This window comes from Rhodococcus sp. NPDC078407 (genome assembly GCF_044542515.1).
In the GTDB taxonomy this organism is placed as follows: domain Bacteria; phylum Actinomycetota; class Actinomycetes; order Mycobacteriales; family Mycobacteriaceae; genus Rhodococcoides.
Genome location: NZ_JBITUQ010000003.1, coordinates 230,686 through 288,356 on the forward strand (window position 1 = coordinate 230,686; position 57,671 = coordinate 288,356).

At 64.0% G+C, this 57,671-nt stretch carries 31 protein-coding genes and 1 pseudogene (2 of these 32 only partly in view); 17 read left to right on the forward strand and 15 right to left on the reverse strand.

Annotated features, from left to right (window positions below):
• Together ACIGGF_RS05345 and ACIGGF_RS05350 are read left to right on the forward strand one after the other, a co-directional pair.
• Positions 1-23,192: the 3' portion of a non-ribosomal peptide synthase/polyketide synthase gene (locus ACIGGF_RS05345; protein ID WP_397520327.1), read on the forward strand. Its footprint begins 3,574 nt before the window's first position; only the last 23,192 of its 26,766 coding nucleotides appear in the window; the start codon falls outside the window, past its left edge; it ends in the stop codon at positions 23,190-23,192.
• Between the two features lie 100 nt (positions 23,193-23,292).
• The gene (locus ACIGGF_RS05350) at positions 23,293-23,889 is read left to right on the forward strand and encodes a hypothetical protein (protein ID WP_397520328.1); all 597 of its coding nucleotides are present in this window, start codon (positions 23,293-23,295) and stop codon (positions 23,887-23,889) included.
• A gap of 68 nt (positions 23,890-23,957) precedes the next feature.
• On the opposite strand, the gene pabB is transcribed toward ACIGGF_RS05350, so the two are convergent.
• The 3 genes from pabB to ACIGGF_RS05365 form a co-directional block, all read right to left on the reverse strand.
• The gene (gene pabB, locus ACIGGF_RS05355) at positions 23,958-26,024 is read right to left on the reverse strand and encodes an aminodeoxychorismate synthase component I (RefSeq protein ID WP_397520329.1); all 2,067 of its coding nucleotides are present in this window, start codon (positions 26,022-26,024) and stop codon (positions 23,958-23,960) included.
• Positions 26,025-26,034: 10 nt separating this feature from the next.
• The gene (locus tag ACIGGF_RS05360) at positions 26,035-26,430 is read right to left on the reverse strand and encodes a chorismate mutase family protein (RefSeq protein WP_397520330.1); all 396 of its coding nucleotides are present in this window, start codon (positions 26,428-26,430) and stop codon (positions 26,035-26,037) included.
• 276 nt (positions 26,431-26,706) lie between these two features.
• On the reverse strand, positions 26,707-27,045 hold the full coding sequence (locus ACIGGF_RS05365; RefSeq protein WP_027497120.1) for an RNA polymerase-binding protein RbpA: 339 nt from the start codon (positions 27,043-27,045) through the stop codon (positions 26,707-26,709).
• Positions 27,046-27,237: 192 nt separating this feature from the next.
• Between ACIGGF_RS05365 and ACIGGF_RS05370 the strand changes: the two genes are divergently transcribed.
• The 3 genes from ACIGGF_RS05370 to ACIGGF_RS05380 all read left to right on the forward strand — a co-directional run bounded on the left by ACIGGF_RS05370 (position 27,238) and on the right by ACIGGF_RS05380 (position 30,050).
• The gene (locus tag ACIGGF_RS05370) at positions 27,238-27,570 is read left to right on the forward strand and encodes a hypothetical protein (protein WP_397520331.1); all 333 of its coding nucleotides are present in this window, start codon (positions 27,238-27,240) and stop codon (positions 27,568-27,570) included.
• A gap of 130 nt (positions 27,571-27,700) precedes the next feature.
• Complete coding sequence (locus tag ACIGGF_RS05375; RefSeq protein ID WP_397520332.1) at positions 27,701-28,156, forward strand: tellurite resistance TerB family protein; 456 nt, start codon at positions 27,701-27,703, stop codon at positions 28,154-28,156.
• Between the two features lie 214 nt (positions 28,157-28,370).
• On the forward strand, positions 28,371-30,050 hold the full coding sequence (locus ACIGGF_RS05380; protein ID WP_397520333.1) for a cation:proton antiporter: 1,680 nt from the start codon (positions 28,371-28,373) through the stop codon (positions 30,048-30,050).
• A gap of 20 nt (positions 30,051-30,070) precedes the next feature.
• Here ACIGGF_RS05380 and ACIGGF_RS05385 read toward each other — a convergent pair whose 3' ends face one another.
• Both ACIGGF_RS05385 and ACIGGF_RS05390 read right to left on the reverse strand, forming a co-directional pair.
• Entirely contained in the window at positions 30,071-31,150 is a 1,080-nt protein-coding gene (locus ACIGGF_RS05385; protein WP_397520334.1) for a diguanylate cyclase domain-containing protein, read from the reverse strand.
• Positions 31,151-31,690: 540 nt separating this feature from the next.
• On the reverse strand, positions 31,691-32,842 hold the full coding sequence (locus ACIGGF_RS05390; RefSeq protein ID WP_397520335.1) for a GNAT family N-acetyltransferase: 1,152 nt from the start codon (positions 32,840-32,842) through the stop codon (positions 31,691-31,693).
• A gap of 223 nt (positions 32,843-33,065) precedes the next feature.
• Between ACIGGF_RS05390 and ACIGGF_RS05395 the strand changes: the two genes are divergently transcribed.
• From ACIGGF_RS05395 to helR, 4 genes and pseudogenes are all read left to right on the forward strand, one after another.
• Positions 33,066-33,728, forward strand: a complete 663-nt coding sequence (locus tag ACIGGF_RS05395; RefSeq protein ID WP_397520336.1) for a methyltransferase — start codon at positions 33,066-33,068, stop codon at positions 33,726-33,728.
• A 107-nt stretch (positions 33,729-33,835) separates the two neighbouring features.
• A complete protein-coding gene (locus tag ACIGGF_RS05400; RefSeq protein WP_397520337.1) occupies positions 33,836-36,031 on the forward strand; it encodes an EAL domain-containing protein in 2,196 nt (731 codons plus the stop codon).
• Between the two features lie 274 nt (positions 36,032-36,305).
• Positions 36,306-36,554, forward strand: a complete 249-nt coding sequence (locus ACIGGF_RS05405) for an EAL domain-containing protein (RefSeq protein WP_397520338.1) — start codon at positions 36,306-36,308, stop codon at positions 36,552-36,554.
• Positions 36,555-36,808: 254 nt separating this feature from the next.
• Positions 36,809-38,984, forward strand: a pseudogene (helR, locus tag ACIGGF_RS05410) (RNA polymerase recycling motor ATPase HelR).
• On the opposite strand, the gene ACIGGF_RS05415 reads toward helR, so the two are convergent.
• The gene (locus ACIGGF_RS05415; protein WP_397520339.1) at positions 38,945-39,844 is read right to left on the reverse strand and encodes a LysR family transcriptional regulator; all 900 of its coding nucleotides are present in this window, start codon (positions 39,842-39,844) and stop codon (positions 38,945-38,947) included. The pseudogene helR and the gene ACIGGF_RS05415 overlap by 40 nt on opposite strands.
• Before the next feature lie 72 nt (positions 39,845-39,916).
• Between ACIGGF_RS05415 and dapA the strand changes: the two genes are divergently transcribed.
• The 5 genes from dapA (at position 39,917) to ACIGGF_RS05440 (ending at position 46,298) form a co-directional block, all read left to right on the forward strand.
• On the forward strand, positions 39,917-40,861 hold the full coding sequence (gene dapA / locus ACIGGF_RS05420; protein WP_397520340.1) for a 4-hydroxy-tetrahydrodipicolinate synthase: 945 nt from the start codon (positions 39,917-39,919) through the stop codon (positions 40,859-40,861).
• A gap of 6 nt (positions 40,862-40,867) precedes the next feature.
• The gene (locus ACIGGF_RS05425) at positions 40,868-43,252 is read left to right on the forward strand and encodes an ATP-binding cassette domain-containing protein (RefSeq protein WP_397520341.1); all 2,385 of its coding nucleotides are present in this window, start codon (positions 40,868-40,870) and stop codon (positions 43,250-43,252) included.
• A 32-nt stretch (positions 43,253-43,284) separates the two neighbouring features.
• Positions 43,285-43,962 (forward strand): GAP family protein, encoded by a 678-nt coding sequence (locus tag ACIGGF_RS05430; protein WP_397520342.1) that lies wholly within the window; start codon positions 43,285-43,287, stop codon positions 43,960-43,962.
• Between the two features lie 23 nt (positions 43,963-43,985).
• Positions 43,986-44,786: a HugZ family protein gene (locus ACIGGF_RS05435; RefSeq protein ID WP_397520343.1), complete on the forward strand. Its 801-nt coding sequence runs from the start codon at positions 43,986-43,988 to the stop codon at positions 44,784-44,786.
• 108 nt (positions 44,787-44,894) lie between these two features.
• Positions 44,895-46,298: an NAD(P)/FAD-dependent oxidoreductase gene (locus ACIGGF_RS05440; protein WP_397520344.1), complete on the forward strand. Its 1,404-nt coding sequence runs from the start codon at positions 44,895-44,897 to the stop codon at positions 46,296-46,298.
• A gap of 86 nt (positions 46,299-46,384) precedes the next feature.
• Here ACIGGF_RS05440 and ACIGGF_RS05445 read toward each other — a convergent pair whose 3' ends face one another.
• From ACIGGF_RS05445 to ACIGGF_RS05480, 8 genes are all read right to left on the reverse strand, one after another.
• Positions 46,385-47,041: an urease accessory protein UreD gene (locus tag ACIGGF_RS05445; protein ID WP_397520345.1), complete on the reverse strand. Its 657-nt coding sequence runs from the start codon at positions 47,039-47,041 to the stop codon at positions 46,385-46,387.
• A gap of 6 nt (positions 47,042-47,047) precedes the next feature.
• The gene (gene ureG / locus ACIGGF_RS05450) at positions 47,048-47,752 is read right to left on the reverse strand and encodes an urease accessory protein UreG (RefSeq protein ID WP_397520346.1); all 705 of its coding nucleotides are present in this window, start codon (positions 47,750-47,752) and stop codon (positions 47,048-47,050) included.
• Positions 47,753-47,804: 52 nt separating this feature from the next.
• Positions 47,805-48,446: an urease accessory protein UreF gene (locus ACIGGF_RS05455; RefSeq protein WP_397520458.1), complete on the reverse strand. Its 642-nt coding sequence runs from the start codon at positions 48,444-48,446 to the stop codon at positions 47,805-47,807.
• A gap of 14 nt (positions 48,447-48,460) precedes the next feature.
• Complete coding sequence (locus ACIGGF_RS05460) at positions 48,461-50,182, reverse strand: urease subunit alpha (protein WP_397520347.1); 1,722 nt, start codon at positions 50,180-50,182, stop codon at positions 48,461-48,463.
• Positions 50,182-50,814, reverse strand: a complete 633-nt coding sequence (locus ACIGGF_RS05465; protein ID WP_397520348.1) for an urease subunit gamma — start codon at positions 50,812-50,814, stop codon at positions 50,182-50,184. The genes ACIGGF_RS05460 and ACIGGF_RS05465 overlap by 1 nt, the downstream gene beginning before the upstream one ends.
• A gap of 85 nt (positions 50,815-50,899) precedes the next feature.
• A complete protein-coding gene (locus ACIGGF_RS05470; RefSeq protein ID WP_397520349.1) occupies positions 50,900-52,168 on the reverse strand; it encodes a DUF6986 family protein in 1,269 nt (422 codons plus the stop codon).
• A gap of 5 nt (positions 52,169-52,173) precedes the next feature.
• Complete coding sequence (locus tag ACIGGF_RS05475) at positions 52,174-52,590, reverse strand: PaaI family thioesterase (RefSeq protein WP_397520459.1); 417 nt, start codon at positions 52,588-52,590, stop codon at positions 52,174-52,176.
• A gap of 259 nt (positions 52,591-52,849) precedes the next feature.
• Positions 52,850-53,611 (reverse strand): hypothetical protein, encoded by a 762-nt coding sequence (locus ACIGGF_RS05480; RefSeq protein WP_397520350.1) that lies wholly within the window; start codon positions 53,609-53,611, stop codon positions 52,850-52,852.
• Positions 53,612-53,790: 179 nt separating this feature from the next.
• On the opposite strand from ACIGGF_RS05480, the gene ACIGGF_RS05485 reads away from it, so the two are divergent.
• The 3 genes from ACIGGF_RS05485 to ACIGGF_RS05495 all read left to right on the forward strand — a co-directional run bounded on the left by ACIGGF_RS05485 (position 53,791) and on the right by ACIGGF_RS05495 (position 57,229).
• Positions 53,791-55,266, forward strand: coding sequence for a FecCD family ABC transporter permease (locus tag ACIGGF_RS05485; protein ID WP_397520351.1), 1,476 nt, complete (start codon positions 53,791-53,793; stop codon positions 55,264-55,266).
• A gap of 83 nt (positions 55,267-55,349) precedes the next feature.
• On the forward strand, positions 55,350-56,363 hold the full coding sequence (locus tag ACIGGF_RS05490; protein ID WP_397520460.1) for a FecCD family ABC transporter permease: 1,014 nt from the start codon (positions 55,350-55,352) through the stop codon (positions 56,361-56,363).
• Positions 56,360-57,229, forward strand: a complete 870-nt coding sequence (locus ACIGGF_RS05495; RefSeq protein WP_397520352.1) for an ABC transporter ATP-binding protein — start codon at positions 56,360-56,362, stop codon at positions 57,227-57,229. Before ACIGGF_RS05490 ends, ACIGGF_RS05495 begins: the two co-directional genes overlap by 4 nt.
• 6 nt (positions 57,230-57,235) lie before the next feature.
• Here ACIGGF_RS05495 and ACIGGF_RS05500 read toward each other — a convergent pair whose 3' ends face one another.
• On the reverse strand, positions 57,236-57,671 hold the end of the coding sequence (locus tag ACIGGF_RS05500) for a bifunctional lysylphosphatidylglycerol flippase/synthetase MprF (protein WP_397520461.1). 2,087 nt of this gene lie beyond the right edge of the window; the window shows 436 of its 2,523 coding nt (coding positions 2,088-2,523); its start codon lies off the right edge, out of view; its stop codon occupies positions 57,236-57,238.

Sequence of the window (57,671 nt, forward strand, 5' to 3'; positions counted from 1 at the left end):
CACTCCCCGAACCGGAGCTGGGATCGCAGGGTGCGTTCGAGGAGGCGCAGACCCAGTACGAAGCCGCCGTGGCAGCGGTGTTCTGCGACGTTCTCGAGGTCGATCGCGTCGGTGTGACCGACAGCTTCTTCGATCTCGGCGGAAACTCCCTGGTGGCAACCCGTCTGATCGCGAGAACCAACTCTGCCCTCGGAACCGACCTGAAAGTTCTCGATCTGTTCGAGGCACCGACGGTTCGAGCCCTGGCCGATCGAGCAGAGTCGAAGGGTGCCTCGTTGCACCGCCGGCCGGCACTCGTTCCGGTCGAACGACCCGAGTCCGTTCCGCTCTCGCTCGCACAGCAGCGCATGTGGTTCATCAACCAGTTCGATGTCGCGTCTCCCGCGTACAACATTCCGCTCACCGTCCGATTGACGGGTTCCTTGGACGTTTCTGCGATGTCCGCGGCAATCGGCGACGTTCTGTCGCGTCACGAATCTCTGCGCACGGTGTTTCCCACGGTGGGCGACCTGCCGAACCAGGTCATCGCCGCGATCGAGGACGTCACCGGCCCCAACCTTCCCCTCGACATCGTGGAGGTCGACGACGAGTCGGTCGACGCGCTCGTCCGCGCCTCGGCCACAACCGGATTCGACGTCACGGTCGACCTTCCCTTCCGGGCGGTGCTCTACCGAACCGGCACAGAGACCTTCGTACTCGCCATCGTCGTCCACCACATCGCTGCGGACGGTGCATCGATGGCACCGCTGGCCCGTGACGTCATGGTCGCCTACGGAGCCCGGTCGGCGGGATCGGCTCCGACGTGGGAGCCCCTGGCCGTGCAGTACGCGGATTTCGCCCTGTGGCAACACACCGTCCTCGGCGACGAGAACGACCCCACCTCCGTCGCTGCGCAGCAGATCGAATTCTGGCAGTCTGCATTGGCGGATCTGCCCGACGTGCTTCCCATGCCGCTGGATCGACCACGGCCCATTCGGCAGTCGATGCGTGGCAGTGTCACCTCGTTCACGATTCCTGCCGATGTCGCAGCTCGGTTGTCCTCGGTTGCGGCGCAACACGAGTCGACGCTGTTCATGGTCGTCCATTCCGCACTCGCCTTGCTGCTCGCGCGGTTGAGCGGCACCCGTGACATCGCTATCGGCACCCCGATCGCCGGTCGTGGCGACGCCGCTCTCGATGATCTCATCGGCATGTTCGTCGGTACTCTCGTGCTGCGGACACAAGTCGAGCCACACGCCACGTTCGCCGACCTGTTGGCCTCTACCCGCCGCGCCGACCTCGCTGCCTTCGACAACACCGACATCCCGTTCGAGCGACTCGTCGACGTACTCGATCCTGCGAGATCCACCGATCATTCACCGCTGTTCCAGGTACTGCTGGAATTCCAGAACAACACCGCTGCCACGCTGACGCTGCCGGATCTCACGGTCGAGTTCGAAGAAATCAGCACGGACACAGCGAAATTCGATCTGCAGCTTCGTGTCGACGAAAGCCACGTGGACGAGTCCGGAGCATTGTCCGCTGCGTTCACCTACGCCACGGATCTGTTCGATCCCGACACCATCGACCGGTTCGTGGACCGTTTCCTGCTCATCATCTCCACCATCGGCACGTCGACGGACATGCGAACCGGCGACATCGACATCCTCTCCGCGGCGGAACGTGAGCTGGTGCTGTTCGAGTGGAACGACACCGCTCGACAGATCGAGTCGTCGTCGGTCCAGCAGAAGCCTGCCGGCCGGACCGGCGTGACGCTGAGCAGCTTGTTCGACAGGCAGGTGCTCCTCAATCCTTACTCGACCGCGTTGGTGTTCGAGGACGAGCACCTGACGTATCTCGAGCTGGACGAACGCGCCAACCAGCTCGCTCGGCACCTCATCGATCTCGGTGTCGGACCGGAATCCCACGTCGGCCTGGCGATGCGACGATCGATCGACCTGCTCGTCGGCATGTATGCCATCGTCAAAGCCGGTGGTGCCTATGTACCGATAGACCCGGACCATCCGGTCGAACGGTCGTCCTACGTGTTGTCGAGCGCGCAACCGGTGTGCATCCTGACCACGAGCCGCGACTGGATCGACATCTCGGTGGCAACTCCCGTGCTCGCCGTCGATCTGTTGGACGTGTCCGATCGCGATCATTCCTCGGTCACCGATGCCGACCGGTTGGGAAGCCTGAACGGCTCGAACACCGCCTACGTGATCTACACCTCCGGTTCCACCGGGCGGCCCAAGGGCGTGGCAGTCACGCACTCCGCCATAGTGAACCGCCTGCTGTGGATGCAACACGAGTATCGCCTCGAGCCCGCGGACACCGTTCTTCAGAAGACGCCGGCCACCTTCGACGTCTCGGTGTGGGAATTCTTCTGGCCGCTCCAGGTGGGTGCCAAGCTGGTGGTGGCAGAACCGGACGGACACCGCGATCCCGCGTACCTCTCCCGCGTCATTGCAGAAGAGCACGTCACGACCCTGCACTTCGTACCGTCGATGCTCGCTGTGTTCGCGGCCGGTGCCCGAGCTGCGGAGTGCGCATCGCTGCGGCTCGTCTTCTGCAGTGGTGAGGCACTTCCGCCGGCGACCGCAGCACAGTTCGCTCAGTTCTCGCTCGCGGAGCTACACAATCTCTACGGTCCGACCGAAGCAGCAGTCGACGTCAGCTACTACCACGTCACCGGCGCGGACCCGGTGTCCATTCCCATCGGCTCTCCGGTGTGGAACACCCGGTTGTACGTGCTCGACGCCTCGCTGCGGCCGGCACCTATCGGGGCTCCGGGCGAGCTGTATCTCGCCGGCGTGCAGTTGGCACGCGGCTACGTGGGCCGGGGTGATCTGACGGCAGATCGCTTCGTCGCGGACCCGTTCGGAGAACCGGGTGACCGGTTGTACCGCACCGGCGATCTGGTTCGCTGGCGCGCCGACGGTGAGCTCGAGTACATCGGGCGTACCGATTTCCAGGTCAAGTTGCGCGGGCTGCGCATCGAGCTGCCCGAGATCGAAGCTGTGCTCCTGCGGTCCGGGTCGGTCGCCCAAGCGATCGCTCTGGTGCACAAGGACCCGAACACCGGTGAGACGCTGGTTGCGTACGTGGTGGGCACCGACGGTGCTGCCGTCGACTCTGCCGAATTGACGGCCGAGGCGGCGCGGAGACTTCCGGCATACATGGTGCCCTCCCATGTGGTGGTGCTCGATTCGCTCCCCGTCAACGCCAGCGGAAAACTCGATCGAAAGGCGCTGCCTGCGCCCGAGTTCACCGTCGCCGCATCGGAGTACGTCGGTCCGGAGAATCCCGTCGAAGAAATTGTCGCGGGGATTTTCGCCGACCTGCTCGGCACATCTCAGGTGGGCGTCACGTCGAGCTTCTTCGAGATCGGTGGCAACTCGCTCATAGCGATGCGTTTGGTCGCACGAGTCAACGCCGCACTCGGTAGCAACATCGGCATCAGGGATCTCTTCGACGCACCGACCGTGCGTGCCTTGTCCGCAGGCATCGACATCCGCGATCACGACGCCGAAGCCGTTCCGAGGCTGGTCCCGCAGGAACGCCCCGAGCTGGTACCGCTGTCGTTGGCGCAGCAACGCATGTGGTTCATCAATCAGTACGACACCACGTCCGCTGCCTACAACGTTGCGTTCGCGATGCGGCTGAGCGGTGTCCTCGATGTCGATGCGATGCACTCGGCCATCCGCGATGTACTGACCCGGCACGAGTCTCTCCGCACCATGTTCCCGTTGACCGACGACGGTCCTGTGCAGTCGATACTCGACGTGGCGTCGGCGTTGCCGGATCTGACTCCGATTCCTGCGGACGACGAGCGCCATGTGCACGAACTGATCGGCGATGTCGCCGGCTCGGGCTTCGATGTGGTGGCAGATGTTCCGTTGCGCGTCCGGCTGATCCGAGAGAGCCCGAACGAGCACGTGCTCGTCATGGTGGTGCACCACATCTCGTCCGACGGTTTCTCCAGTGCCCCGCTGGCCCGCGACCTGATGGTGGCGTACAGCGCCCGAGCCGCAGGACATGCGCCGAGCCAGGAACCGTTGCCGGTGCAGTACGCCGATTACGCACTGTGGCAGCGCCGGTACCTCGGCACCGAGTCCGATCCCGAGTCGCTGATGGCGCAGCAATCGACCTACTGGGTCGACACGCTGTCCGGCAGCCCCGAGGTTCTGCCCCTGCCCACCGATCGCCCCCGCCCGGCGGTGGCGTCGCTCCGCGGCGACTCGGTCTCGTTCGAGATCGATGCCGCCGTCCATGCTCGGCTCGCAACCGTTGCGGCCGAGCACAATTCGAGCTCGTTCATGATCGTGCACGCAGCTCTGGCCGTCCTTCTCGCGCGACTTTCCGGCACCGAGGACATCTCCGTCGGCACGCCGATCTCGGGTCGAGGAGATGCGGCGCTCGACGAGCTCGTCGGCATGTTCGTCAATACGCTCGTACTACGAACTCAGGTGCCGAGCTCCACTCGCTTCGAGGAACTGCTCTCGGACGTTCGTGCCACCGACCTTGCAGCGTTCACCCACTCGGACATCCCGTTCGAGCGAGTGGTCGATGCCGTCGATCCCGCGCGATCGACCGCACACGCGCCGTTGTTCCAGGTGATGCTCGAGTTCCAGCACACGGACCGACCGACCGTGACATTGCCCAGACTCTCGATCGAGGGCATCGAACTGCCGAACGACATCTCCAACTTCGACCTGCAGTTGACGGTCTCGGAAGAGTTCGACAAATCCGGTGCCCCCGCCGGCATCGGTGCCGGCTTCCGATACGCCACAGAACTGTTCGACGCCGACACCGTCCGCGTCTTGGCAGAGCGCCTCGTGCGAATCCTCGACGTGGTGACGACCGACCCGTCCGTCCGGATCGGCGATGTCGCCATCCTCTCGGACGACGAGTACGCCTCCTTGGCTCCGGTTCGTGGTCCGCGGTCTGTGGTGGGTGTGGTGTTGCCGGAGTTGTTGGCTGGTGCTGTGGGTGTTGCCGGTGTCGGTGGTGTTGCGGTGGTGTCGGGTTCGCGGGTGCTTTCGTATGGTGAGTTGGATGCGGCGTCGTCGCGGTTGGCGCGGATGTTGATGTCGTGTGGTGTGGGTCCGGGGTCGTTCGTGGCGTTGGCGTTGTCGCGGTCGGTGGAGTCTGTGGTGGCGGTGTGGGCGGTGGCGAAGGCCGGTGGTGCGTTCTTGCCGGTGGATCCGAATTATCCGGTGGATCGGATCGAGCACATGTTGGTCGATTCGGGTGCTGTGGTGGGTGTGACGTTGGGTGCTCATGTGGGTGCGGTGTCGGGTGTGGGTGGGGTGTCGTGGGTGGTTCTCGATGATCCGGATGTGGTGGCGGATCTGGCGTTTCGGTCGGCTGCTCCGGTGTTGGGGGTGGAGCGTTCGGGTGTGTTGCGGCTCGATGATGCGGCGTATCTGATTTATACGTCGGGGTCGACGGGTGTGCCCAAGGGTGTGGTGGTCACTCATCGTGGTGTGGGGAACTTGGCTGCGGAGGAGCGGGTTCGGTTCGGTGTGGGTCCGTCGTCTCGGGTGTTGGCGTTTGCGTCGCCGAGTTTCGATGCGTCGATTCTCGAGTTCGTGTTGGCGTTTTCGGGTGGGGCGACGATGGTGATCGCTCCGCCGTTGGTGTTCGGTGGGGTGGAGTTGGCGTCGTTGCTCGCCGAGGAGCGGGTCTCGCATGCGTTCGTGACGCCGGCGGCGTTGGCGTCGGTGGATCCGGTGGGGCTCGAGTGTGTGGAGGTCGTGGTCACCGGTGGTGATGTGTGTGCGCCGGAGTTGGTGGCGCGGTGGGCGCCGGGTCGGCGGATGTTCAATGCGTACGGTCCGACGGAGGCGACGATCTTTTCGTCGATTTCGTCTGCGTTGGTGGTGGGGGAGTCTGTTGATATCGGTTCTCCGACTATCGGTTTCGCGGAGGTGGTGTTGGATGCGCGGTTGAATCCGGTGCCTGGCGGTGTGGTGGGTGTGTTGTATCTGGCGGGTCCGGCGTTGGCTCGTGGGTATCACGCGCGGTTGGGTTTGACGGCGGATCGGTTCGTGGCGAATCCGTTCGGTGGTGCGGGTTCGCGGATGTATCGCACCGGTGATGTGGTGCGGTGGAATGCCTCGGGTGCGTTGGAGTATGTGGGGCGTAGCGATTTTCAGGTGAAGGTGCGTGGTTTCCGGATCGAGTTGGGTGAGATCGATTCGGTGTTGGCGGCGGTGCCGGGTGTCGATTTCGTGGTCACCATCGGGCGTGACAATCAGGCCGGGGCGACGGTGTTGGTGTCGTATGTGTTGCCGGTGGCGGGGACGGTCCTCGATGCTGCGGTGTTGCGGGAGCATGTGGGGTCGGTGTTGCCGGCGCACATGGTGCCCTCGGCGTTGGTGATGCTCGAGTCGATTCCGTTGACTCCGGCCGGCAAACTCGACCGCAACGCACTCCCCGAACCGGACTGGTCCGCCGAGGTCACCACGGGTGGCCGCGATGCCGAGAACGCGGTCGAGAAGACGCTGTCCGGATTGTTCGCCGAGGTCCTGCGACTGGACCACGTCGGCGTCGACGACTCGTTCTTCGCACTCGGCGGCGACAGCATCATGTCCATTCAATTGGTCTCGCGTGCAAAAGCGGCCGGTCTCGCTCTGTCGCCGCGAGATGTGTTCGAGCACAAGACAGTTGCTTCATTGGCCGAGGTAGTGGCAGCCGGCGCCGGAACCGCGGCGATCGTGCTCGAGGAACTGCCGGGCGGCGGTGTCGGAGACGTACCGCTGACCCCGATCGTGGCATGGATGCTCGATCGCACGTCGGTACTGGACAAGCACACCCAGACCGCTGTCCTGACGCTGCCGACGGACATCGAACTCGACGTTCTCGAGGCCACTGTCCAGACGGTTCTCGATCATCACGACATGCTCCGCGGAGTACTGCACCGCGGCGAGCACCCCGCGATGGAGGTTCTCCCCGTCGGTTCCGTGACGGCGCAGTCGGTGATACACCGAGTCTCGTCGACAACGGTCCACGGGTCGGATTTCTCGACTCAGGCCAAGTCGGAGGCGGCCGCAGCAGTCGCCCGCCTGGCACCCGATTCCGGCGTGATGATCCAGATGGTGTGGTTCGACGCAGGCACCGAGGGGAGCCGTCTGCTCGTCGTCGCCCACCACCTGGTGATCGACGGTGTGTCCTGGCGCATCCTGGTTCCCGATCTCGCGTCGGCATGGGCCCAGATCATCGGCGGAAGCACTCCGGAACTGGCACCTGTCGGCACCTCTGTGCGCCGGTGGTCTCACGGTCTGCGCGAGGTGACCGCAACCCGCGCCGAGGAGCTTGCTCTCTGGCAATCTGTTGTGGCGCAACCCGATCCGCTCATCGGATCTCGTGCACTCGATCGAGAGATCGACGTGTACCGCACCGTGGACAAGGTCGAGGTGACTCTGTCGACCGATGTCACAGAGGGACTTCTGACCGCTCTGCCCGACGCTTTCCACGGCAGCGTCAACGACGGTCTGCTCGCCGCGCTCGCTCTTGCCACCGCTGTGTGGCGGCGTGGTCGCGGCGTGGTCGTCGACGACGCGCTCATCTCCCTCGAAGGGCACGGCCGTGAGGACCACGTGGTGCCCGGTGCCGATCTCGGCCGCACCATCGGTTGGTTCACCACGATCTACCCGCTCAGGTTGTCGCTGGACGGAATCGACCTGGACGACGCCCTCGCCGGGGGTGCCGATGCAGCACGGCTGATCAAGTCGGTCAAGGAGCAGTTGCTGGCCGTCCCCGATCACGGCATCGGCTACGGCATGCTGCGATACCTGGACGAGGACGGTGCCGCTGCACTTCGCGATTTCCCGGCTCCGCAGATCAGTTTCAACTACCTCGGGCGCTACAGCACCGACATTCCGGACGAGCTTCGCGGGCACGGCTGGTTGCCGGTCGACGATTCCGGTGTCGGTGATTCGCAGGACGAGGATCTCCCCGTCGCCGCTGTACTCGACATCAACGCCGTCACCACGGCCACACCGACCGGCCCTCGACTGGAAGCGTCGTTCGCGTTCCCGACCGGGGTGCTCGACGCCGCAGAGGTCACCGAGCTGGCCGAATTGTGGCGACAGGCACTGACCGCGCTGACTCGGCTTGCGCAGCGACCCGGAGCCGGCGGTTTCACACCGTCGGATCTCGACCTGGTCCGGCTCGACCAGAGCTCCATCGACGACCTCGAACGCGTCTACCCGACATTGGACGACATCTGGTCGATGACGCCGTTGCAGGCCGGTCTGCTCTTCCACGCCGAGCTGTCGGATCAGTCCGTCGACGCCTACATCGTGCAGCTCGTGCTGGAACTGCGCGGAGAGGTCGACGAGGCGCGCTTCCGCCGGTCCGCTCAGGCGCTCCTACGCAGACACCCCAACCTTCGCACCGCGTTCGTCCACAACACCGATGGCGAGTCGATCCAGATCGTCCATCACGAGGTGGACGTTCCGTGGTCGTCGATCGACCTCACCGGTCTGGACGTCGACGATCGGGGTGCCGAACTCGAACGCATCGAACACGAGGACAGAGCCACCCGGTTCAACATGGCTCAGGCACCGCTCGTGCGCTTCATGCTGATCACGATGGCGCCGGGCGAATGGCGTCTGGTGATGACCAACCACCACATTCTGCTCGATGGCTGGTCGACTCCGCTCTTGCTGAAGGACCTCCTGACTCTGTACGTGGTCGACGGCGATGAGACCGTGCTTCCGCGCGTCCCTGCGTATCGCGACTACCTGTCGTGGCTCGCCAAGCGTGACCGTTCGTCGGCGACGAAGGCATGGACCGAGGCGCTGGCAGGGCTGTCCGAGCCGACTCTGTTGACCCCGGTGGAAAGCCGGCGTCAGGAGTCGACGTTGGCCGGCCGCGCGCTGGTCTCGTTGGACACGGCACAGACCGACCGCCTGCGTGCCGTCGCCCGTGCCCGTGGGGTGACGATGAACTCGATGGTTCAGGCGTCGTGGGCCATGGTCCTCGGCACCTTGACCGGGCGCTCCGACGTGGTGTTCGGTGCGACCGTGTCCGGACGACCGCCGGAGGTGTCCGATGTCGAGTCGATGGTCGGCTTGTTCATCAACACCCTGCCGGTCAGAGTCGTGCTCGATCCGTCCGAGACGCTCGGTGCATATCTCGATCGGGTGCAGGCCGAACAGGCTGCTCTGCTCGATCACCACTATCTGGGCCTCACCGACATCCAGCGGGCTGTGGGACCGTCCGTCGCCTTCGACACCCTGACCGTGTTCGAGTCCTACCCGATGGACCGCGCGGGACTGTCGGCCGACACCGATCTCGCCGGCATGCGTGTCCATGACGTCCACGACGGCAGTGACACGGCGCAGTACCCGCTGACCCTGGTTGCCATGGTCGACGATCGCCTGCATATCGAAGCCAAATATCTGCCCGAACTGTTCGAGCACAGCGTGGTTCGGGCGACGGTCGACAGAATCGTGCGGGTGCTCGAGGCCATTGCCTCCGACACCGATCTGCGGGTCGGATCGCTGTCACTGCTGTCCGAGGACGAACTGAGTCGACTGGCCCCGGTCCATGGCCCGGCATCGTCGAAAGCACGTCTGCTTCCGGAGATATTCACCGACGCTGCGGCGACCAACACCGACGGCATCGCACTGCGGAGCGAGGACGGCAGTCTCGACTACGCCGAGCTCGACGCGCGGTCCTCCGCGCTCGCCCGGGCACTCATCGCTCGCGGTGCAGGACCGGAAACCGTTGTTGCACTGGCTCTGCCGCGCTCCATCGAGTCGATTCTGGGAATCTGGGCGGTCGCCAAGACCGGTGCCGCATTCCTGCCGATCGATCCGAGCTACCCCCGCGATCGGGTCGAGCACATGCTGGTGGACTCGGACGCCTCGATCGGCCTCACCCTGTCCACACATCTGTCCGCGGTCGAGGGCCTCGGCTCTGCTCGGTGGACCGTTCTCGATCACGACGACACCCGCCACGAGGTGGCCGATCTGTCGACCACACCGGTGCTCGACGACGACCGAACGCGTCCGATGCACATCGATCATGTCGCCTACCTGATCTACACCTCGGGCTCGACCGGTGTGCCCAAGGGCGTCACCGTCACTCATCGCGGCCTGGCCAATCTGGCAGAGGAAGAGCGAAGCCGTTTCGAGGTGACTCCCGATGCTCGGGTTCTCGCATTCGCGTCACCGAGCTTCGATGCATCCATCCTCGAACTGGTGATGGCGTTTTCCGGTGCCGCAACCATGGTTATCGCACCGACCTCGGTCTACGGCGGTACAGAGTTGGCCGCAGTCCTCTCCGACCACAACGTGACTCACGCGTTCGTCACTCCTGCCGCGCTGGCATCGGTGGACCCAGAAGGCCTGACCGAGCTCCGCGTGGTCGCAACCGGCGGCGACGTCTGTCCGCCCGAGCTGGTGGCCCGCTGGGCACCGGGTCGTCTGATGTTCAATGCCTACGGTCCCACCGAAGCGACGATCTTCTCGTCCATCAGCGATCAGCTGCGTATCGACTCCTCCATCGACATCGGTGCGCCGACAATCGGATTCAGCGAAGTTGTTCTCGACACACGGTTGCACCCCGTACCGGTCGGTGTTGCGGGTGAGCTGTACCTCGCCGGTCCCGCGCTGGCACGGGGCTACCATGCCCGATTCGGGCTGACTGCAGACCGATTCGTGGCGAATCCCTTCGCCGAGCCGGGTGCACGTATGTACCGCACCGGCGATGTCGTGCGGTGGACCGAATCCGGAACGCTCGAATACGTCGGGCGTAGCGACTTCCAGGTCAAGGTCCGCGGCTTCCGCATCGAACTGGGTGAGATCGACGCTGTTCTCACCGACGATCCGACCGTCGAATTCGCCACGACGGTCGGAGTCGACGGCCCGTCCGGAAACACGATTCTGGTTGCCTATGTTCTCCCACGGCCGGGTCGACAGATCGACGCCGCCGCGTTGCGCACCCATGTGTCGAGTTCGCTACCCACGCACATGATCCCGACGGCTTTCGTCGCGCTGGAGTCGATTCCGCTGACTCCCGCCGGCAAGCTGGATCGAAAGGCCCTGCCTGCGCCTGATCTTCATCTCGGAAGCGATTCACGTGCGCCTCGCACCGAGACGGAGCGGACCATTGCCGCTATCTTCGGCGAGGTGCTCGGAATCGACGCGGTCGGTATCGATTCGAGCTTCTTCGATCTGGGCGGCGACTCCCTGAGCGCCACCAGACTCACCGCACGGGTCAACAGTGCACTGGACACCGCGATCACCGTTCGCGCCCTGTTCGAGGCCCCCACTGTCGAGTCGCTCGCAACGCGCGTGGACAGCAACCCACTCGGTTCGGTTCGCCGTCCCGCTCTCGTTGCCAAGCCGCGGCCGGGTTCGATTCCTCTGTCGCTGGCACAACAGAGAATGTGGTTCATCAACCAGTTCGACGTGACCTCTGCGGCATACAACATCCCGCTCGCGGTGCGGCTGACCGGGCGACTCGACATCGCGGCGATGAGTTCGGCCGTCGGCGACGTTCTGGAACGACACGAGTCGTTGCGCACCGTGTTCCCCACCATTGGGGAACGCCCCGAGCAGAACATTCTCGACGCGCGGACCGTATCGACCGATCTCGACGTCGTCGATCTGGACGCAGCAGACGTCGTGTCGACCATCGCGACCGCCGCTGCACGGGGATTCGACGTCTCGTCCGAGCTTCCGTTCCGCGCGGTTCTGTATCGGCTCGAGCCGGACGAGTTCGTGCTCTCGATCGTCGTGCACCATATCGCCGCCGACGGAGCGTCGATGGCACCCTTGGCTCGAGATGTCATGGTGGCCTACTCGGCTCGGGCGGCAGCCACAGCTCCGATGTGGGCACCGCTCGAGGTTCAGTACGCCGACTTCGCGGTATGGCAACGCGATGTTCTCGGTGACGAGTCCGATCCGTCGTCCCTCGCCTCACAGCAGCTGAACTTCTGGAAGACCGCCCTGGCGGACCTGCCCGAGGTTCTCCCGCTGCCGTTGGATCATCCCCGCCCGGCTCGTCAATCGTTGCGCGGCAACAGTGTTCGCTTCGAGATCGATGGCGACACCCACGCAGCACTGGTCGACGTCGCGCGCGCCAACGAGGCAACCGTCTTCATGGCCGTGCACGCTGCCTGGTCCATCCTGATGGCGCGACTGAGCGGCATCGAGGACATTGCGGTCGGCACCCCGATCGCGGGGCGCGGCGATGCCGCGCTCGACGATCTCGTCGGCATGTTCGTCGGTACCCTCGTCCTGCGTACCGAGGTGACACCGCAGCTGTCGTTCACCGACCTGCTCCGTGCCACGCGCGCGGCAGATCTGGCAGCGTTCGACAACACCGATGTGCCGTTCGAGCGGCTGGTCGATGTACTCGATCCCACTCGTTCGACCGACCATTCGCCGCTGTTCCAGGTACTGCTCGAGTTCCAGAACAACACCTCGGCGACGCTCGAACTGCCCGACCTCACCGTGCAGGCCGTCGACATCGACGCCCACGTGGCGAAGTTCGATCTTCAGCTCACTGTTGCCGAAAATTTCGACGAGACCGGTGCCCCGTCCGGAATGACTGCAGCGATCACGTACGCGGTCGATCTGTTCGAGGAATCGTCCGTGCAGGAATTCGCCGCGCGTTTCGGTGCCGTCCTCGGTGCCGTCACCGCCGATCCAACGAGCGCTGTCGGCGACATCGACGTTCTGTTGCCCGGCGAACTCGACGCGATGACGCACGAGTGGAACCACGCCGGTCTCGAGGCGGACGATTCCACCTTGGCCGACCGATTCGCCGCTGCGGCTGCACGATTCCCGGATTCAGTTGCCGTTGTCTTCGGCGACCGCTCCCTGACGTATGCCGAGCTGGACAACCGCTCGAGCCGACTGGCCCGGGTTCTCATCGAACGCGGAGTGACCTCGGAATCGCTCGTGGCGGTCGCGATGCCGCGCAACGAAGAGCTGATCGTGACGTTGCTCGCGGTCATCAAGTCCGGTGGCGGCTATCTTCCGATCGACGTGTCGTACCCGGCAGACCGGCTGGCCTTCATGCTCGAGGACGCCGCGCCTGTCTGCGTCGTCTCCACCATGGCGGACAGCGCTGCGGTTCCGAACTCCGATCTCGATGTTCTCCTGATCGATTCGCCCGAACTCATCGCCGAGCTGAACGACGTCTCCGGCACTGCGCTGACCGATGCGGATCGCACCGGTGGGACGAGTGCGGACTCGATCGCATACGTCATCTACACCTCGGGTAGCACCGGGCGCCCCAAGGGCGTCCAGATTGCGCATCGCAACGTGGCGACACTGTTCGCGAACACCGCGGAGCTGTTCGAGTTCGACAGCCGCGATGTGTGGACGATGTTCCACTCCTACGCATTCGACTTCTCGGTGTGGGAGCTGTGGGGCCCGTTGCTGCACGGCGGAACCCTCGTCGTGGTCGACTACTACACCGCACGCTCGCCGGAGTTGTTCCGCGAGTTGCTGGTTCGCGAGAAGGTCACGGTGCTCAACCAGACACCGACGGCGTTCTACCAGTTCGCAGAAGCCGACAGGGTTGCCACCGCCGCCGTCGGTGCTGCCGACGATTCCGCAGAACTCTCGCTGCGGTACGTGATCTTCGGCGGTGAAGCACTCGATCTCGGACAGTTGGGCCGTTGGTACGCCCGGCACGACGAGAACGCACCGACCCTGGTGAACATGTACGGCATCACCGAGACGACGGTCCACGTGAGCCACCTGGCCCTCACCGAGGCCTTCGCCGCCTCGGCCTCGGCGAGCGTCATCGGTCAAGCGATCCCGGCGCTGAGTGTTGCCGTTCTCGATACGCGCTTGAACCCGGTGCCACCTGGCGTTACCGGCGAAATGTACGTCTCCGGGGCACAGCTCTCTCGCGGCTACCTCGGCCGAGCCGGTTTGTCGGCCACTCGTTTCGTCGCGGACCCGTCGGGAGAATCCGGCTCGCGCATGTACCGAACCGGTGACACGGCTCGGTGGAATCGTGACGGGGCACTCGAATACCTCGGCCGCAGCGACATGCAGGTCCAGTTGCACGGGTTCCGCATCGAGCTCGGCGAGATCGAGAGTGCTCTGCTCGCCTTCGACGGTGTCGCAGCGTCCGTGGTCTCGGTACGCGACGACGGGTTCGGTGATCGACTGATCGGCTATGTCGTCGCCGAAGCAGGCCGCACACTCGACCATGCCGCCGTGCTCGAATTCGTGGGCACGACCCTGACGTCCTACATGGTGCCCGCGGCGCTGATCGTGTTGAACGAATTGCCGCTCACCGCCAACGGAAAGCTCGATCGCCGGGCGCTTCCGGCGCCGGACTTCTCCGCCAATGTCACCGAAGGTCGTTTGCCCGCAACCGAAGTCGAGTCCATTCTCGCCGGCTTGTTCGCCGACGTCCTCGGACTCGATACTGTCGGCGTCGACGATTCGTTCTTCGCGCTCGGCGGCGACAGCATCATGTCCATCCAGCTCGTCTCGCGCGCCAAGGCAGCCGGTCTCGTACTGGCCCCACGCGACATCTTCGAGCGCAAGACCGTGGCCGCGCTCGCCGAGGTGGTCGTGCTCGGCGGCGACGCCGTCGTGCTGGAGGAATTGGACGGCGGGGGAGTCGGCCCACTGCCGCTGACACCTGTCGTTCGATGGATGTTGGACCGCAGCACCGACTTCGGTAGGTACACCCAGACCGCCCTGCTCCAACTGCCACGCGACATCGACGCGGACACACTCGAGCGCACCGTCCAGGCTGTGCTCGATCGGCACGACATGTTGCGATCGAGATTGTTCCAGGATGCCGACGGCGACTGGCACGAGGAAGTGTCTCCGATCGGGTCGATCACCGCGGCATCGGTGATCCACGCGGTCACGGTGGATTCGGTCGACGGCTCCGAGTTTTCGTCGCGCGCTGCGGCGGAACTCGACGCCGCAGCAGACCGACTCGTCCCCGCTGACGGTGTCATGGTTCAGATGGTGTGGTTCCAGGGCCCGACCGGGTCCGGTCGACTTCTCGTGGTCGCGCACCACCTCGTCATCGACGGCGTTTCCTGGCGAATACTCGTCCCGGATCTCGCAACGGCATGGAGCCAGATCGTGGCAGGCGACGAGCCCGCACTGGCACCGATCGGGACGTCGATGCGTCGGTGGTCGACGGGCTTGACCGACGTCACCGCGCAGCGCACACAGGAGCTGGCCCTGTGGCAGCGCATCCTCGACGGCGTGGATCCGACGATCGGATCCCGGGCACTGGACAAGCGCGTGGACGTCGACGCGACGGTGCAGCGCATCCGTACCTCTCTGCCCGTCGAGGTCACCGAGCGACTGCTCACGACCGTTCCCGACGTCTTCCGCGGCAGCGTCAACGACGGCCTCCTTGCAGGCTTGGCCCTGGCATTGACTGCATGGCGTCGCGAACGCGGAGCCGCCGTTCGTACGGCCTTGATCACTCTCGAGGGCCACGGACGCGAGGACGCCGTAGTCCCCGGTGCCGATCTCGGCAGGACCGTGGGCTGGTTCACCACCATCTTCCCGGTCCGCCTCGACCTCGGATCGATCGACCTTGCGGACGCATTGTCCGGTGGAGACGCCGCCGGTGCGCTGATCAAGGCCGTCAAGGAGCAGCTGCTGGAGATTCCGGACCACGGAATCGGTTACGGCATGCTGCGGTACCTCGATCACGCAGGAACCGAAGCGCTGTCCGGGTACGCCGCTCCGCAGGTCAGTTTCAACTACCTGGGACGCTTCTCGACCGGATCGTCCGAGGGCATGGAAGACGTGGGCTGGATTCCGGTGGCCGACGCCGAACTCGGTGACGCTCAGAACCCGGACATGCCTGTACCGGCCGCATTGGACATCAATGCCGTCACGACGTCGACACCCGACGGCCCGCAGCTGGACGCGACTTTCGCGTTCCCTGCCGGGATCCTCGGTTCCGACGACGTGGATCGGTTGATCGAGCTGTGGACCCAGGCACTGACCTCGATCACCGAACATGCATCCGCCGACGGGGCGGGCGGTCTCACTCCGTCCGATCTCGACCTCGTCGACATCGATCAGCGATCCATCGAGGTACTGGAGAACAGGTTCCCGGACCTGGACGACGTGTGGTCGATGTCGCCATTGCAGGCCGGTCTGCTCTTCCACGCGCGTCTGGCGGGCGAAGTCGGTAGCGACACAGCGGGTGTCGACGCCTACATGGTGCAACTCGGCCTCGAATTGCGCGGCACGGTCGACGCCGGGCGGATGCACGCCGCAGTCGACAAGCTCGTCTCGCGTCATCCGAACCTTCGCGCAGCATTCGTCCACAACAGCGCCGGCGAATCGCTGCAGATCGTGCAGAGTGCGGTCACGGTTCCGTGGGCGGAGATCGATCTGCGCGGTGAAGCCGATGTCGAGGCTGCACTGGATGCCGTACTCGAGGCCGATCGCGGTGTTCGTTTCGAGATGGATTCCGCACCGCTGCTTCGATTCACGCTCATCACGCTCGCCGACGATCATTGGCGACTGCTGTTGACCAACCACCACATCCTGCTGGACGGGTGGTCGACGCCGCTGGTCGTCAAGGAACTCATCACGCTGTACGTCACCGAGTCCGACGACTCGATGCTGCCGCGGGTGCCCGCGTACCGGGATTACCTGACGTGGATGCGGCAACGCGACGTCTCGATCTCCACCGCCCAGTGGGTCAGTGCCATGGCAGGCGTCGAAGAGCCGACCCTGCTCGTGACCGGGGATCGCGGACGGCAACTGTCCACGGTCTCTCGCGAATCCGAGCGTTCGTTGTCGATCGAGACCACCGCTGCTCTGCGCGATTTCGCGGCGCGACGAGGGTCGACGCTGAACACGCTGGTACAGACCGCCTGGGGCATCGTGCTCGCGACACTGACCGGTCGAGACGATGTCGTGTTCGGTGCCACCGTGTCAGGGCGTCCGCCCGAGGTCCCGGGCATCGAAGGCATGATCGGGCTGTTCATCAACACGCTGCCCGTTCGAGTCACGCTCGATCCGAGCGAGACCCTCGGCGCTCTGGTCGATCGCGTGCAGGCCGAGCAGGCGTCGCTGCTGGATCACCATTACCTCGGGCTGACCGACATCCAGCGCGCGGCAGGTGCCGGGGTTGCGTTCGACACGCTGACGGTGTTCGAGTCGTACCCCGTCGATCGTGCCGGTGCCTCTGCAGCAACCGATTTCGCCGGTATGCAGGTGACGGACATCCTGGGAACCGACGCTGCGCACTACCCACTGACTCTGGTCTCGTCTGTCGACGAGCGCCTGAATCTCAAAGCCAAGTACCTGCCCGAACTGTTCGCCATCGAGGACGTCGACGCCATCGTCGATCGAGTCGAGCGGGTGCTCGACGCCGTGCTGGCCGACGAACAGCAGCCGCTGGCTCGTCTCCGAATGCTCGATGGGGCCGAAATGGCCTCCTTGGCACCGGTATTCGGAATCGAGGGACGGTCGACGCGGCTGTTGCCGGAGATCTTCTCCGACGCTGCTGCCGTCGATCCGGACGCCATCGCGCTGCGCAGCGCGGACGGAGAGCTGACGTACCGAGAGCTGGACCGACGGTCGAACAGACTTGCTCGAATCCTGCTGAATCACGGTGTTCACACCGAGACGTTCGTCGCGCTCGGTATCGCTCGGTCCATCGAGTCGGTTCTGACGGTATGGGCGGTAGCCAAGTCCGGTGCGGCGTTCGTTCCGGTCGACCCGAACTACCCGGCCGATCGCATCGAACACATGCTGGCGGACTCCGGCGCGAGCTTCGGCGTCACCACCCGCGCCCACCTCGACGACCTACCGTCCACCGTGCCGTGGATCATTCTCGACGATCTCGCCACGGACGGCTCGAACGGCGTCGGCGACGAGCCGATCGCCGACAGCGAGCGGCACGGTCGTGTCACCCTCGACAGCGCTGCGTACACGATCTACACCTCGGGTTCGACCGGAGTTCCGAAGGGCGTCGTGGTCACGCATTCCGGCCTCGACAACTTCGCGACCGAACAGCGTGAGCGCTACGGCGTCTCGAAAGACTCACGCACACTTCATGTTTCGTCTCCGAGCTTCGATGCCTCCGTGCTCGAATATTTGCTGGCGTTCGGCGTCGGGGCCACGATGGTGATCGTGCCGCCGACGGTGTACGGCGGCGAGGAGCTGGCGTCGTTGTTGGCATCGGAGGCAGTGACTCACGGATTCATCACTCCGTCCGCCCTTGCATCGGTCGACCCGGCCGGTCTCGACACCTTCGCCGACGTCGTCGTCGGCGGCGAGGCCGTTCCGGCAGAGTTGGTCGGTAAGTGGGCCCCCGGGCGAAATCTGTACAACGGGTACGGACCGACCGAGGCCACCATCATGTCCAACATCAGTGCACCGATGGTCGCCGGCGAGCCGGTGTCCATCGGCGGACCGGTGCGCGGCGTACACGAGGTGGTTCTGGATTCCCGGCTGCAGCCGGTTCCTGTCGGCGTCGCAGGCGAGCTGTACCTCGCCGGTGTGGGCCTGGCCCGCGGCTACCACGATCGCATGGGTCTGACGGCAGAGCGATTCGTTGCTGATCCGTTCGGTGCACCCGGTTCGAGGATGTACCGCACCGGAGACGTGGTGCGGTGGTCCCAGGACCTGACGATCGAGTACGTCGGCCGAAGCGACTCTCAGGTCAAGGTTCGTGGGTTCCGCATCGAACTCGGCGAGATCGACGCTGCGCTCTCGTTGCACCCGTCGGTGGACTTCGCGGCGACCTTCGGTACTCCCGGGCCGTCGGGCGCAACGGTTCTCGTCGCATACGTGCGTCTGGCCGGGGAGGCTGTCGACACCTTCGACACCGCCGTCCTGCGTGACCATCTCGCCACTGCGCTTCCGGCGCACATGGTTCCGAGTGCCTTCGTCGTGCTCGAGACCATTCCGCTCACGCCCGTCGGCAAACTCGATCGCGCGGCGCTGCCGATCCCCGAGTTCGGCGCGGCCACGTCCTACCGTGCGCCGAGCACTCCTGCCGAGCTGACGGTTGCCGCGGTGTTCGCCGAAATTCTCGATATCGATCGAGTCGGTGCCGACGACAGCTTCTTCGAGCTGGGGGGCGACTCGCTCAGTGCAACCCGGGTGATCGCGCGCGTCAATGCCGAATTCGGTAGTGCGATCGGCGTTCGTACCATCTTCGAGACGCCGACGGTGTCGGGTCTGGCGAACGCGGTCGGCACTGCCGACACCGGAACGCATCGTCCCGCGCTCGTTGCGGTCGAGCGGCCGGAGCACATTCCGCTCTCGCTCGCTCAGCAACGTATGTGGTTCATCAACCAGTTCGACACCTCGTCCGCGGCGTACAACGTGCCGCTGGTCGTCAAACTGACCGGGCAGCTGGACACTGCGGCACTGGCCGCAGCGGTCGTCGACGTTCTCGAACGCCACGAGTCGCTGCGCACGACCTTCCCCGAGGGTCCGCAGTTCCCGGTTCAGCTGGTGCATCCGGCCGTCGACGTCGCACCGATGGTCGAACCCGAACGGATCGATGCCGGAGTACTGACCGATCGCGTGGCTCTCCTGGCAAGTCGCGGGTACGATGTCACCACCGAGATCCCTGTGCACGTGGAACTGTTCCAGGTACTCGACACCACCGTCGACGCAGCCGACGATCAGGTCTACGTCCTCGCCATGGTGGTCCACCACATCGCCGCCGACGGCGCATCCATGGCACCACTGGCGCGAGACGTCGTGCTTGCGTACTCGGCACGCACTGCGGGAGGGGCTCCGGGCTGGGAGCCGTTGCCGGTCCAGTACGCCGACTACACGCTGTGGCAGCGTTCGCTGCTCGGCGACGAGAAGGACGAGTCGAGCGTGGCCGCGGCCCAGCTCGAGTACTGGTCCACAGCACTGGCAGGTCTGCCCGACCTGCTGCCGTTGCCCACCGATCGCCCACGGCCCACCACCCAGGATTTCCGGGGTGGCCGGGTTCGCTTCACCGTCGACGCCGAGATCCATCGGGCACTCGTCGAGATCACCCGCGAGCAGAACGTCAGCATGTTCATGGTGTTGCACGCCGCGTTCGCGGTGGTACTGGCACGCCTGAGTGGCACCGACGACATCGCGATCACCACCCCGGTGGCAGGTCGTGGCGAAGCCGGACTGGACGACCTCGTCGGCATGTTCGTCAACACCTTGGTGTTGCGGAGCCGGGTCGACCACTCCACCTCGTTCGTGGATCTGCTCACGCAGGTGAAATCGCACGATCTCGACGCCTTCGATCACACCGAAATGCCGTTCGAGCGCATCGTCGAGGTGCTCAATCCCACTCGGTCCACGGCCTATGCTCCGCTGTCCCAGGTGGCACTGTCGTTCCAGAACAACGAGAAGGCGTCCCTCGAGCTCCCCGACCTTCGGGTGGAGGGCTTCGACTTCGACGTCCCCGTGGCCAAGCAGGATCTGCAACTCCTGGTGTCCGAGAACTTCGGGGACGACGGGGCCCCGGCAGGCTTCGAGGCAGCGTTCGACTACGCCACGTCGTTGTTCGATTCGGCCACCGTGGACGCCATCGCGGCACGATTGGTTCGCGTACTCGCAGCCGCCGGAGACGACCGTCTCACGGCGGTAGGGGATATCGACATTCTCGGCACCTCCGAGAAGCAGGCTTTGGCACCGGCCCGTGGTCCGGCCGATGTCGCGCTTCGGACGTGGCCGGAAATGCTCGCCGCCTCGGTTGCTCTCGACCCGTACGCGGTTGCCGTCACGTACCGTGGCGTGAGCCTGTCCTACGCCGATCTCGACAACTGGTCGAACCGGATCGCCAGGATGCTCATCGACTACGGCGTCGGCCCGGAAACGTTCGTCGCTTTGGCTCTGCCTCGGTCGATCGAGTCGGTTCTGTCGGTGTGGGCGGTTGCCAAGACCGGCGCTGCTTTCCTGCCGGTGGACCCGAACTACCCGTCCGATCGCATCGCGCACATGCTCGAAGATTCCCGAGCTGCAATGGGATTGACCGATGTCGACAGTCGAGAGTCGCTACCGGACACCGTGCCGTGGCTCGTATTGGACGACCCCGAGACATCCTCGGAATTGTCTCGCTATCCAGCGGACGCCGTCACCGACTCGGAGCGCACGGCGACGCTGCACCTCGATCACCCGGCGTACCTGATCTACACGTCGGGTTCGACGGGTCGCCCGAAGGGCGTCGCTGTGCGACACCGAGGCTTGGCCAACCTGCAGGCCGAGGTGCTCGAACGGTTCCGTCCCACCCGAGATTCGCGGGTCTCTCATATCGCCTCGCCGAGTTTCGACGCGTCGATCTATGAGCTCACGATGGCCTTCGGCGTCGGTGCCACCGTCGTGATCGTGCCTCCGGGTACGTTCGGCGGCAGCGAACTTGCCGACCTGCTCGAATCCGAACACGTCACGCACGCATTCCTGACTCCGGCGGCATTGTCCTCGATCGACGAGACTCGTCTCGGCACCGTCCGAGTTCTCGCCGTCGGCGGTGAGGCATGCACTCCGGAACTGGTTGCGAAATGGGCACCCGGCCGCAAGATGTTCAACGGCTACGGTCCGACCGAGACCACCATTCAGGCGAGCGTCGGTGGACCGTTGGTCCCCGGTGGCACGGTGGATGTCGGCGGACCAGGGACCGGATTCCGGTTCATGGTGCTCGACGCGCGTCTGCAACCGGTACCGGCAGGGGTGTCGGGCGAGTTGTACATCGCCGGACCCGGCACCGCACGTGGGTACCTACGGCGATTCGGACTCACCTCCGAGCGCTTCGTCGCAGATCCTTTCGGCACCCCGGGTGAGCGGATGTACCGGACCGGCGACGTCGTGCGCTGGGGGAGCGACGGGAACGTCGAGTTCGTCGGGCGCAGCGACTTCCAGGTCAAGGTGCGCGGCTTCCGTATCGAACTCGGAGAGATCGACTCCGCCCTCACCGACCACGAGAAGGTCGGATTTGCCGCGACGATCGGCCACACCGCAGCGTCCGGTGACACGGTCCTCGTGTCCTACGTGCTCGCGGGCGACGGCGAGACGGTCGACACCGAGGAGCTTCGAGATCGCGTCGCCAAGGTGCTTCCACGCCATATGGTTCCGTCGACGATCATCGTGCTCGACGACATTCCGCTCACCCCCGTCGGCAAGCTCGACCGCCGGGCACTGCCCGTCCCCGAGTTGACGGTATCGACGACTCCGTACCGAGCACCCGGTACCGACGTGGAGGCTGCCATCGCCGACGCGTTCGCTCGGGTTCTCGGAGTCGAGCGAGTCGGTATGGACGACAACTTCTTCGAGCTCGGTGGAACCTCGCTGGTGGCCACGAAGATCGTGCCGGCGATCGAAGAAGCCATCGGGGTGCGAGTGCCACTGCAGGCGTTGTTCGTCGATCCCACACCGGCAGGGTTGGCCGCGCGGGTCGCGGCCGACGCCGATGCCGCTGGTGCCGATCTCGATTCGGTGTTCGGCGTGGTGATCCCTCTGCGAGGTACGGGATCGAGGGCACCGCTCTTCTGCGTGCACCCGGGAATCGGGCTCTCGTGGGGATACGCCGGTATCGTCTCGAAACTGACCGACGACCGCCCCGTGTACGGCTTGCAACTTCCCAGCATCGTGGAAGGTACGACGTTCGGGTCGATTCGCGACCTCGCGCATCGGTACGCGGACGAAATCCGAGCTGTCCAGCCGGTCGGCCCGTACCACCTGCTCGGCTGGTCGCTCGGCGGCTCACTCGCTCACGCGATTGCCGTGGAACTGCGCAGCTCCGGCAGCGAAGTTCGCACACTCGCTCTGCTGGACAGCTATGTCGACGGCCACGACGGCGAAAGGGTCGACGGTGAACTGAGCGTGGAGAATCTACTCGGTGGATTGGGACTCGATTTGACTGCGCAGCCGTCGGCCGAGCCGCTGACCTACGAGCGAGGCGTCGAACTGCTCGACGAGTCGCTGGGTCAAACGACCGGCGTCACGGCCGATCATCTGCGAAGAATCAACGCAGGATTCGAGAATTCGACCAGAATCATGGCTGAATTCGTGCCGGACGTCTTCGACGGAGATGTTTTGTTCTTTTCCGCAACGAAGGGTGCGAGCGACGGAATTGTCAGATCACCGCAGGAATGGCGACCGTACGTGACAGGCGATATCGTCATCCACGACGTCGAGGTTTTCCACAACGAGATGACAAATGGCGATGCGGCCGATGTAATCGGTCCGATCGTCGATTCCCATCTCGGTAATACATCTGAATAACGTTTCGGGTGTTGCTCACTTCGAAGAGCACCTGTACGAATATCATCGGCGTTCGGTACCAATGCGGTCGAATGCTCGTCACTACAACCAGGGGACATAAGTGAAACTGATCAGAACAGCTACGGTCGCAGTGGCGTTGACCGCTGCGGTAGCCACCGGAGCGGGCCACGCCGTGGCAGACCCGTCGTCGGACACGGTGAACTACCAGACGTCGGTCAACCCGGACGGAAGCGTCAAGACCATCCTCGACGCCGGCCTGTTCCGCGTCGACGCGACGAGCGAGACGGTCTCCGTCATCGATCAGTCCGGTGCCACACTCGCATCGGTTCCGCTGGAATACACCATCAACGGCACGGTCTACTCGATTGCACCCCTGATCGGTGCCGAGGGCCGTGAGTTGACGTTGACCCCGCAGACTGTTCCCGTCGCCGACGTTGCGGGCCCCGCGACGAAGCAGCAGGCCTTCGACAACATGGTCAACCAGCTGGCAATCGGTTGGAACAACGGCGGCGGCGTCGGCACGGCTATCGGTGCCGGACTCGGCTTCGCCATCGGCTGCGTGTCCATCTTCCCGAACTTCATTTCCGGGTGCATCATCGGAACTGTGATCGGAACTGTCGCAGGCGCGGTCATCGGAACGGCCAACGGCAACCCGCAGGCACAGCCCGCGGTTTTCGAGTACTTCACCACTCCGTAAGGCGCGACCAGCGTCGATACAGAAGCGAACGAAACGGAGGGTAGGGCGAATGCGCCCTACCCTCCGTTTTACGTTCTGCCGGTCAGCGCACGGCGCATCGACACAGCTTTGACCATCGTTTCCTCGAACTCCTCATCGGGATCGGACAGTGCGACTATCGCACCGCCGACCCCGTAGGTCACCTCGTGTTCGGTGGCGACGATCGTGCGAATGACGATCGAGAAGTCAGCAGTACCGGTGATCGAGAAGTACCCGATGGCACCGGAGTACACGCCACGCGGTCCGTCTTCGAGCTTGTCTATGATCGCCATGGTGCGGATTTTCGGAGCACCGGTCATCGATCCACCCGGGAACGCAGCACGGATACAGTCGGCCGCCGACGCGTCGTCTCGCAGACGACCACGAACAGTCGACACCAATTGGTGTACTGGAGCGTAGGTCTCGACATCGAACAACTTCGGCACGTGCACCGAACCCGGGACGCACACCTGAGCCAGGTCGTTACGGACCAGATCGACGATCATGAGATTCTCGGCCTTGTCCTTCTCGTTCGCGACGAGGTCGGCCTTCAACGCGTTGTCCTCTTCGGACGTCGCCCCACGCGGACGAGTTCCCTTGATGGGCTTGGACTCCACGATGCGGTCCGCGTCGATGCGCAGGAAGCGCTCGGGCGACGCGCTCAAGACCGACAGCTCGGGGAAATTCAAGAACGCACTGTACGGGGTCGGGTTGATTTCCCGCATGTACGAATATGTCGCGGCAGGGTCGATGGAACCGGCCACGGTGGCGGTGTTCGTCAGGCAGACTTCGTAGGTTTCACCGGAGCGAATTTCGGCGAGGCACTGAGAAATCAGATCGAGGTAGTGCGCGCGATCGTGCCGTAGTCGTGGTTCGAGCGAGTGATCGGCTCCGAGCAGGGGAGAACCGGATCCATCAGCATCAGGACGGACCGCCTCTTGGGCTCCGTTGGACAGTTCACGCAGTGTGGCAGTGACCGAATCGAACCACTGTGCCAAGACGGGGTCACCGGGGGTGGTGGCCAAACCCATGAGATAGAGGGTGCCGGCTTCGTGGTCGAAGACGAGCGCGCGATCCGCGAAGACCATGGACGCGTCGGGGGTGGCAGCGGTGTGTACCAGTTGTCCGCCGGTGTCGGCCTTCAACTCGTAGCCGAGATATCCGACGTAGCCCAGCCCGAAAGCGAACGGAAGGTCGTGGCGAGGGGGAGTGGCCCGCTCCCGCAGACGATCGTCGATGTAGTCGAAGAAGGTGGAGTGGACCAGCTCGGTGGTGCCGTCGGCCTTCTGCACTGTCACCGTGGTTTCGGCGACAGAATATGTCACGTACTCCGCGTGCGGCCCCGAGCAGTCGCCAATGACGGTGAACCTGCATTCGGGCTCGAGTGCTGCGCTGCCGTCGAGCCAGAAGCTCTTTTCAGCGTTCGCGTACAGAGTCTCGAAAACCTGTTGGGAATCGAAAGCCTCGTCGATGGAACGGGTTTCGATGGTGAACATCGAATCGTGGGTACCCGCAGCACTCGACGCGGACGCACTGGGCTGCGACAACGTCAGGTCTCTGAAGTTGGCGAGCAGCTCGCGTCCGTACTCGGTACTGATGGACTCGGGATGAAATTGGACTCCCCACATCGGCTTGCTGCGATGCCGAACTGCCATCACCAGACCGTCCGGTGTCCATGCGACTTCCTCGAAGTCGGCAGGCGTCCGTGTCACGACCAGTGAGTGATACCGAACTACCGAGTATGGAGACGGAATTCCGGCGAACAGGTCGACACCGGTATGAGTGATGTCGGTGGTCCTGCCGTGCATCGGTGTGGGCGCGAGATCGACGCTGCCCCCGAACAGGTGGCACAGCCCCTGATGCCCGAGGCACACGCCGAGAATCGGCAATCCGGATTCGGTGATCACGCGGGCGCTGATGCCGAAGTCCTGCTCCAGATCGGGGCGTCCGGGGCCAGGGGAGATGACGACGTTGTCATAAGCTTCGAAGTTCAGAGACGTCCACTCGACGTCGTTCTTGACCACCGTCGGCGGACGACCGTTGACCTCGGCCAAAAGGCTGTACAAGTTGTAGGTGAATGAATCGTAATTGTCCACCAGGAGTGTGTTGACGGTCATCGACGTGCCTCTACCGTTCGCTCTCGTGGGCGGGTCCGGATGTCGCAGAACCGATGATCAAATCCTCGACGCGGCACGCTTCCGCAATCATCGATCGATACAGCTCTTCGAGGAAGTCGGGGGACAGGCCATTGGCGGACGCGAATTCCCGGGCACGTTCGGTTACCAAACCGACCCGACCGGGTTGCATCATGGGAATGTCGTGTTCGCGTTTTACGTGTGCTACCCGTACACACACATCGATGCGGTCTCGAATTGCAGCGCGCAGAACTTCGTCTATCCCGTCCAATTCACGCCTCAAGTCGGAAAGCTTCTGTTCGCCGACTGCACGATGACCCTCGAGTTTCGCGTCGGAAGCAGCCGTGCGCAGACCGTCGTTGGACCGTTGATCGGAATCCTGGCTCACGAGATACTGCCCCCTACTGTTTCGACTCCAGTGGTGATGTCTATCGGAATACGTCGATGATTGTTACGGCGACCATTGCCGACCGTCCACCTGCATTGGCGAGCGATAGTCGATCATGACACCTCGCACGGATTTACCGCCACTCAACCGGATTGGAATGGTCGAAAGGGCGACGATGAACACACGAACGCCCTTAGAAACAAACGTCGGGTTCGTATCGACATAAAAAACTGCACCGCCGGAATGTTTCCAATCAGGCGGTGCGGTCGACACCGATCAAGCGCCGCGGCGCTTGACCTTCAACAGGTCCAATCGCTCTTTCAACAGCTCTTCGAGTTCGTCGACCGAGCGTCGTTCGAGCAACATGTCCCAGTGGGTGCGCGGCGGCTTGACCTTCTTCGCCTCCGGCGCGGTTCCTTCGATCAGCGATCCCTCGAGGCCGTTTCGGCAAGCCCAGGTACCGGGGATTTCCGCATCGTCGGCGAAGGGGACGTCGAACTCCTCGCCGTTGTCGCAGCGGTAGCGCGCAACTCGGCGGGGTGCCAGGTCGTGATCACGATCGGTCTCGTAGCTCACGGCTCCCAGTCGGCTACCTCGAAGTACACGATCTGCCATGGTGAAGTCCTCTCCATCGATAGTAGGTACGCGCGTCGGTGCCATCCGTCGACACCGAGCTACACCGTCTACCCACTGATCTACAACGTCGCCGCGCGTCGGTTCGTTCCCGGGACCGGACGGCCCGGTGCGATGTCATCGGCGCAGCTGGTGAATGCATCTTACCTTCCGATCGCAGTAGGCTGAACGACCATGTCCGTCAGAACCCGTCGTGACCAGACGTGCACGTGGTGCGGACGCCCTGTCACCGACACCGGAACCGGACGCAAGCGACGGTACTGCCGCCAATCGTGTCGCCAACGTGCCTACGAACAGCGCAGTGCGGTGAAGGGCACCTCGATTCCCGACGACGCCATCATCTTGACGGCCGACGAGGCGTCCGCGGCTGCAGATCGAGCGTTCGAGGTTCGCTGCGCCGCCGAGGACGTCAGCACCGCGGTGGTGGAAGGCGCGGACGCCGCGGAACTGAACCGCTTGTGTGTCGAATTGCTCGCCAAAGCGCGCGATGCGGAACGGCTGCGCTGAGCAGGGACGCGCCGGGAAGGTTCTGATGCACCCCCGGCGCCGAACGGCGGATCCATTCTCGTTCACCGGTTCCGTGGACAATGGAGCCTGTTCACGCGAATGCGCGGATGTCGACCCGAAAAGGAGCTACATGGCGTTCTGGGATCAACTCAAGTCCAAGGCACAGGAATTGAACGGACAGCTGCAAACCAAGACCAGCCAGTTCAAGAACAAGGAGTTCGCCAACGGCAGTATGGCCATGTGTGCGCTGATCGCGGCAGCAGACGGCACCATCGATCCGGCCGAGCGTCAGAAAACAGCCGCACTGATCGCCGGTAACGAGGCGCTCCGGGTGTTCGAGTCCGACGAGCTTCGTCAGAAGTTCGACTGGTACTGCGACAAGCTTCAGGGTGATTTCGACTTCGGCAAGGTCGAAGCTACTGCGACGATCGGCAAATTGAAGTCCAAGCCCGACCAGGCGCGAGCCGTCATCCAGATCGGCATCATCATCGGCGGCGCAGACGGCCATTTCGACGATGACGAGAAGGCCGCCGTCCGTAATGCGTGCTTCGCGGTGGGTATCGATCCGGCCGAGTTCGAGCTCTGAGACCTCCCGACCGGTAGAGGACGAACAATCGATCGCAACAACGGCGACCGGCGAAGGTGCAACTTCGTCGGTCGCCGTCGTCGTCGGAACACGCGCTGTGAAATAGCTCGAATGCCGGGATACTCGGGTCACCTCGACTGCATGTGCCGATGTCGTCGATCCGTCGTTCATCCGTTGGTTGTTCGATTGCGACCCATCAGCAGAAGGACCGTGCATGACAGTTGCCGCGATCTACCTCGTCATTGCCTTCGGCCTGGGCGGACTCGCCATGGCGGTCCGTCTACCTCCGCTGGTCGGCTTCCTCGCGGCCGGTTTCGTCATCAATGCCCTCGACATCGACGAGGTGCCCCAGCTCCAACTGCTGGCTGATCTCGGCGTCACACTGCTGCTGTTCGCCATCGGTCTCAAGCTCGACGTTCGGATCCTGCTGCGCCGAGAAGTGTGGCTGACCACGTCGATTCATCTGGTCGTCAGTATCGTGCTCGGAACTTCCGTCCTGTGGCTCGCGGCCATCGCCGGAATGTCCATGCTGTCCGGGGCGAGCCCGACGACGATCGCACTCATCGCCTTCGCCATGTCGTTCTCGAGCACGGTCTTCGTGGTCAAAGTTCTCGAAGAACGAGGCGAGTCGCACGCGCTCTACGGCCGCGTGGCGATCGGCGTGTTGGTGATGCAAGACATCGTTGCCGTGGTCTTCCTCACGGTCACCAGTGGCATGTGGCCCAGTCCGTGGGCCGTGACTCTCGTACTCCTGTGGCCGTTGACCCGCATCCTTCGAAGGGTGTGGAGCGGGCTGGGCCACGGCGAGATGCAGTCCCTCTTCGGCATCGTGATGGCCCTGGTTCCGGGCTACGCCCTGTTCTCCGCATTAGGGCTCAAAGGGGATCTCGGCGCTCTGGTCATCGGCGTGCTCCTGGCGTCACATCCGGCCTCCTCCGAGCTGTCCCGATCTCTCTTCCACATCAAGGAACTGCTGCTGGTCGGCTTCTTCGTTTCCATCGGCCTGTCCGGATTGCCAGATGTTCCCGCCCTCGTCGTGGCGCTCTTCATGGTGCTTCTGTTACCGCTCAAATCGGCTTTGTATCTGGCTTTGTTCGCCATGATGAAGCTGCGGTATCGAACCGCACTCCTCGCCGGACTGAGCTTGATGAACTACTCCGAGTTCGGTCTGATCGTGGTCTCGGTCGGAGTGACCACCGGGCTGCTGGCACCTGCATGGCTGGTCGAGATGTCGATCGCCGTCGCACTCAGCTTCGTCGTGTCGGCCCTGGTGAACGGTCGGGGGCACCTGATGGTCGAGAAGCTCGCGTCGCGTCTGCCCGAGCAGGACGAGCAGAGCCTGCATCCCGAGGAACGTTCCGGCGATGCCGGCGACGCCGAAGTCGTCGTGATCGGAATGGGTCGTGTCGGGTTCGCGGCCTATCAGCGGCTCACCGATCACTATCGACTCGATGTGGTCGGAGTCGACTACGACGGCCCCCGCATTCGTCGCCTCGCCGATCAGGGACTGCGCGTCATCGAAGGGGATGCAACCGATCTCGACTTCTGGAATCAGCTCCGGCATTCCGAGTCGGTACGCATTGCCGTGCTCGCAATGCCACGTCACGGTGCGAACGTCACGGCGCTCGCCTGCCTGCGCGAGTCCGGGTTCAGCGGAACCGTCGCCGCCGTCGCGCGCTACGACGACGAAGTGCAGTGGGCCAAAGAACATGGAGTGGACATCGCGTTCAATGTCTACGCAGGTGCGGGACTGGAGTTGGCGGACCAAGTGGGCACTACGACCCCGGATCCCGTCGGCGACGAACTCGAACTCGAACCCGAGCTCGGCATCTCCGGAACCGAGAAGCTTCCTCGATCGACAACGGGACAAGTACCCCGCGAGGAGCAGCCGTGACCGGAGCGCCGGAGTGCGTCTCACGCCGGCCACCGACTGCGTTTCGCTCGATACATCTCCGAGTCCGCGACGCGCAGTACGTCGTGCGCGCACTGCCGTATGTCACTGTCCGAGTCGATGTCTACCGTTGCCGACCCGACACTCACCGTGAGTCCGGACAACATCCGGGTCTGTGTCAGGCTCGCTACGAGCTCGGCGGTTAGGGCAGCGAGATCGGCAGGCATACCGACGGCGATGCATGCGAACTCGTCACCGCCCAGTCGTGCGACGATCCAGCGGTTGCCGGCCAGCGTTCGCAGATGCTGGGCTACATCGACGAGGACTGCGTCGCCGGTGTGGTGTCCGAAGTTGTCGTTGACGCCCTTCATGCCGTCGACATCGGCGGCGACGGCGCACATGACCTTCGATTCGACATGCGGCATCGTCATCGAGGTGGTAGCCAGCGCGGCGAACAGCCCACGACGGTTGCGCAGCCCGGTCAGCGGATCGACCAACGATTCTCTTGCGCGAGAACGCAGTTCGCTCACATACACAACCAGAACGAGCGGTGAGGCGAAAATCAACAGCATGGTCAAGCTGTGTGCGGCGACGACCCAGCCGCTGGCGATGTCGGCGTTCACCGTGCGTACGGCCACGACGAAAAGAATGGCCGTTGCGAACAGCAGGTGAAGGGCGCAGGGGAGTGGCGGCACTGCTATCACGGCCAACATGGTGATCACAGCGAACAGGACCGTACCGCCCATTGCAGTCAGCGCGGTGTCCTTCAGCACCAGGCTGACCGCTATGGAGATATCCGAGTACACGATGAACGCGCTCAACAGACGCCGGCCGGGCCATCTACCGAAGATCCAACGCAGTGCAATGGGAAACGCGGTGAGACTGATGGCGACCACTGCATAGACGCGCCAACCGCTGTACTCCTCGGACGGTGCGCTGAGCAATCCGATGAGACCGATCGAGAACGTACCCAAGCCGACGATCCAGCGGATGAGGCGGGTTCGATTCGCGTCCAGATCCAACAATTCCGACACCGACGTGTCCTCGCGAGCCTGTGGAGTATCCCGACCCGAGGCCGAGCTGAACGGGCGAACGGCAGACATCGTGAGACCTTCGGCTGGACTGTGTCCGGAGCAACAACTCCGAGAAGCGTAACAGGAACGGACAATTCGCCAACTCGATCGGTCGATACAGACCACGCCGCCTGTTGAGATTGCTGCGACTGTCGCGATGCAACAGTCGTCGGACACGCAACTGCATGCCTTTGAATCGTCACAGTGACGATTCAAAGGCATGCAGCCCGACAAGAAGGGTTCGCCCCGAAGGGCGGCCGGATTTTCGTGGGCAAAAACGGTTCAGTCATCCGCAGGGCGAGGCACCACGAGACAACGACGGATACACGCAGCGGCGTCGAGTAGTTGCGCCTGCGCCGACAGAACAGTCGGCGCAGGTTCACACTGAGGACGTCAGCGCACGGGAAAACTACCGACGGGGTCGACCGCTCAATACAGCTCCTGACCTGTCGTCCCTGTTTGCCGATAATCGACATTATGTCAAGTAGTCGCTGTGGAGCCGCTCCCCACCTTGTCGCACATGATCCGTGTGACCACGACGCCGGCCGAACGTGGAGCTGAGCCGGGACCTCACACCGACCTCACGAAACAGCGCGCCGACTCCAATCGGTCAGCGTCGTACTCTTCCCATTTCACCGCCGGAACATCTTGTCGTCCCACTTCGACGAATCCTCGCCTGGCGAAGAATTCCGCAGCTTCGCCGCTGACGGTCACCGCGAACAGGTTCGCGATCCCTCGCTCATGACAGAGATCCAACAATCCGTCGATCAGGAGGCCCCCAGCGCCGAGTCCGGAAAATTCGGCGACTGTGATCAAGCCGGACACTTCACCGAACCCTGTGCCCACATATCGATCGACCTCGAGTCCGACGATACCGGCCAGATGCCCGGTGCGTAGGACCCGCGCACCGAGCCCGCCTGCGGCCATCCTGGCGATCTCGATTCGACTGCGCTGCTTGAGAACCCCTTCTCGGACTCCCTGCGCGACCAGCGCTTCGATTGCCGGAAAATCGTCGACTTGAAGTGGGGCCAGGTGAAGGTATCGCCCCTGGGTCAGGACGGTACCGCGCCCGTCGAAGGTGAACAGCTCGAATTCGAGATCCTCTGCACGGCAGAGGTTGACGCTGTATGCGCCGCCGGCAAGCGCCTCCTGTGCAGCGTGCGGGAATTCGTCGAGTCCCCGTTCTGCCAGGTGCAGAGCAAGGCGCTCACCGTGCACGTCGATATCCGCGAAGCTTCGAGGCGGAGTCCCCCAGCCGCCACCCGGATCGGTGAGTACCATTTTCGAGGCCCGGACACTCGCCGCTACCGACCCGGCGGTGCGTGCGACGGCGGAAGCCTCGGTGCCGATCACGACGCATTCGGAGTCCGCGATAGCAAGCCACAGACGCGCAACCGCCTCGCCGCTCCACCCCGTCGAACCGTCCATGGACAGACCACCGACTGCCGTTGTGGTGCTCGAAACGAACTCGGACGGAACCACGAAAATGAACCGCGTATCCCCGGTACCGAACTCATCGACAGTGCGGCTCACTGCGTCCAGACCAGCGACGCTCACAACGGGTAAGGCGACCACGATGGTGACCCCACGAAACTCTTCGATGAAGAAGTCCCGCTCGGAAACAGGCACGCCGCTGGACGTCAGTTCCACTGTTGCCTCGAGCGGTGCCGTTCGTCTCGTCCTGGCTGTGCGGGGCTTCGCTCGAAAGTCGTCGTTCCTCATGATTGCTTCAGTCTGAACTGTCCCCTCCGAACCTCGCAACGTGGACGACGGCCGCAAAGAACGTGCGCACCGCGCAATGCACGGTACGTCCAGTACGCCGCACTGGTCGTGCCGCGTCGCCTCCGTTCCGAGCCGTCGTGCACACTCGAGTTCGCGTCGAAGACACCATTGTGGTGTGGTGGCAGTTCCGTTGACTCCCGGATGTTCTGAGAGGCCCGACCACATGACGATGCTGTCCACCCGAGCCGGTGCCGCTCCGTACACCAGACTGCTCCTCACCGTGTACGACCTGTGGGTCATCAGAATCTCGAACAGTTTTGCATGGCGTTGCAACAGCGCACATTTCGTCGATCTATACCGACAGCACATCGGCCGCCGCCACTTGGAGGTCGGACCTGGATCCGGCTGGGCCCTCGCGAACATAGACCTGCCCACCGAGTTCGACCTCACCCTCCTCGATCTCAACGCCAATTCGTTGAACCACACGGCGTCCCGGCTGGGTGTCACTGTCACGCAAATCAAGCACGACGTTCTGGTGCCATTGGACGAGCGCACCGACACGTTCGATTCGGTGTCGATCAACTACGTTCTGCACTGCCTCCCCGGCGATTGGTCGACCAAGGCTGCTGCCCTGACGAACCTGGCGCGGACTCTCAAGCCGGAGGGGGTGTTGTTCGGTTCCACCGTGATCGGTATCGACCACAGCTTCAACATGCTGGGCAAAGCGCTGATGTTTGCGTACAACAAGATTGGAGCGTTCGACAATCGCCGAGACGATCTGCCCGGCCTTCGTCGGCTACTGTCCGACAGGTTCGAACAGGTCGAGGTGACGATGGTGGGCAATGTTGCGATCTTCGTGGGACGACGGCCTCGAACGACGAACTAGACCCAGCACACATGCCTCGCCTCGGCAATCGTGCACACAGATCGCACCCGCCGAATAACATCGGACCGAAGGAGCTCGGATGACGAGCGAGGTGGATCGGAGGGCCGGTGAACGATCTCACGGGCGACCCGGTGGGCTTGCGCCCGTTTCTGGATCGATTTCCGGACTTCGTTTCGCTGGCCGACTTCTCGGGAAGAATCCTGTACCTCAACCCGGCCGGCTTGGAACTGATCGGAGTTACGAGCCTTGCTGCTGCCATGAAACTGACTGCACTCGAACTCCTCACCCCAGGTGGTCTCGAGCTCGCGGCGGATATAGGTGCCGATCTGCGCGTCGACGGTAAGTGGGAGGGCTTCTGCGAGCTGCGCCATCAAGTGACCGGTGCCGCAATTGCGGTGATGGTCACCTCCTATGTGATCGATTCCCACAGCGGCGGGCCCAACTTGATTGCGTCGACCATTCGCCATCGTCACACCGTCGAACAACGCACTGCTCGGATGGCGGCCGATGTACTCGTCGCAGGTCGACACGCTCGAGAGCAGAAGGCCCTCGCCGATCTGAGTAGGTTCGCCGTCACGGCCGACCTGCCGACACTGCTCACGGCCGCTACCGATACCGCGGCAACGTTGATCGGTGTGGGTCACTCGGCAATCGCCCATCTCGAACGTCCCGGCGACTCTTTCCTGACCATGGAGGCAGCCAGCGGTGCACTCGGCATACGGCACGATGTCCCAGCTGGGGACGGTTCGTTGACGGGTTATGTCCTGACGACCTTCGAGCCCGCCGTGTGCAACAACCGCTCAGTCGAGACCCGTTTTCGTACCGAGACGATGGCTGCTCTGGGGCTTCGCAGTGGAGTGGGAGTTCCGATCTTCGACATCGCCGGCGACGCATGGGGAGCGCTCACGATCCACAGCGTGGAGAACCGTCTGTACCGCGACGAGGAGGTGTCGTTCCTCGGCTCCGTCGCCGGCATCGTGTCTGCGACGATTCGCAGAAGCGATCTGGAAAGCCAACTGAGACGGCGAAGTACGCACGACGCACTCACCGGTTTGCCCAACCGCACGCTTGCCTATGACGTCATCGACGCTGCGTTGGCACGCGCTCGGCATCGAGTCGGCACTGTGGCGCTGCTGTTGCTCGACATCGACGACTTCAAGATCATCAACGACAGCCTGGGTCACGATGCCGGCGACAGAGCCTTGGTCGCCTTCGTCGACCGGCTCGCCTCTGCAATTCGGGAGGCAGACACGGTCGCACGCCTGGGCGGCGACGAGTTCTTGATCGTATGCGAGGGAGTCGACAGCGTCGCGCATGCGGAAGAGCTCGCGCGACACATCTCGAATTCGATCGCGGTGCCGTTCACTGCCGTCGATGTTCCTATCCCCCTCAGCGCGAGTATCGGTATCGCCGTGTCCGACCGCAATTCCACACGGGAGGAGCTCATCCACCGCGCGGACCTGGCCATGTACCGCGCCAAGGACAGCGGCACGGGTGGACATGCCGTCTTCGATCCCACCGACCTCTACGACGCCGATCGCATCAGATCACTGTCGATCGATCTCAGAGCAGCACTGTTGGCGAACGAACTCACGCTGGCGTATCAACCATTGGTGGAAATCGCTGGTCGAAAGATCGTCGCGGTCGAAGCATTGGCCCGCTGGAACCACCGCCACCTCGGACCGATCGAACCGAGCGAATTCGTCAGCGTCGCCGAAAGAACGGGCCTTGCAACACCATTGGGCACCTGGGCTCTGCGTTCCGCATGTACCGCCACAGCACGATGGCGTGCGTTCTCCGATATCGCCGTTCGGGTCAACGTCAGCGCGCTGCAACTTCGCGATCCGGACTTTCCGAAGGAGGTTGCGTCCGTCTTGGCAGACACCGGACTTCCTGCTCACGCCCTCGGCCTGGAGGTCACCGAGACGGTTTGGGTCGCGGACACCGAACGAGTCGCCGATTCCGTCACCACTCTGCACTCGATGGGGGTGGCTCTTCTGCTCGACGACATGGGAAAAGGCCACAGCTCGATGGCGTACCTCGACCGCTACCCCATGTTCGAGTGCTTCAAGATCGACAGGTCGTACATAGCCCGGTTACCTGCCCCACGGGCCCGCGCGATCGTCTCGGCCATCGTTGCGCTCGCACGGGCATTCGATGTCACCGTCGTCGGCGAAGGCGTCGAAACCGAGGAGCAACTCGAAGCGTTGGCTGCCACCGGATGCGACTTCGCGCAGGGATACCTGTTGGGACGACCGGTCGGTGCCGGGGCCATCGCCGACCTGCTTCTCGACAATCGATGAAGCCCGACCGCACGGGCACACCGAACATATCGACAGCTACTTCGCCGACGTGGCAGTGCAACGGGCTGTTCGGCGGCGTGAATGGTGGCCGGATCATCGATACCGCAGCCAGTTTTCGTCGCTACGGGATGGGTTCAGAAAGCTGGAGCCCTCTTTCCACTTTCAAGGTATAGCGCACCCCGGGGCTTGCGGCAAGACCCCGTGCAGGACTCAGAATTGCTCGCTGCAGCCACGCAGCAATCGATCGGAGCCCTGTGACCTCGACCGCTACCCCATGTTCGAGTGCTTCAAGATCGACAGGTCGTACATAGCCCGGTTACCTGCCCCACGGGCCCGCGCGATCGTCTCGGCCATCGTTGCGCTCGCACGGGCATTCGATGTCACCGTCGTCGGCGAAGGCGTCGAAACCGAGGAGCAACTCGAAGCGTTGGCTGCCACCGGATGCGACTTCGCGCAGGGATACCTGTTGGGACGACCGGTCGGTGCCGGGGCCATCGCCGACCTGCTTCTCGACAATCGATGAAGCCCGACCGCACGGGCACACCGAACATATCGACAGCTACTTCGCCGACGTGGCAGTGCAACGGGCTGTTCGGCGGCGTGAATGGTGGCCGGATCATCGATACCGCAGCCAGTTTTCGTCGCTACGGGATGGGTTCAGAAAGCTGGAGCCCTCTTTCCACTTTCAAGGTATAGCGCACCCCGGGGCTTGCGGCAAGACCCCGTGCAGGACTCAGAATTGCTCGCTGCAGCCACGCAGCAATCGATCGGAGCCCTGTGAAACACATGCCCCCTGATGTTTTCGACCTTCCCGACACACTCGCACGCAAACGCGACCGAGCTTTGATCGGCCCGGATGAGCAACACTTCTCAGCGATTCAGTCGAGTATCGAGAAGTCTCGATTCGATACGACAGCACGGCTCGAGGCCGCACAGATGTCCTCGGGCCGAGGGTCGAGAGGTGATGGAGCGAGACTTCGAGATCCATCACTTGCGCAACCGTCTCCGTTCACTTCGGCGCTACGGGGTCGATCTGTGCCTGGGTCGCGTCGTGACCACCGACGCGGACGAGCCGGTGTACATCGGACGACTCGGACTGCTGGGAACCGCGGGCGAACAACTCCTCGTCGACTGGCGCTCCCCCGCGGCCGAACCCTTCTTCGGTGCCACTCACGCCAATCCCATGGGGCTGAGAAGTCGTCGTCGATATCGGTGGACGAACGGCACCATCACCGACTTCTGGGACGAGGTGTTCGATCTGACCGGGCCGATCACCGACGCTGCGCTGAACGATCAGTCTGCCTTCATTGCCAGTCTCGGTACGGCACGTTCACCGAAGATGCGGGACGTGTTGGGCACGATCCAAGCAGATCAAGACGCGATCATCAGAGCGGATTCGAGCGGTGCTCTCGTCGTCGACGGTGGTCCGGGCAGCGGGAAAACGGTTGTCGCCCTGCACCGCACCGCGTATCTGCTGTACACGGGGTCGCGTCTCGGACACAGCCGCGGCGGCGTGTTGTTCATCGGCCCGCACGAGCCGTACCTCGCCTACGTCTCCGACGTGCTACCGAGTCTGGGCGAGGACGGTGTGCAGACTTGCACGCTCCGGAATCTTGTCGCCGAAGGAACGAACGTGATCGAGGAGACGGATCTTATTGTGGCGCAACTGAAAGCGTCCGCCAACATGAGCCTGGCGATAGAGGCGGCCGTTGCGTTCTACGAGCAGCCGCCGACTCGGAACATGATCGTGGAGACCGAATGGGCCGATCTGACATTGACTCCGGCGGATTGGGCCGAGGCGTTCGGGGCACCCGATCCGGGCACTCCGCACAACGAGGCTCGTGAACAGATCTGGGACCTGCTGCTGACAATACTGACCGATCGCCACGACGGCGGCGAGACCCCGATCGAGCTACGAAAGTCATTGCAGAACAACGAGACTCTACGCGCGGAGATGGAACGATCCTGGACGCTCATCGACGCCGCCGACCTCGTCGCGGACCTGTGGAGTGTGCCGGCGTACTTTCGCTCGTGCGCACCCTGGCTCGACTCCGAGCAGATTCGTTCGCTCCAGCGACCCGATCCGGCGCAGTGGACGGCGTCCGATCTGCCGCTGCTCGACGCCGCACGAATGCGGCTCGGCGATCCCGACCATTCACGCCGCATCCGGCGTCGTGAGTTGGCCGCGGCTGTCGAGCGTGTGCGAATGGACCGCGTCGTCGACGAACTCATGGCCGCCGACGACGACGAGATGATGGCCGCCCAGTTGCGCCAGGACGGAATTCGCGATGCGCTGGTCGATTCGGCGGGCTTCGAGCAGATCCCGTCGGATCCCTTGGCCGGGCCGTTCGCACACATCGTCGTCGACGAGGCACAGGAATTGACCGACGCGGAGTGGCAGATGGTCCTGCGCCGATGCCCGTCGGGCAGCATCACGATCGTCGGCGATCGCGCACAAGCGCGGCGGGGATTCGAGGAGTCCTGGTTCGAACGCCTCGGAAGAGTGGGATTCGACCACATGAACGTGGCCACCCTCGGCGTCAACTACCGCACCCCACGAGAAGTGATGGCCGAAGCCGAGCCGGTGATTCGCGCGGCGCTGCCGGACGCCAATATTCCGGTCTCCATCCGTAGCACCGGTATGCCCGTCGAGTACGGTGACGCGGCAGATCTGTCGTCGATTCTCGATCGATGGCTGGACTCGAATGTCGACGGAATCGCTTGCGTCGTCGGCGATCCTGCGTTCCGGTCTTCGGAGCGCATCCGCTCACTGACACCACAGTTGACGAAAGGACTTGAATTCGATCTGGTCGTTCTGATCGACCCGGATTCGTTCGGATCGGGAATCGCCGGTGCCGTGGACACCTACGTGGCGATGACGCGAGCAACCGGACAGCTGGTGGTTCTGATCACTCAGCGCGACGCCGAATCGAGAACGTCCAGCACAGCATGAATTGCCGGGCTGGCGTCGGCGCTGCGCCGCCACGCGGCCTGCACCTCACGAGCGGGAGCGCGCTCGAGCGGAACCGCCACGAGATCGGCACCGAGCAACGGACGCGCGAGACGAGGCACAAGAGCGAGCACATCGTCCGCTTCGACCAGCGCGAGTTGCGTGGAGAAGTCGTCCACGAGATGGCGAACGTCGACCTCGGCGGACGTTTCGGCAAACAGCCGACGAAACCACTGGTGACACACCGTCCCGGCCGGGCTCGTCACCCACGGGTATTGCGCGAGTTCGGTCTGGGCCAACGCGGTCTCGCGTCGGGCGAGGGGGTGGGTTCGCTTCATGATCACGTCGCCGAAATCCGTGTGAATCGGTTGCCGAACGACAGAGGGAGGAGCGGGCACCGACACTCCGTCGGCGTCGTGCACCAGCGCCAGATCTGCGGTCCCGGAATACACGCTGTGCAGTGCGCGGTCCGGATCCTCCTCGCTGATGTGCACCGCCAGGTCGGGATACCGCCGATTCAGCTCGGTCAGCGCGGGTGCCAGCAAACCCCGTACCGCGGTCGAGAAGCCGACCAGGCGAACGACCCCACGTGCGACGCCCTCGTCGGCGGATCGCGCCGCCTCGACACACCGTTCGAGAGCGTCGAACACCTCCCCCGCTGATTCGACCACCGCCCGACCTGCGGGGGTGAGCACCACACCCCGACCGGCCTGTGCCAGTACCGGGGTGCCGATCTGCCGTTCGAGGCGCTTGATCTGCTGCGAGATCGCCGAGGAGGTGTAGCCGAGCTCGTCGGCCGCTCGTGCAAGAGTGCCGAGTGCTGCCACAGCGCGCAGGGCATGTAGGGCACTCACGTCGATCATGAAGCAACAGTACGCAGTAATGCGGATAATGGATCGCTGGACCTCATCTATCGAGCGGTCCACACTCGGATCATGATCACCACCCCGTCGCCGGCCTCGACGATCTTCGGCACCAACCTCGTCGCGATGGCGACCCCCATGCACCCCGATCGATCGCTCGACCTGGCGGGCGTCGATGCCCTTCTCACCCACCTGTCGGCGACACGATGCGATGGCGTCGTCATCGCCGGAACCACCGGTGAAGCACCGACTCTGACCTCCCACGACATCACGGAACTGATCAGATCGGCCCGGGACCACTCGGACCACGCCCTCCGAGTGGTTGCAGGAGTAGGCACCAACGACACCTCCACCGGGATCGAGATGGCTCTGTCCGCAACGGCAGCCGGTGCCGACGCTCTGTTGATCACCGCTCCCTACTATTCGCGCCCCACCCAGGCCGGCATTGCGGAGCACGTCGTCGCCATCGCCGAGGCAGGTGGTCTGCCGGTCATGATCTACGACGTCCCGGCGCGGACAGGTGTGGCCGTCGAGGCGTCGACGCTCATCGAACTCTCCCGCCACCCCCTCATCGGTGCCGTCAAGGACGCGAAGGGTGATCTGTACGAGGCCATGACTGTCATGTCCTCGACAGACCTCGCCTACTACTGCGGAATCGACGAACTCGCGCTCCCCTACCTCGCCTCCGGTGCAACAGGATTGGTCAGTGTCACCGGCAATGTGGTGGCAGACCGATACGCCGACCTGATCGCGGCCGTCAGCATCGGCAACCTGGATCGGGCGAACGCAGTCCAGCGATCGCTGCTGCCGTTGACCGACGCCATCATGCGTACGACGCAGGGGGCCATCATGGCCAAGGCGGCGCTCGTCAGGATCGGCGTCATATCCGACGCGGCGGTGCGACGCCCACTTCTCGAGTCCTCGGCGGCCGACCTGAGGCGACTCGACGCCGCACTGCGCGCTACCGGAATCGAGCAGGAATCGAGAAGCATGCACGTTCCGGTACGACTAGCCTGACTGCTCATGGCGACGAAGAAGGTCACGCAAGGCTCGGCACCGCATGCCGCCGACAGTCACGATCTGATTCGGGTGCAGGGCGCGCGGCAGAACAATCTCCAGGACATCAGTGTGGATCTACCCAAGCGACGCCTCACCGTCTTCACCGGAGTGTCGGGCTCGGGCAAGAGCTCGCTGGTCTTCAGCACTATTGCCGCGGAGTCACAGCGGATGATCAACGAGACCTACAGCGCCTTCGTTCAGGGTTTCATGCCCACACTTGCACGACCGGACGTCGACGTCATGGATGGGCTCACTACTGCGATCATCGTCGATCAGCAGCGAATGGGTGCCAACCCTCACTCGACGGTCGGTACCGCCACCGATGCCAACGCCATGCTTCGCATTCTGTTCAGTCGAGTGGGTAAGCCCTATATCGGCTCGGCGCAAGCATTTTCGTTCAATGTGGCATCGGTCTCGGGTGCGGGCGCATACAAGGTGGACAAGGGCGGCCGTCAGACCACCGAGAAGAAGTCCTTCTCCGTCACCGGCGGCATGTGCCCACGCTGCGAGGGACGCGGTTCGGTCAGCGACTTCGATCTCACCGCCCTCTACGACGCGAGCAAGTCCCTCAACGAGAATGCCATCACCATTCCCGGCTACAGCATGGAAGGGTGGTACGGCCGAATCTTTCGCGGCTGCGGCTACTTCGACCCGGACAAGCCCATCGCGAAGTACACGAAGAAGGAACTCGACGATCTTCTCTATCGCGAGCCGACGAAGATCAAGGTCGAAGGCATCAACCTAACCTACTCGGGGCTCGTACCTCAGATTCAGAAATCGTTCCTGTCCAAGGACGTCGACGCCATGCAGCCGCATATTCGCGCATTCGTCGAGCGCGCGATCACCTTCACCACGTGCCCGGACTGCGACGGAACAAGGCTCAATGAAGGCGCTCGGTCGTCGAAGATCAAGGGCATCAACATCGCCGACGCGTGCTCGATGCAGATCAGCGATCTGGCCGCTTGGGTCGCAGGCCTGAAGGAACCGTCGGTGGCACCACTCCTGACGACGCTGAGCGAAACGCTGGACTCCTTCGTGGAAATCGGACTCGGATACCTCAGCCTGGATCGGCCGTCGGGAACGCTGTCGGGTGGAGAAGCGCAGCGGACCAAGATGATTCGCCACCTCGGCTCCTCGTTGACCGACGTGACGTACGTGTTCGACGAGCCCACGACCGGCCTGCATCCCCATGACATCGAACGGATGAACAATCTGCTGTTGCAGTTGCGGGACAAAGGAAATACCGTCCTGGTCGTCGAGCACAAGCCCGAGACGATCGCCATCGCCGATCACGTCGTCGATCTGGGCCCGGGTGCCGGCAGCGCAGGCGGGCATATCTGCTTCGAAGGCACCGTCGAAGGACTGCGCCACAGCGACACCGTCACCGGTCGACATTTCGACGATCGCGCGTCGCTCGAGCCGTCGGTGCGTGAGTTCTCAGAGGTGCTCGAGATTCGCGGAGCGAACTCACACAATCTGCGCGATGTGGACGTCGACATTCCACTGGGGGTGTTGGTCGTCGTCACCGGCGTCGCAGGCTCGGGCAAGAGCTCACTGATTCACGGGTCTCTCTCGGGCACAGAAGATGTGGTGTCGGTGGACCAGGGGGCGATCCGTGGCTCGCGTCGAAGCAACCCCGCGACCTATACCGGACTGCTCGAACCGATCCGCAAGGCCTTCGCCAAGGAGAATGCCGTCAAACCGGCCCTGTTCAGCTCCAACTCCGAAGGCGCGTGCCCGACGTGCAACGGGGCAGGCGTCATCTACAGCGATCTCGCCATGATGGCCGGGGTCGCCACGACGTGTGAAGTGTGCGAGGGCAAGCGGTTCCAAGCTTCGGTACTCGAGTACCACTTCGGCGGTCGCAACATCGACGAGGTGTTGTCCATGTCGGTCGCCGAAGCCGAGGAGTTCTTCGCCGACGGAGCATCCAAATTGATTCCGGCACACAAGATTCTGCAACGCTTGAACGACGTGGGGTTGGGTTACCTGAAGATCGGCCAACCGTTGACGACGCTCTCGGGTGGAGAACGCCAGCGCCTCAAGCTCGCCACGCACATGGCAGCCAATGGCGGGGTCTACGTACTGGACGAACCCACCACCGGACTGCATCTCGCCGATGTGGACAAGCTCCTCGGACTGCTCGACCGATTGGTCGACTCGGGCAAGTCCGTGATCGTCATCGAGCATCATCAAGCCGTCATGGCCCACGCAGACTGGATCATCGATCTGGGTCCCGGTGCCGGACACGACGGCGGACTCGTGGTGTTCGAGGGAACGCCGTCCGATCTGGTGGCGGACGGTTCTACTCTCACTGCACAACATCTGGCCGCGTACGTCGGGAGCTGACAGCGCGGGGCGGCCGATATCCTGAACCCCCCATGGTGACCTTGCTGCTCGCGCTCGTCGGATTCGCGGTACTCGATTCGCTCGACGTGTTGTTGATCGGTGTCACTGCTGGGATCGCTGTGCACGCGAGAACCACCCGCCGGTCGCCGTTTCGCGCCGGGCTGGCCTTCGTGGGCGGGGTATTCACGGCAACGACGACATTCGGCATTCTCACCGTTCTCGGCATCGACTTCTTCACAGATCTGTTCGACTTCACGATCACCCCGACGGTTCGCTATCGGACAGAATTCGCAGTCGGGCTCGTCCTGATCACTCTCGGTGCTCTGCGCACCACCGAACGTCGCCCACCGGCGTGGGCAGCCAGGGCCGGGTCCAGCATTCCCGTCGTCGCCCTGACCGGACTGACGATCGGTCTCGTGCAGGGGCCGACGGCAGTGCCGTATCTCGCCGGGCTGACGATGCTCTCGACCTACGATCCCCGTCCGCCATGGTGGCCGGCCATCGTCGTCGCATATTGCCTGATCGGGCTGCTACCGCCGATCCTCGTCTTGATACTGGCGTCGAAGAAGAGTCGTCGTTCCAGGCGCGCATTCACCGCGACCGTGCGGGCCCTGACCCGCTACGGCCCGCCGACGGTGCGCATCATCTTCGTCGTGCTCGGTGTCGCACTCGTCGCCGACGCTCTGATTCATGCTCGGGACCTCCTGTAGGTCGCCGTCGTAAGCTTCTGCGCATGGCACTCGATCACGGCGACCCCGGTGACGCCCCGTCCGTTCCCCCTCCCCTGGCTCCGGTCGTCGACGACCGACGGCCCTCCGCCGCCGAGGAAGCGCGCACGATCGCCGCGTCCACCAACATCGCGACCCTCGCGAGTCTGACCGCCGACGGCGACCCCTGGGCATCCTTCGTCACCTACGGATTGCACGATGGCGCTCCGGTTCTGTGCGTCTCGCAGATGGCGGAGCACGGACGCAACCTCGCCGGCGATCAACGGATGAGCCTGTCGATCGTGGCACCGCAATCACAGACCGATCCGCTGGCATCGGGCCGAATCACCCTCGCCGGCGTGGTCGAAAGGCCCGAGGGTGACGAGCTCGCGGCGGCCCGCGAAGCGCATCTCGCAGCAGTGCCCGCGGCGAAGTACTACCTCGACTACAGCGACTTCGCGCTCTGGATCATGCGCGTACAGCGGGTCCGATGGGTCGGCGGGTACGGGCGGATGGATTCGGCAACCGCCGCGGACTACGCCGAGGCGGCACCCGATCCGGTCTCGCCCACCTCGGCATACGCGATCGAGCACCTCAACGCCGACCATTCGACGTCTCTGGTGGCGATGGCTCGTCGACTGGGCGGCTTTCCCGATGCCACCTCGGCCGAATGCACTGCAGCGGACCGCTACGGACTGGACCTGAAGGTGCTCACGCCGCGCGGAGTCGCCTACACCAGGGTTGGTTATGCGACGCCGATCGACTCGGCTGCCGAACTGCGAGCCGCAACCGTCGAACTGGCGAAACGAGCGGGAGGCCGGGGCTAGTTTCAGCTGCACCGCCCACTCTGTACCGGTACAGCCACCTCGCCGAGACGCCACAGACGTTGGCGACTACCGTTGTGCGTACATCTCAACGTCTAGGGAGCAAAGGTAATGAGCATCCAACCGGTCGAATCGAAGCGTCATCGTGTCGTCGTCATCGGTTCCGGGTTCGGAGGACTGTTCGGCGTAAAGGCGCTGAAAAAGGCCGACGTCGACATCACCCTCGTCGCCAAGACGACGCACCACCTCTTCCAGCCGCTGCTGTATCAGGTTGCGACGGGCATCCTGTCCGTCGGCGAGATCGCTCCGACGACCCGCGTCATTCTGCGCAAGCAGAAGAACGCCGAAGTGTTGCTGGGCGACGTGCTGAACATCGACCTCGAGGCCAAGACGGTGACGTCCAAGCTGCTCGAGCGCGTGACTGTCACCCCGTTCGACAGCTTGATCGTTGCGGCCGGAGCGCAACAGTCCTACTTCGGCAACGATCACTTTGCCGAATTCGCACCCGGCATGAAGACGATCGACGACGCTCTCGAATTGCGCGGACGTATCCTCGGTGCCTTCGAGCAGGCGGAGCTCTCCGACGATCAGGAGGAGAAGGACCGTCTGATGACGTTCGTCGTCGTCGGGGCCGGCCCCACGGGCGTCGAACTCGCCGGGCAGATCGCCGAGCTGGCGGACCGGACGCTCGATGGAGCCTTCCGCAACATCGATCCTCGGGACGCTCGCGTCATTCTCCTCGACGCGGCCCCCGCCGTTCTTCCGCCGATGGGCGAGAAACTCGGTCGCAAGGCCGCCGAACGCCTGGAGAAGCTCGGCGTCGAGATTCAGCTCAACGCGATGGTCACCGATGTCGACAACGACGGACTGACGGTCAAGGAGAAGGACGGCAGTACTCGTCGTATCGAGGCGCAGTGCAAGGTCTGGTCGGCAGGCGTCCAGGGCAGTCCCCTCGGCAAGCAGCTGGCGGATCAGTCCGGTTCGGAGACCGACCGCGCCGGTCGTGTGCTCGTCGAGCCCGACCTGACCGTCAAGGGCCACCCCCACGTATTCGTCATCGGCGACCTCATGTCGGTCAAGGATGTGCCCGGCATGGCGCAGGGCGCCATTCAGGGAGCGACGTACGCCGCCAAGCTGATCAAGGCGTCGGTGAAGGGCGAGGACGATCCCACCCAGCGCTCGCCGTTCAAGTACTTCGACAAGGGCTCGATGGCAACGGTGTCGCGATTCAACGCCGTGGCCAAGGTCGGCAAGCTCGAATTCGGCGGCTTCATCGCATGGCTGATGTGGCTGGCGCTGCACCTGTACTACCTGGTGGGCTACCGCAGCCGCATCACGACCGTCATCTCGTGGTTCGTGACGTTCCTGGGCCGCGGTCGCGCCCAGATGGCCTCGACGGAACAGCAGGTGTTCGCGCGATTGGCCATCGAGCAACTCAACTCCATCGAACGCGCCGGCGACGTGAACAAGCGCACCGCAGTGGTGGAAGAGCAACGAGAAGAGGCAGCCGGCTGATTACTTCGTCGTGCGCGTTTTGCGCCCCCACAGGTACGCAAAACGCGCACGACCAAGCGATGCGATTGCCGGTCTCACGCCCCCGATTACGCGGGCTGCAGGCGTCGCCCCACCGAGGTACTCAGCGACCCGCCACCTGCTAGCGCCAGCCGGACGGTTCCGCCGCCGAGATCGACCGCGGACGCCCGAGCATCCGGGTATTGCAACGTACTGGACATCGACAGCGGAGCCGACAACACGTCGTGCGCGATCGAACCCTCGCCCAGCTCCACGCGGTGCCGTAACAACGGCTTACCTCCGACGTCGCACCGCATCGCACTGCTCCACCGCCCCGACGCTTCCTCGACACGCCCGATCTGCGTCCGCTCACGCAGCCACAGCGTCGAATCCTGCTGCAGCTCAACGGTGTTGACCACCGAATGCGAGGCGTCGGACACGACGACCATAGGCTCGGGGTCGAAGATCAAAGACGCCCCCGCACCGATCTCGAAATGCCACTGCGCCGACGAGTGACGCTGTTGCATACCGGGCATCGCCAACGACGCCGCGACGCTGCGAACCTCCAGGTGCGCGCCTGCCGCCACCGAGATTCTGACGCTGATGGTGTCACCACCGAGTGGCGTTGCCGCCGTTCCGATCAGGTGGACGGTATCTCGGCCCGTCTGCCGACCGGCAAGTCCCCCCACCGAGGTGATGCGAGGGCTGCGATGCAGGCTCGCATCGATGGAGAGCTCGGTGTGCATCGACGCTCAGTGTGCGTGGGCATGCGCGTCGGCGTCGGCCACGATCTTCAGCTGCTCTCGAATCCACGCGAGCACCGTGGTCGCGGCCGGATCGTCGGTGAGCGAGATCAGCGCCGTCGGCCGGCCCTCGCGCACCTGAGCCGCATCACGCTCCATGACACCCAGATCGGCTCCGACGTAGGGAGCGAGATCAGTCTTGTTGACGACCAGCAGATCGGAGAACGTGACACCGGGACCGCCCTTGCGCGGCACCTTGTCGCCGCCTGCGACATCGACGACGAAGATCTGCACGTCGATCAGGCCGGACGAGAACGTCGCCGTCAGGTTGTCTCCACCCGACTCGACCAGTATCAGGTCCAGCGGCGGATTGTTCTCGATCAGGTCGTCGATGGCATCGAGGTTGGCGGTGATGTCGTCGCGAATTGCGGTGTGCGGGCAGCCACCTGTCTGTACGGCGGTGATCCGCTCGTCCGGCAGCACCGCGTGCCGACGAAGGAAGTCTGCGTCCTCGGTGGTGTAGATGTCGTTGGTCAGGACAGCCAGCGACAGCTCGTCGCGCAACTGGCGGCACAAGGCCGCCACCAACGCGGTCTTTCCGGAACCGACCGGACCACCAATTCCCACTCGCAGTGCCTCGCCCTTGGTCCGTGCGCGTTTGGGGCGATCCAGGCCGTGGTCGTGGGGCTCACCGTCGATCAGGTGCGGGGGCATGACATCTCCTTGGTCGTCGAGAACTATCGATCGAAACTGTGGATGGGGATTTTCAGGATACGAACAGCGGACGATCGCGGACGGCGTGGGCTTCGGCAAACATGTCCAGCAACGGATCCGACAACTCCATCAGGTCGGGTAGGCATTCGCACACTGCGGCAGCCACGTCGTCGCAGAAGTCGCCCAAGCGGATGGTGCAGGCAGCAACTTCCGCCGGATCGAGCGCCAGCAGACGCTGCGCCGCGATCGCCGAACCGGTCATGGTGGTGTACACCTGCACAGCCGCCGCGTCGGCAACCGACAGACCGGACGCGAGGCACACGTGCCCCGCGGCGACGCCGAGGTGGGGCCTGCGGCCGATGGACAGCCAATCATGCAGAGGCCAGGCCGATTTCGCCAACCGAAGCAGGCCTCGCCCCTGAGCGCGAGACGCCGACCTGGCTGCCGGCGACGGCGTTCGAGCGTCACATTCGGCGTCTGCGTCGTCCGTGCCGAGTGAGCCGTGGACGATCGCGGCGGCCACCGACGCCGTGGTGGCACCGGAGGTCCTGATACGACGCCGCAAGAACGCGTCGAGTGTCGCGATGTCCCGGACCGAACCCGAAGCGATCGCCTCCTCCACTCCACCGGAATGCACGTGTCCACCGGTAGGTAGTCGCGAATCGGCAAGCGTGAGAAGCGTTGTCACCTGCAACCGCGCAGCCGTCATCAGAAGAGGAAGTATCGCTGCGCCATCGGCAGTTCGGTTGCCGGCTGTTCTTTCCAGACGTCGCCGTCGATGCGCACCGTGAAGGTGTCCGGATCCACCTCGATGTCGGGCATGGCGTCGTTGAGTGCCATGTCGGCTTTCCTGATACTGCGGACGTTCTTGACCGGAACGAGCCGGCGATCGCAGTTCAGGCGTCCGGCAAGTCCGTCTTCGATTGCCTGGGGGGCGACGAAGTGCAGTGATGTGGCTGCTGCCGCTTTGGGCGCGGCTCCGAACATCGGACGCGGAAGCTCGGGTTGCGGAGTCGGAATCGACGCGTTGGCATCGCCCATAGCCGCCCAGGCGATCATGCCGCCTTTGATGACCATGTGCGGGCGGACGCCGAAGAATGCCGGATCCCACAGCACCAGATCAGCCAGTTTTCCCGGCTCGATGGAACCGATCTCGTCGTCCAACCCATGGGCGACGGCTGGGCAGATGGTGTATTTGGCGACGTACCGCATGACACGGTTGTTGTCGGCACCGTTGTCGCCGCTCAGGAAGCCGCGACGAGACTTCATCACGTGCGCGGTCTGCCAGGTGCGTAGAACCACTTCGCCGATACGCCCCATCGCCTGCGCATCGCTGCCAATCATCGAGATCGCACCCATGTCGTGCAGCAGATCTTCCGCGGCAATGGTCGACGGCCGAATCCGGCTCTCGGCGAACGCCAGATCCTCCGGGATCGACGGACTCAGGTGATGGCACACCATCAGCATGTCGAGATGTTCGTCGAGGGTGTTCACGGTGTGCGGACGCGTCGGGTTGGTCGAGCTGGGCAACACGTGGCCCTGCGCAGCCACGGTGATGATGTCGGGTGCGTGCCCGCCGCCCGCACCCTCTGTGTGATAGGCGTGAATGCCGCGTCCGGCGATCGCGGCGAGGGTTGTCTCGACGAACCCCGCTTCGTTGAGGGTGTCCGAGTGCAACGCGGCTTGCACACCGGCGTCCTCGCACACTCTCAGGCACGCGTCGATAGCGGCGGGAGTGGATCCCCAGTCCTCGTGCAATTTGAATCCCGATGCGCCTGCGCGCAATTGCTCCCACATGGAGTCGGGGTTGACCGTGTTGCCTTTGCCGAGGAGCACGATGTTCATCGGCCAGTCGTCGAGCGCTTCGAGCATCCGGGACAGGTGCCATGCACCCGGGGTGACCGTGGTCGCCTTGCTTCCCTCGGCCGGTCCGGTACCGCCGGCGATCACGGTGGTGATGCCGCCGCCGAGAGCTTCCTCCTTGATCTGCGGGCAGATCAGGTGAACGTGGCAGTCGATTCCGCCGGCCGTGACGATCTTGCCGTTGCCCGCGATGATCTCGGTCGACGGTCCGATCACGAGATCGGGATGAACCCCGGTCATGGTGTCGGGATTACCCGCCTTGCCCACCGCCACGATGCGTCCGTCGCGAATACCGAGGTCCGCCTTGATGATTCCCCAATAGTCGACGACAACCACCCCGGTGATCACCGTGTCGGGAGCGCCGTCTGCGCGGGTGGCCCGCGATTGACCCATCGATTCGCGGATCACCTTGCCCCCGCCGAAGACGGCTTCCTCACCCGCGTTGCCCGGCCCGCCGCTGCGGTCCTCGGTGACCTCGATCAGAAGATCGGTGTCTGCCAAACGAATTCGATCACCCGTGGTGGGGCCGAACAACTGTGCGTATCGGCTCCGACTCAGACGCGCCATCAGCTGTCCAACTTTCCGGGAGGTGTCATGCTCAGACCGTGGACCTCGCGCGTCCCACCGAGGGGCACGAGCCGAATCTCCTGCTCGATGCCGGGCTCGAAACGAACCGCTGTGCCCGCCGGAATGTCGAGGCGGTGGCCGTGTGCGCGTTCGCGGTCGAACTGCAGGGCGTCGTTGGATTGCGGAAAGTGCACGTGTGAGCCCACCTGGACCGGGCGATCGCCGGCGTTCACGACGACCATCGTGATCACTTCGGCACCCTCGTTGATCTCGATATCCCCTGCAACGGTGATGATCTCGCCCGGAACCAGGTGACCGTCACCTCGCTTCGGTGAGATCGGCTCGTGCACGGTGATCAGTTTCGTGCCGTCGGGAAAGGTGGCTTCGACCATCACCTCGGGCAGTAACTCGGGAACACCACCGAGGACATCGTCGGCGCTCAGTATCTCTCGCCCCGAGGACATCAGGTCTGCAACGGATCGTCCGTCCCGGGCACCTTCGAGAAGGTGATCGGTGATGATCGCAATGGCCTCGGGGTGATTGAGTTTCAGTCCGCGAGCCCGACGACGCCGTGCGAGTTCGGCCGCGTAACTGACGAGCAGTCGATCCTGCTCGTGCGGAGACAACCGCATTGGAGTTCTCCGTCCCGATCGGTGATGGTGCTCGGCAATTCTGACACGCTCGAGGCGACCCGGCAGCGGAGCGCGCCGCTGCGATTCATCCGAGGGGCACGGTCACCGACCGATCGAGCAGCCCTCGTAGAACGTCGCGATCGATTCCCGATGCAACATTCTGCAGCTCGGCAAGGCCGAACGCGCCTGCATCGAGGCCTCGCACCAGCACCCCGGCCAGCGCCTGCGCGGTGGCGGGCTCGTCCATCACCTCACCGCCCTGACGGTCCAGGTAATTTCCGAGTCGAGCGGCCGCGACCGGCATGGCGTGGCGGAAGAAGCCGAAGGTGGCCAGCCACCGCGTCACCAGATGCCCGGGATGCATGTCCCAACCCTGGTAGAAACCGCGCTCAAGGGACCTGGTCACCAGCTCGAAGTGTCGACGCGCCGACACCGAAATCTGCTCCGGGCTACCGGTGGGAACTACCTGGGTCGAGCCGTCGCAGACCCACACGCCGGTTTGGGCAGCTGCCACCAACATGACGTTCTTCGCGTGGTCCGCCACCGGATGCGCCAACGACTGCTGCGCGGAGGTGATTCCACATGCCGCGCTGTAGTCGTAGGTCCCGTAGTGCAGGGACGTGCAGCGACCGTCTGCGCGGGTGATGGCCCTCGCGAGAGTCGTCGTGCCGTCGGCTCCCACTACCGCCTGAGGGCTCTCGATCTGCAACTCGAAACGCAGTGCGCGATCGGGCAGACCGTGCGCGCGCTCGATCTCCTCGCACAATGCGACCACCGCGGCCACCTGCGCGACGGCACGCAGTTTGGGCACGGTGAACACGAAACCGTCGGGTACTCCCCCGGCCCCGTCCAGAACGAGCTCGAGGGTGCGAATTCCGCGTCGACGCTCGTGCGCTGCAAGACCTTTGGAGCGAATGCCGAGCCAGCTCGGGCCTGCGGGGTCCCTCGCCAACGCCGACAGTGCTGTGCCCACTGCCGTTGCGTGCCGGTCTTCGACGGCATCCGACCGCCAGCCGTAACCGTCCTCGAAGTCGAACCTCAGATCCTGGATGGGGGCACGGTTCAACCGATCACGTACGAGAGGCAGTGCATCCGCGGTGTCCAGCTCGGCGAAGGCGCCGGGGTGGGCATCGAGAATTGCCGAGCCTGCGGCACCCCACTCGGCAGGCACCTCCGCCGAGGCGTCGGATGCCGAGACGTACACGGTGTGGGAGGGCTGCCCGCCTATTCGATCGCCCGGATAGTGCCGCGCCAGGTCGTCGTCGATAGGACCGAACAACGACTCGATGCGATCGAGAGCGTCGGGGGTCAAGGCGGTGACCGGGGAATTCGATTGCTGGTTGTGGCCTGTCATGGGCATCACTGTCCCAGACGTGCGGTGTTTTCGATATTTGCCAGCCGGACCTTGCCTTGTGCGACCGGACGCCCGGTCTCGTCGGCGATGTCGACCTGCCACAGCTGCTGGGTACGTCCGCGATGGATCGGGTGTCCGTGTGCGGTCAGAGTGCCCGACCGGGTGGCGCGGAGGAAGTCGGTGTTGTTGTTGACGCCGACCACGTGTCCACGTGACCCGAACCAGGCCGAGCCGGCGATGCTGGCCACCGATTCGACCACCGCGCACAGCACGCCTCCATGCATGATTCCGGCTGGTTGATGGAGTTGCGGGGTGACGGTCCACTCGGCACGCACGTCATCACCGGACACCTCGAGATACTTCAGACCGACGACTCCGTCGAATCCTCGATGACACAGCTCCGTCAGCTGTTCCGGCGTCATGGCCTCGAAGGGCGTCTGCTCGGTGGTGCCGTTCGAGTCCGTCATTGCATTGCCTCCGGTTGCGTCGAATCATGCGGGCCGACTGCCCTCGACCAGAGATACACGATGGTCGACCCACGAAAATCTGTGGGCCTCTCGTTCGTGAAGAACGAGAGGCCCACCGCGGCAAGGACCGGGAGTCACTGCAGCCCTCAGGACTCCGGCGCGGTCCGTTGGTACGAAGTCAGCATAGGCAAACCTTAGTTGAGATGCAAGGACTTCACGAGGCCCGCAGCCTCGCGCGACCAGGAACCCCGACGCGTGAGCGGACAGGCGCACCGGCATCGACCATGGCGTCGAGCAACATCTGGCCCCGGCGAGCTCCGTCCGAGGCACTCGTTCCCGCCAGAATCGGCACGTACGTCGACGCGCCGAGGATCGCGTCGCCCACCAGAGCCCAGAAGACTCGGGCATCGAGCGGAGCGCGCTCCGAGATCGCGCGAAACACCGCATCGAGCGACGTGATGCATCGATGCGCCGTCCACACCAGCAGGGCCTGCTCACACGGAAAGGTCACCGTGCCGGGTTCACCCGCACGAGAGTCCTCCGGCAGCACCCGCAGTATCGGCGACGCGACACCCGCCCAGTCGATTCCGCCGTCGCTGTCCATGTGGATCCACACATTGTCGATACCCGGATCCCAGGCGCGTGCTTCCAGGACCAGAAGGGCGGAGACTCGGCCGACCACAGCGTGGATCAACGCCGTGGCGACTTGAACCGCAGCCGCCTCCGGCACTTCCAGATCCTCGAATGACCGGTTGTACATCCGCTCGACGCGCCCGTCGGTCAGGCCGACGGCCAGTTGCCACCACCGACGCTTGCCTTCGTTCGCCATGGCTGCAACCGCGTACATGCGCGGGTAATCGGGATTGAGCGCCCGCAGGGTCGCACAGGAATCGGCCAAGGGAGCCGTCCCGTCGGATCGGCTCGAGAATCTCCGAACATCGGCCCAGTCCGAGAATGCCACCGTTGCAACTGACACCTGATCGCTCCTTGATGTTCGTGGCGGGTGATTGCGTCGCACCCCAGCCTCGTATGTAGGTTAGCCTAACCAGATTACATCGTGAATCAGGTACCGCTACCCTTACCTCACCTCACACCGAAGGCAAGGGTTCCGTAACCTAAACGAGTCCCTTCGAAACAGCGAGGAGTCGCGACCCTGTGACCACAGCTCCGCTACTCGGCCCACACGGCGCTCGCCGGTCTCCCGACGAGCAGTACGGGACCGACACCGCGCCCGACGGCCCGCCGCCCCGGAGTTCCCGCATCGCTGCGGCAGCGATCGATGCCCTGATCGTTCTGGTCCCACTCTTCGTCGGATGGTCGATCGTCGATGCCTTGCGGGACGACAACGGTGGCGGACAAGCGGACCGCTTCGTGTTCGGTGCGATCGCGGTGTGCGTCGCACTGGCTCTGTTCGTCTGGAACCGCGGGTACCGCGACGGCAACGACGGTCAGAGCACCGGCAAGCGATGGCTCGGGCTGACCCTGCGCGATACCGTCGAACACGGCCCCATCGGTGCCCGTCGAGCACTGCGTCGTCAATTCTGGCTCAGCGCCGGGTCGTCCGAGGTGGTGCGCGAAAAGGTCGCGGCAGCACAGGGATTCGAGCCGATTCCCAAAGACGGTTCGGTCGCGGCGATTCGGCGTCGACGATTGCTGGGCTTGGCCGTACTTGTCCTCGCTCTCGTGGCCGGAATCCTCGCCAGCATCGCCATCGGTGCGCGGCCGCTGACCTTCGCCGAAATAGCGCACGCTCTGCTGAACTCGACAGGCACCGACACGGACATCATCGTGCGCACGCTGCGGGTTCCCCGTACCTTGCTGGCACTGGTCGTGGGTATAGCGCTCGGCATCGCAGGCGCTCTCATCCAAGGGCACACCCGCAACCCGCTGGCCGACGCCAGCCTGCTCGGCCTGAATTCGGGAGCAGCGTTCTTCGTCGTGATGGCCATCTACCTGTTCGGGTACACCTCGCCCAGTCAGTACCTGTGGTTCGCGTTCGCCGGGTCGGCTGCGGCGAGCGTCGTCGTGTTCGGACTGTCGTCGATCGGGTCGGGGAGATCGAGTCCGGTCAATCTCGCATTGGCCGGGGCCGGCGTCGCCTTCTTCCTCTCGGCGATGACCAACGCCGTCGTACTGCTCGACCAGACCAGCCTGGACGGCTACCGCTTCTGGGTGGTCGGATCGGTGGCGGGACGCGGCCTGGACGTGTTGTGGCAGGTGTTGCCGTTCCTGGTGATCGGTGTGCTGATCGCGGTCGCCAGCACCCCAGGACTCAACGTGATGAGCCTCGGTGAGGACGTCGCGCGCTCGCTGGGGACCAACATTGCGGTCACCCGCACCGTCGGCATCCTCGCGATCACGTTGCTGACCGGCGCAGCGACCGCAGCATGCGGACCGATTGCCTTCGTGGGCCTCGTTGTCCCGCACATCGCCCGCGCGGTCACCGGACCCGACTACCGGTGGCTCGTCCCCTACGCAGGACTCATGGGCGGTGTGATGCTCATGATCGCCGATGTCGTCGGACGGGTCGTCGTACGCCCGGGCGAGCTCCAGGTGGGCATCGTTCTGGCGCTGATCGGCGCGCCGTTCTTCATCGCACTGGTCCGCCGCCGGAAGTTGGTCGGCCTGTGACCACCGATGTGCAGTCCACACCGCCGTCCTCGGACAAGGGCGTCGTTCGCGCTCGACCGGCGTTTCGTCTCGGCCCGGTCTCCATGGTCCGACGACCGTTGATGGCGATCGTCACCCTCCTGCTGGCTGCGGCCCTGGTGTTGGTCATGTGCATCAACATCGGACGCGGCGACTTTCCGTTGTCGATCGCGCAGGTCCTCGACGTGCTGCTCGGCGGAGGATCGCGGATCGAGCGCTTCATCGTCATGGATCTGCGGTTGCCTCGATCGCTCACCGGACTGCTCGTCGGAGCCGCACTCGGCATCTCCGGAGCCATCACCCAGTCCATCTCCCGCAACGCACTCGCCAGCCCCGACATCCTGGGTATCACCGCGGGGGCCAGTGCCGCAGCCGTCGCGCTGATCGTATTGGGAGGCGGTGGCAGTTTCAGCGGTCTGCTCGCCACCCTGGGCCTGCCGCTCGCAGCACTGGTGGGCGGCGTGCTCACTGCGATCGCGATCTACACCCTCGCGTGGCGAAAAGGCGTCGACGGTTTCCGTCTCATTCTGGTGGGGATCGCCGTGAACGCCATGCTCACCGCCGTGATCGGATGGCTGCTCATCAGCGCGGACATCAACGACGTCACCCGCGCGCAGGTGTGGCTGAACGGCTCGCTCAACGGTGCCAACTGGGCGTCCGTCTGGCCGGTCGCTGCCGCGGTCGTTCTCGTCGGCGGTGGAACCGTCATCGCGACGTTCACACTGGGCGCTCTGCGGCTGGGTGACGACAACGCCCGATCGCTCGGAGTGCGACTGCAACACAGCCAAGCAATGATGCTGCTGGCCGCCGTCGCTCTCGCCGCCATCGCCACCGCCGCAGCGGGCCCCATCGGGTTCGTCGCGCTGGCAGCGCCACAGATCGCCCTCCGAGTGCTGCGAACGCCAGGCCCGCCGATCATCGCGTCGGCCCTCCTCGGCGGGTTGCTGGTCGTGGCAAGCGACCTGATCGCTCGAACGATTCTGCCGGTGGAGCTACCGGTCGGCATCGTCACCTCGGCTCTCGGTGGACCGTTCCTTCTCTACCTTCTCGTCCGCAGTAATCGAAAGGCTTCCGTATGACCATCAGCCAGCCCCCGCGTCTGATCGCGGAAGATCTCAGCCTCGGTTACGGCGATCGCACCATCGTCGAACATCTGGATCTCGAGATACACACCGGAGTCATCACCACGGTCATCGGGCCCAACGGCTGCGGAAAGTCGACGCTGCTGCGCTCGCTCGGTCGACTGCTCAAGCCCAAGGCCGGCAGTGTGACGCTCGACGGCCGGGCGATCGGCTCGATGAAGACCAAGGACGTTGCCCGGACCCTGGGCATGCTCCCGCAGGCTCCGACCGCTCCCGAAGGACTGACCGTCGCAGATCTCGTCTCACGTGGTCGTCACCCGCACCAATCGTGGATCAGACAGTGGAGCTCCGACGACGAGGTCGAGGTGGCCAACGCCCTCGAGCTGACCGGAGTCGGCGACCTCGCCGACCGGCCCGTCGACGAGTTGTCGGGCGGTCAACGTCAGAGGGCGTGGATCTCCATGGCATTGGCTCAGGGCACCGATATCTTGCTGCTGGACGAGCCGACCACCTACCTCGATCTGGCGCACTCCATCGAGGTGCTCGATCTCGTCGATCGGTTGCACGACGAACTCGGCCGAACGATAGTCATGGTGCTGCACGACCTGAACCTGGCGCTTCGCTACAGCGACCGATTGATCGTCATGAAGCACGGACAGATCGTCACCTCCGGCCGGCCTCAGGACGTCATCTCGGAGCAACTGTTGCTCGACGTGTTCGGCCTCGAAGCCGCAGTCATCGATGACCCGATGTCCGACCGTCCGCTCATCGTCCCGATCGGGACGCGGCACGTCTACGGGTCGGTCGGTGGCCCCGTGAGATCCCGAAAAGGTTCTGCTGCAGGCATTCCCAAAGCCGTCTAGCAGTAGTCACCGCTCAATCATGGTGCGCACCAACTTGAATCCCTGACCGAGAGACACGTCGGGCAGGTAGGCCCGACCGATCGCGTTGCCGATACTGGGTAGCGCGGCCGGATCGGCAAACGTCATGTGCATGGGTTCGTAGCGAGGCTGGAACTTGGACTTGAACGCCAGCAGAGAGCGAAAGCCGTAGACGGGTTCGAGCGTGCGTCCGAGTACGTCGAGCAACCGTTCGAGCAGTCCTGCCAGCGTCGACTGTTCGGCACTGGAGACATGTTCTGGTTGCTTCTCGTCGACCTTGGCCAGCGGTGCGCCCGACAAGCTGAGGAATCTGGCGCCTTCCTCCTCGAGCAACAAGGCAGCCGACGCAATGAGAAATTCCATCGTCGGCCGAAAACCCTCCGACCGACGACGCATGAAGTCGAGCGTCCAGCCCACGATGACG

What these genes read in the sequence shown, in the direction of transcription:
- pabB (WP_397520329.1), bottom strand. Translation starts at nt 26,024, where the DNA reads ATGACCGTCAACACACTCCTGGTGGACAATTACGATTCATTCACCTAC.
- ACIGGF_RS05365 (WP_027497120.1), bottom strand. Translation starts at nt 27,045, where the DNA reads ATGGCAGATCGTGTACTTCGAGGTAGCCGACTGGGAGCCGTGAGCTAC.
- ACIGGF_RS05370 (WP_397520331.1), top strand. Translation starts at nt 27,238, where the DNA reads ATGTCCGTCAGAACCCGTCGTGACCAGACGTGCACGTGGTGCGGACGC.
- ACIGGF_RS05375 (WP_397520332.1), top strand. Translation starts at nt 27,701, where the DNA reads ATGGCGTTCTGGGATCAACTCAAGTCCAAGGCACAGGAATTGAACGGA.
- ACIGGF_RS05380 (WP_397520333.1), top strand. Translation starts at nt 28,371, where the DNA reads ATGACAGTTGCCGCGATCTACCTCGTCATTGCCTTCGGCCTGGGCGGA.
- ACIGGF_RS05385 (WP_397520334.1), bottom strand. Translation starts at nt 31,150, where the DNA reads ATGTCTGCCGTTCGCCCGTTCAGCTCGGCCTCGGGTCGGGATACTCCA.
- ACIGGF_RS05390 (WP_397520335.1), bottom strand. Translation starts at nt 32,842, where the DNA reads ATGAGGAACGACGACTTTCGAGCGAAGCCCCGCACAGCCAGGACGAGA.
- ACIGGF_RS05395 (WP_397520336.1), top strand. Translation starts at nt 33,066, where the DNA reads ATGACGATGCTGTCCACCCGAGCCGGTGCCGCTCCGTACACCAGACTG.
- ACIGGF_RS05405 (WP_397520338.1), top strand. Translation starts at nt 36,306, where the DNA reads ATGTTCGAGTGCTTCAAGATCGACAGGTCGTACATAGCCCGGTTACCT.
- ACIGGF_RS05415 (WP_397520339.1), bottom strand. Translation starts at nt 39,844, where the DNA reads ATGATCGACGTGAGTGCCCTACATGCCCTGCGCGCTGTGGCAGCACTC.
- dapA (WP_397520340.1), top strand. Translation starts at nt 39,917, where the DNA reads ATGATCACCACCCCGTCGCCGGCCTCGACGATCTTCGGCACCAACCTC.
- ACIGGF_RS05425 (WP_397520341.1), top strand. Translation starts at nt 40,868, where the DNA reads ATGGCGACGAAGAAGGTCACGCAAGGCTCGGCACCGCATGCCGCCGAC.
- ACIGGF_RS05430 (WP_397520342.1), top strand. Translation starts at nt 43,285, where the DNA reads ATGGTGACCTTGCTGCTCGCGCTCGTCGGATTCGCGGTACTCGATTCG.
- ACIGGF_RS05435 (WP_397520343.1), top strand. Translation starts at nt 43,986, where the DNA reads ATGGCACTCGATCACGGCGACCCCGGTGACGCCCCGTCCGTTCCCCCT.
- ACIGGF_RS05440 (WP_397520344.1), top strand. Translation starts at nt 44,895, where the DNA reads ATGAGCATCCAACCGGTCGAATCGAAGCGTCATCGTGTCGTCGTCATC.
- ACIGGF_RS05445 (WP_397520345.1), bottom strand. Translation starts at nt 47,041, where the DNA reads ATGCACACCGAGCTCTCCATCGATGCGAGCCTGCATCGCAGCCCTCGC.
- ureG (WP_397520346.1), bottom strand. Translation starts at nt 47,752, where the DNA reads ATGCCCCCGCACCTGATCGACGGTGAGCCCCACGACCACGGCCTGGAT.
- ACIGGF_RS05460 (WP_397520347.1), bottom strand. Translation starts at nt 50,182, where the DNA reads ATGGCGCGTCTGAGTCGGAGCCGATACGCACAGTTGTTCGGCCCCACC.
- ACIGGF_RS05465 (WP_397520348.1), bottom strand. Translation starts at nt 50,814, where the DNA reads ATGCGGTTGTCTCCGCACGAGCAGGATCGACTGCTCGTCAGTTACGCG.
- ACIGGF_RS05470 (WP_397520349.1), bottom strand. Translation starts at nt 52,168, where the DNA reads ATGACAGGCCACAACCAGCAATCGAATTCCCCGGTCACCGCCTTGACC.
- ACIGGF_RS05475 (WP_397520459.1), bottom strand. Translation starts at nt 52,590, where the DNA reads ATGACGCCGGAACAGCTGACGGAGCTGTGTCATCGAGGATTCGACGGA.
- ACIGGF_RS05490 (WP_397520460.1), top strand. Translation starts at nt 55,350, where the DNA reads ATGGTCCGACGACCGTTGATGGCGATCGTCACCCTCCTGCTGGCTGCG.
- ACIGGF_RS05495 (WP_397520352.1), top strand. Translation starts at nt 56,360, where the DNA reads ATGACCATCAGCCAGCCCCCGCGTCTGATCGCGGAAGATCTCAGCCTC.